Source organism: Bacillus sp. FSL H8-0545 (assembly GCF_038006105.1).
Lineage (GTDB): Bacteria > Bacillota > Bacilli > Bacillales > Bacillaceae_G > Bacillus_A > Bacillus_A cereus_U.
In genome coordinates, this window is the sequence record NZ_JBBOUO010000001.1 from 3,240,044 (window position 1) to 3,297,714 (window position 57,671).

Below are 57,671 nucleotides of genomic sequence, written 5' to 3' on the forward strand. Positions count from 1 at the left end.
ACAAGAATCCCACTGACATTAGTCAACTTGCCCCTTTAAGGGTGGGAGTGTCAAATAACCTATTGTTGTTTTTTATTTATGCAAATTACTTTGTCGTATTCACATCTAAAGTTTTAAGAGATTCTTTTCCATCTCTCAAATAACTATTTACGAGACTTAAAAGTAACTTCCCACCAACCAACATCGCACGTTCATCAAAATCAAATTGAGGATGATGATGTTGGTATGTTGCTCCTATTTCTTCATTACCCGCACCTGTAAAGAAAAATGCTCCTGGAACATGTTCTAAATAATATGCAAAATCTTCTCCACCCATAATCGGTGGTACTTCAATAACTCTGTCTCTTCCAAGATCACGTTTCGCAATCTCCATAAAATGACTCGTTTCATCTAAATGATTTATTAATATTGGATAACCGCGTTTATATTGAATATTAACTTCAGCATGAAGAGACTGACAAATCCCCTCAACAACTCGTTTAAATTCCTTCTCCATAAATTCTCTCACTTCAGGATTTAACGTCCGAATTGTCCCTGTAAATGTAGCAGTATCCGCAATAATATTATCTGCTTGACCAGCATGGAATGTACCAACTGTTAATACAGCAGATTGCAACGGATCTACTTTTCTACTAACTAAAAGTTGCAATTGATTAATAACTTGTGTTGCAACGATAATGGCATCTACAGTATGATGCGGCATACCGCCGTGACCGCCTCTCCCTTGAATCTTCACTTCAAAAGTATCAGCTGCGGCCATCATTGCTCCAGCTTTCGCCCCAACAATTCCTACAGGCATTTGAGAAGATAAATGTGTGCCAAAAACAACATCTACTCCTTCTAAACAACCATCCTCAATCATAGCAATTGCCCCACCAGGTTCTTTCTCTTCTGCATGTTGATGAATAAGGACTATTTTTCCTGAAAGTTGGTCTCTGTTTTCACTTAATATTTTTGCGACTCCTAAAAGTGTTGCTGTATGTCCATCATGGCCACAAGCGTGCATTACGCCAGGAATCTTTGATTTATATGAAACTTGCTTTTCATCTTGAATAGGTAGTCCATCAAAATCAGCACGCAACGCGATCGTCTTCCCAGGTATTCCACCTTCAATTACGCCGATTACCCCTCTTCCCCCGACATCTGTTTTCACATCAATATGAAAACTTTTTAAGATTTCAGCTATTTTTTTCGGTGTTTCTATTTCTTGAAACGATAGCTCTGGGTATTGATGAAAATCTCTTCGCCACGAAACCATTTGGTTATATAAACTTTCCAATTCTTTATGCCATGTTTCTATCATAAAAATTCCCCTTTCTTTTTAACACTTCAAACAAAAAAATACACAATATTCTGTATTTAATCAATAAAAAAAGAGAACTTTCTTTAAAAGTACTCTTAATTCTCCAAAATATAAAACGTTCTACTTTAGTTACTACTTTGCTTCAATACAAAAACTGAAAGTTCAGGTACACTCCAAAATCTAACAGGCATTCGCGTCGTCCCAATACCGCGATTTACATATAAATGTAATGGCTTACTCTTTCCTTCTAATTCATACATTCCTTCAACATACTTCTCTGCTAATTTTGTGGTAATTAAAGGACCTACAAAAGGAATCTGAACTTGTCCTCCGTGACTATGTCCTGAGATTTGAAAATCAACTGGATAACAAGCTACTTTGTCTACAACATCAGGCTCATGTACTAATAACATATTGAAATCTTGTTGTCTTAAGTTTTTTAAAGTCGAGTCTATTTGTGGTTTCCCTAATAAGAAATCATCCAAACCTGATATTGTAATATACTTGCCATTTTCCACCTTAATTTTCTGCACGTCATTTACTAAAACAGAAAAACCCGCTTCCTCCATGTGCCTTTTGTAGAATAAACTACCGCCCCCGCCTCTATCATGATTCCCAAACACAGCATACTTTCCGAGAGGAGCATGAATTTTCCTCAAAATTTCTTTCGCCTCTTCTCTTTCCTCATTATAAGATCCGAACTTATCTATTAAATCACCTGTAAAAACTACTATATCTGGACGTAACTCATTCATTTTCTCAACCAAATTATCTAGTTGCTTCAGTGTAAACTCTGGCCCTAAATGCACATCTGAGAATTGCAATATCTTTTTATTGTTAAACTCTTTAGGAATCGTAGGAGCTTCTATTTCATTCCACGTGACCGATACTAATCTTCGTTCTATTTCTGTTGCATAGAAATACAAGCTTATTGGAATCATTAATATACTTATGAAACTAATAATAAATTTCTTTACGATTGATTTTTTCCGCTCTTTTTTTACATGATGCGTATTCATATTTTCACCTCTAGATGTACTTTAAAACCTTTTTGTTACATTGATGTGACAACATGAAAAAGCATTGGCTATATTCGATTTTATTCCTATCTCGATTTGACAAATTTATACAGAATCCATAACATATTTTTATAATACATATATTTTTAAAATTGTTTCTTCTATTTGTCCATCACAATATTTATGGAGGGGTTATTCATGTCTGTATTTACACCAGAAGAAATTACGGAACTTGCTGCTAATTCCGGAAGAAAAAAAGCTCATTTATCATTACTCCCTATGCTAATTCTCGGTTTTTTTGGTGGTGCTTTCATAGCATTAGGGTATTTACTCGATATTCATGTTATTGGGACAATGCCAAAATCTTGGGGATCATTTACTAGTTTTCTAGGTGCTGCTGTCTTCCCTATCGGTCTTATACTCGTTATTCTTGCGGGCGGTGAATTAGTAACTGGCAACATGATGACCGTTTCAATGGCTTGGCTTCACAAAAAAATTGACTTATTTCACTTACTACGAAATTTAGTTATTGTTACATTTAGCAATTTCATAGGTGCTGTATTCATTGCTTATTTTTTCGGTCATATCGTCGGATTAACGGAGGGAGCTTTTTTAGCGAAAACAGTTTCTATTGCACAAGCTAAACTACAAGATACACCACTACAAGCCTTCATTTCTGCAATCGGATGCAATTGGCTCGTTTGTTTAGCTGTTTGGCTCAGTATGGGAAGTAAAGAATTTATCGGAAAGATTGTCGGTATTTGGTTCCCAGTTATGACTTTTGTTGCGATTGGATTTCAACACGTTGTAGCCAATATGTTTGTCATCCCAGCTGCAATTTTTTCTGGTCATTTAACTTGGGCTGAATATTTTCCGAACTTCATTTTTGTTTTCTTTGGAAATTTAGTAGGAGGTATGTTATTTGTAGCACTACCTTATTTCATATCTTATAATAAGAAACTACCTTCCCATAAAGAGAAGACCGCAATAGATAACAAATCTATATCCGCTTAAATTGAATGTCTATAAAATAGTCCTAAAAAATATTACAAATTTCATTTTTTTCGTGAATATATCTACGTACACTTGTTCTCGAATGTTTTATACGTTATAATAACAACTTAAATAGCATTATTTACATATGAGGTGAAAAACATGAATAAAACAGAATTAATTAAAAACGTAGCACAAAATGCTGAGATTTCTCAAAAAGAAGCTACTGTAGTTTTACAAACTGTAGTAGAATCAATCACTAACTCTTTAGCTGCTGGCGAAAAAGTACAACTTATCGGATTCGGTACATTTGAAGTTCGCGAAAGAGCTGCTCGTACAGGCCGTAACCCACAAACGGGTGAAGAAATGCAAATCGCAGCTTCTAAAGTACCTGCTTTTAAAGCTGGTAAAGAACTAAAAGAAGCTGTAAAATAATGAAAAATAGCCTTCTCATTTATGAGAAGGCTATTTTTTTCATTATATAATTAATAAAAATCTGACCATTATGCTGCTTATTTTGTTCCTTTATGCAAATATAACCTTTACTTTCAAAGAAAGGTTTTGCTGTAATACTTGCCTCTGTATATATATCCCTATGTTCTAGCTTCATTACTTCTTTTTCTAACTTTTGTAATATATAAGAAGCTATCCCTTTCCCTTGATAATCTTTATGTGTAAACAAACGATTTATGTAATGTTCATCATTATAATCTCCAAATCCAACTATCACACCGTTGTTATCCGCTACATAACTAATATTCTTTTCTAAAGACTTTAGCCAACTTTCTCTATTTAGTCGCTTTGGTGCCCATGCCTGTAGCTGTAACGTATTATAATCTTGTGCATTAACCGTATGAACCGTTTCATAGAACAATTGTAATACTTGCTCTAAATCCTCTTTCTGGAATGTTCTAATTTTAATATCTTTAAACATATGTAAAACTCCTTATCAAACTAACTCTTCTATTTCGGTTATCCGGATAATTATTTCGTGTTTATTTTTGAAACAGTTTCTTCCACTATATAAGATTCACTACTTTTGCTCTTTCTATATTATATCGATCTTTCCTTCTAAACGAACAATAAACAATACTTATACAAAGTATTGTTTATTGTAAAAAAGCATATTAAATTCGTTTTATAGCTGAAAGTGTTTAAGATTTCAATTTAACTCTTTGCAATCTTAATGCATTTAATACGACTGATACAGAACTAAACGCCATCGCTGCACCTGCAACCCAAGGAGCTAAGAAACCGAGCGCCGCAATTGGAATTCCTAGGCCGTTATAAGCTAATGCCCAGAATAAATTTTGCTTAATATTTCTAATCGTCATTTTACTCATGAAAATTGCATCAGCAATACTATTTAAATCGCCACGGATTAACGTAATATCCGCTGCTTCCATCGCTACATCTGTTCCTGTTCCAATTGCCATTCCAATGTCCGCTGTAGCAAGAGCAGGAGCATCATTAATTCCATCTCCAACCATAGCCACTTTCTTACCACTAGCTTGAAGTTTCTTCACTTCTTCTGCTTTTCCTTCTGGTAATACTTCTGCAATTACGTGATCAATACCAACTTGCTTTGCAATTGCCTGAGCAGTTTGTGTATTATCTCCTGTAATCATAACGACATCTAGACCCATTTTCTTAAGTCTTGCAATTGCTGCTTTTGAAGTATCCTTTACAGTATCTGCAACAGCAACAATTCCAGCATATTCCTTATCTATCGCTATAAGCATTGCCGTTTTTCCTTCTCGCTCTAGTTCTTCCATCGCTTTAGAAACTTCTTCAATATCAATATTAAACTTCTTCATTAATCGGCGTGTACCAATTAATAACTGTTTCCCTTCTACAACCGACTCAATACCAAAGCCAGGAATTGCTTCAAACGTTTCTGAACTTGGGATATCAATTCCCTTTTCTTTAATTCCTTCTACAATTGCTTCTGCAAGTGGATGTTCAGAATTTCTTTCTGCTGCACCAACTAATTTTAATATTTCCTTCTCATCAAATCCATCTGCCACAATTATATCAGTTAATACCGGTTTTCCATTTGTCACTGTACCCGTTTTATCTAAAATAATAGTATCTAATCTGTGCGTCGCTTCTAAATGCTCTCCACCTTTAAATAAAATACCGTATTCAGCTGATCTTCCTGATCCCGCCATAATAGATGTAGGTGTTGCAAGACCTAATGCACATGGACAAGCGATAACAAGCACTGCTATCATTTTCTCAAGTGCTCCTCCAAAATCACCAGGTGTAACAAATATCATCCATACCGCAAATGTGATTATAGCAATCACAACTACAACAGGTACGAAAATACCTGAAATTTGATCAGCTACCCTTTGAATAGGAGCTTTCGAACCTTGAGCCTCTTCCACTACTTTAATAATTTGAGCTAATGCAGTGTCTCTTCCTACCTTAGTTGCCTTAACTTTTAAAAATCCATTTTTATTCATTGTAGAACCGTTTACTACATCCCCAATTGTTTTATCAACTGGAATACTCTCGCCTGTTAACATCGATTCATCTATCGCTGATTTTCCTTCTACAATTTCTCCATCTACTGGGATTTTTTCACCAGGTTTAACATAGACAACATCACCAGCTACCACTTCTTCGATTAAAATTTTCATTTCTGTGCCATCTCGCACAACTGTGGCAGTTTTCGCTTGTAATCCCATCAACTTTTTAATAGCTTCTGATGAACGCCCTTTTGCTTTCGCCTCAAATAATTTACCTAAAATAATTAAAGTAATAAGTACCGCGCTCGTTTCAAAATATAAATCTGTCATATGTTCTGAAGAACCAATTGATTGAATACTTAAATAAACACTATAGAAATAAGCTGCGGACGTTCCAAGTGCCACAAGAACATCCATGTTTGCACTTTTATTGCGTAACGCTTTATAAGCACCAATATAAAACTGGCCTCCAATTATAAACTGTACTGGAGTTGCAAGGGCCAGCTGCACCCATGGGTTCATAAGCATATCAGGTAAATAAATAAAAGATGTAAATGAAAAATGACTCACCATTGCCCACAATAACGGAAATGATAAAATAAACGAAAAAATAAACTTCTTCTTTTGTCGCTCAATTTCTTTTAAGCGGTGATCTGTTGATGAATCTTGCTCATCCGATTTCACTTCTAATTTATATCCTAATTTTGTGATTGTACTCTTCATCTCATTTACACTGATTTCATTAGGGTTAAAGTCTACTGTAGCTGATTCTAAAGCGAAATTTACTGTCGCCTTGTTCACACCATCTAGTTTATTTAAACGCTTTTCCACTTTATTCGCACACGCTGCGCATGTCATTCCCGAAACGGTAAACTCCGCTTTATCACTTACAATGCCATATCCTAACGATTCAACTTTTTCTTTAAATTCTTTCGGATTTGTTTTAGTTGGATCGTACAAAATTTTCGTTTTTTCAAGTGCAAAATTCACATTTGCATCCTGCACACCTTCTACTTTTTTAAGACCTTTTTCAATTCTATTTGCACATGCTGCACATGTCATGCCTGATATTTGGAGATTGGCCTCTTTTTGTTCATTCATGTCTCTCACCTCTATATACCCTTATAAGGTATAATTTTTAGCAAAATAAATCGTACTCCATATAAAGTACGATTTATTTCCATATTAAAAATTATTATTGAACATCATAGCCTTGATCTTCAATTACAGCAACGATATCTTTTAATGTTACAACTGATGAGTCGATAGTAACTTCAACAGTTCCTTCTGCTAATTGAACTTTTACTTGTTCAACGCCGTTTAGTTCTTTCACATTACTTTCAATAGAATTTACACAATGCCCACAAGACATACCCTCAACTTTTAATGTTAACTGTTCCATTTAAAATCCTCCTCTTGTTTCTTCATTGTTTGTTAATCACAACTACATCTTACCATACCCCCCTAAGGTAATCAATGGTTTTATATAATGATTTAAAAATTTTTCTAAAACCTTTATTTTCTCTTTATTCCACGCATCAATTTTTATACCATCTGTCCATACCCCATATATGTATAAAGAAAAACCAAGCCAGTCAAATACTAGCTTGGTTTTTACGCTTTTGAAAAACGTTCAAAAACGGTCATTAATTCTTCAATTGCTTCGTCACCATTCCCGTTTTTAATAGCTCCTGAAACACAATGATTTGTATGATTCTTTAAGACGCCCATTCCTACTTTTTTCATCGCTGCATTGATCGCTGAAATTTGCACTAGAATATCAACACAATAACGATCATTTTCAATCATATTTTGAATTCCACGAACTTGTCCTTCAATTCTCTTCAATCTATTTATAATTTGCTCTTTTTCTTTTTCTGATCTATGCATAGCCGTTGTTTCCTGCTCTTTATGATCCATATTATCACCTTCTTAAAGTTTCTCTTCATCCAATAAAAACAAATACTTTTTACGAGTATACCAATTATAGCATTAAATATCTATGTAATGATACCCTATATGAGTATCTTATCTTTATATGATTATTCTTAACAAATACTTAGCTTCTCAATCCCAATTATCATTATACCCTTTCCCATTTTTCAAAAAAACAATGAAATCTCCCACTAAAACTCAATAAAAAAAGCCTCAATCATCACAAATTTGAATTGAGACTTTTTTTCTTTCTATTATATATACATCTATTGTTGATCACATAATTTTGTGTCATTAACTACAGAAGTTCCTTCAACGGTAACTGTATGAAAACAATCATTTACACGAACTGTAACAACATTATCTTGTCGATCAATAATATGATATTCATTAAATTCTTTATTTAGAGCACTACGAATTTGTTCTCCTTCATAAATTGGAATACCGTGTGATAAAACCCAAATAAGCCCAGCGATAGCAAGAATAGTTTTCATACGACCTACCTCCTTGAGAATAAAGTGAACTTTTAATCAGTGGTGTTTTCAGCCCTACTGATTATTAGTTGAATCAATTGGGCTATTATGCGGGATAAGTTCATTTCGTTTATAGTATGTTTATGCTAATTGTGACGGAATTGTGACAACTTTTTGTCTCTTTAGACGAAAAGTTGAAACAAAACTTTCAAAAAGGACAATTCTACTTACGTGAACAAAAAGGCTATGGAGAATTTCCTCCATAGCCTTTTTGTTCAATTTTATTAAACGACCATTTCACTATGCTTAATCTTAAGCGTTTCGATTTGAATTGTAGCATGTTCAATATGGAACTCCTGTTTTAACATAGTAATAATATTTTGAAGCACTTCTTGATCGTCCTGTTTTTTATCGATCATTACATGGACACTTAATGCATCTAATCCTGATGTAATTGTCCAAATGTGGAGATTGTGTATATCACGTACACCCTCTACTTCTTTAATAGCTTGCTTAACTTGTTCTATCTCAATTGAAACAGGTGTACCCTCCATAAGTATATGAATGGAATGTTTTGTTACTCCCCATGCACTCTTTAAAATTAATAGCGCTACAAACACTGAAATAATTGGATCTGCAATATACCATGAAAATAACGACATAAGTGCACCAGCTACTACCGCACCAACTGAACCTAAAGCATCTCCAAGAACATGTAAATATGCGCTACGTAAATTGACGTTATTTTTCACATCACCTTGTCTCATAAGAGCCCATGCACTAATTAAATTTGCTAGTAAACCAATTGATGCGATTAACATCATCGGACCACTTGCTACAGTTGGTGGTTCAAAAAACCTTCCAATCGCTTCCCACACGATAAGTCCAGCTACAACAAATAATGTAATACCATTAATTAATGCCGCCAATATTTCAAAACGATAATATCCATACGTTTTTGTAGAAGTAACAGTTCTAGCTGCTAATCCAATGGCAATTAAACTTAATAATAACGAACTCGTATCACTTAACATATGTCCTGAATCAGATAATAAGGCTAAACTATTTGTAACTAGTCCTCCAAAAAATTCAAGAAACATAATAATTGCCGTAATTACTAATGCCGTAATTAAACCTTTCTTATTCCCTTCTCTACTCTCTTCAAAATGATGATGTCCGTGGGAATGCCCGTGAGTATGCCCATGATGTTGGTGACCGTGATGATGTCCCATATAAATTCCTCCTTTTAATCTTGTTTTATCTTTAATAATTCTTCTATTGAATTTTCACTTTATTTATAAACGGCTCTTTTCTTACTTGAATTGAACTTGTTGGACAGCCGTCACTAGCTGCCAACATTGCTTTCAAGAAAATTTTTGGGATTCCCATTATTCCTTCATTGTTATCTAATACACCAAATGATTTTCCTTTTCCATCTAATTGATATATATCAGGAGCTACGGAAGCACATAATCCACATGACCCACAATTTTTTTTATTTACGACAGTATAATGTAACAATATAAATCACCTCCGATATCCACATACAATACATAGGTAGGGTATATTAAACCGTTTGTTTTATACCCATTTTCATTCTTAAATAATAATGACATATCGGTTTTAAATCGTTATCAAATTCATAAACTAATGGTGTTCCTGTTGGAATGTTTACATATTCTATATCTTCATCTGAAATTTGATCTAAATATTTTACTAAAGCTCTTATTGTATTTCCATGCGCTGCAATAATCACTTTTTTTCCATCTTTTAAATTAGGGACTATTTCTTCATCCCAATATGAAACAACTCGTTTTTCTGTATCTTCTAGATTTTCTGTAAGGGGAAACTTATTATCTTTTAAATCTCTATACTTCGGATGTGCCGCTTCATATCTCTCATCATCTTTTGTAAGAGCTGGTGGGCGTACATTTGTTGAACGTCTCCATAAAGTTACTCTCTCATCACCATATTTTCTCGCTGTTTCTTCTTTATTTAATCCTTGAAGTGCACCGTAATGTCTCTCATTTAATTTCCATGTTTTATGAATAGGTATCCACATCAAATCCATTTCCTCAAGAGTAATCCACAAAGTACGCATCGCCCTTTTTAAAACAGATGTATATGCTATATTGAATGAGAATCCATTGGCTTTCAAAACCTCTCCAGCTTCTCTTGCTTCTCGAAGACCAGCATTTGATAAGTCTATATCTGTCCAGCCTGTAAACCGATTTTCAACATTCCATTCACTTTGTCCGTGTCTTATTAAAACGAGCTTAATCATACTTATTATCTCCTCTCCTTTTAAAATTGCATTTTCATAAAGAAATTTCTTTATGAAAATGCCTTACTACATATCGAATTCTTTATTTTTCATTTCACTACTATGACTAAACGCTAATTCAATTAATCCATTTACATGAGAATCATCTAATGAATAAAAAACAAGTTTTCCTTCTTTACGCTTTTTTGCTAATCCTATTGTTTGTAACAGTCTTAAATGATGCGAAGCCGTTGCAATACTACTATGAATAATACTGGCGACATCACGTACACAAAGTTCCTTTTCCGTATACAGTGCATACGCAATTTTTAATCGTGTTTCATCCGCGAGTGCCTTGAACATTTTCGCTACACTACTTATATTTTCTTTCTCCAACATATCACTTGCATGTTTTACTTTTTTCTCATCATGATAACAAAGTTCACAATGTTCTTCTTTCATAAGTAACACCTCTTATTCAAATATATATTTGATTATGTATGTAGTATACCTTATTAATCAAAAACATTCAAACGTTTATTTGAATGTTTTTGATTAATACCTTAAATATGTTTATATAGCAAAGAGAATCCCACATAAAACATAGGATTCTTTTTATATTATTATTGATTTCTCCAAAATAAATTCCCTCTACAAATGACTAATATACCTTAATCCCTTACTTAAAGAAGTCGGCACAACAGATGCATGATTCTCTCCTTCAGCTTCATAAAACTTAAATCTTAACTTCTCATGTTTTAATTGGAGTAGACGCTCTGATAATTCATTTGCATCTACAACCATATGCTCTCGTTCTAAGGAACCAACTGTAAGGAATACTCCCGTTTCAACCTTAGCATTGTTTAATTGATTTATAAGGTTCTCTTCTTTTTCAAGTACAGATTGGTTATTCCACCAAATAGACGGACTACTAATAAAATAATTTTGAAAGGCATTTACATTTGTAAATAGTATATGTAATGCAAATAATCCGCCTAGAGAATGTCCAAATAACGTTTGCTTCTCTTTATCAATTTCAAAATTATTTTCAATTTGTGGTTTCAATTCTTCTTCAATAAACGTAAAGAAGTTATGTGCCCCTCCTGTTTTAGGCCACGGTTTACCATCCGGTTTTAAAGGAGCATCTTTTGAAATTACGGCAGGTGTAAAATCATAGCATCTTTCCTCTCCTGAAAATGCCCCTTCAATCGGATATCCAATACCAACTATAATAGCTGGTGAAACACCTGTTTTTTCTGCTCTAACTGATTGTATTTTAACCGCTTCATGGAATGTTTGAAAAAAGGCATTGCCATCTAATACGTATATGACAGGATATCCTGACTCTGGTGCTGGCTGCCTCGGCTTTGAAATATGAATTTGATATTCCTTATCTTCTAATTTTGAATATATTTTCCACTGTTCTGTATTAGATGTAATAATCTGCTGTTTTTCAATAGTAGTATTCATCTTATATCCCCCCTTTAACTCGTTACATATATTTCTACTTTTTCTTCTTGAGATACAACGCTATCGTATCCGAAACAAACAGGAGACCCATTATACGGATCAATCATGACACGCGCATCAATATGAAATACTTCTTTTAATACTCCATTTGTAATGATTTCTTCTGGGCTACCAGTTGTAACAATTTCCCCTTCCTTCATTGCAATAATCTCATCTGAAAATCTAGCTGCATGGTTAATATCATGTAATACCATTACGACCGTACAATTATGTTCTTTATTTAATTTCTCCACGATTTGCAGTACATCTAATTGATGAGACATATCAAGGTATGTAGTTGGTTCATCTAGTAATAAGACTTCTGTCTGTTGTGCTAACGCCATTGCTAGCCAAACCTTTTGTCTTTGTCCACCTGATAAATTTGCAATTTGTCTCGTACGAAATGCTGACGTTTTAGTTACGTCTAATGCCCAATCAATCATTTCTTTATCTTTTGCCGTTAACTTATTCACGTTATTGCGATGTGGATAACGCCCATAAGAAATTAATTCTTCAACTTTAAGCTCTCCTGGAGCGATTGGATTTTGCGGAAGTAACGCTAATTGCTTTGCAATTTCTTTCGTTGGAATTGTATTTAAATCCTGCCCTTGCAAATACACTTTACCGCTTTTTTGCTTTAAAATTCGTCCCATCGTTTTTAATAGTGTTGATTTCCCGCACCCGTTTGGCCCTATAATTGTCGTTACTTTTCCTTCTTGTATTTCCACATTTAAATCGCGAAACACTGTAAGCTTTTCATAGCTCGTTTCTAAATTCTTTGCACTTAAAATACTCACTTTTATTCCCCCTCTTACGCTTTCGCCTTATAAAGTAAATATAAGAAATACGGTACACCGACAATAGAAATAACGATTCCAACTGGTAACTCTACAGGTGTGAAAACTGTTTTTGCAATAAAGTCTGAAGCAATTACAAGAAACATTCCTATTACTCCGCACGTAGGAATTATATATTTATGCTGAATACCGACGAGCCTTTTCGCTATATGCGGTGCCATTAATCCAATGAAACCAATACTTCCTGAAACAGCAACACATGCACTCACAAGTCCTATACTACTTAATAGTAAAATTGATTTCTCTCGTTCTACTGCAACACCTAAACTCGTAATACTCGTTTCTTCCAATTGAAATAAATCTAATAAATAAGCTTTCTTTTGTATAAGCGGAATTAAAATGATAAGCCACGGTAACATAGCAACAATATACTTCCAGTTTGCACTATATATACTTCCAGATACCCAAACTGCAGCCATTTCAAAATCAGTTGACTTCATTTTGAGTGATAAATACATAGAGAATGCTCCAAATCCTGATCCAATTGCAATCCCTGTTAATAAAAGTCGCTGCGAGTCTAGCTTACCGTTTTTCCAAGAAAACAGATAAATTATTATCGCTGCACCTAATCCACCTATTAAGCCAAACATCGGCATCATCATTATAGAAACCCAGTCTGTGCTCTTTAATTGCCCTTGAAAGAAAAACATAAAAATTACGATTGCTGTACCTGCCCCGGCATTCACTCCTAAAATACCTGGGTCTGCCAATCCATTTCTCGTAATCCCTTGAATTACAGCACCCGCAACGCCGAGGCCTAATCCTACTAATCCAGCAATTATAATGCGCGGGAGACGAAAATCAAAAATAACTAAATCATGCTCTGGTACTGGGTCTATTCTAAAGAGTGTTTTAAATACATCTGTAATCGTAATATCAAATGTACCATTCGTTAAACTAATATAAATTGCACCAAAAATTAGAAATATAATAATCCCCATCGTCATTCCAAAACGTTGACTTGAACTTTTAGGCATGTCTCTCTCCTCCTCTTGTACGGATTAAATACAGGAAGAATGGAATTCCAATTAAAGATGTAACAACTCCAATTGGCGTTTCAAATGGATAATTTACAAACCTACTTAAAACATCACATAATGCTAAGAAAATTCCACCAATAACGCCTGCACATGGCAAAATCCACTTATAATCTACCCCAATTAAAAAGCGAGTAATGTGTGGAATAATTAATCCTACAAAACCAATTTTCCCAACTAAAGCAACTGCCGTTCCAGTTAAAAAAATTACTGATAAAATCGCCATTGCTTTAACTAGTTTTGTACGCTGTCCTAGATTAATAGAAACTTCTTCTCCTAAAGAAAGAATGGTAATAGATTTTGATATGAACAGTGCTAAAACTATCCCAATTATCCCAAAAGGTATCGTAATTTTAATTATATTAGGATCCACTTGATCTAACTTTGCATTAAACCAAAAACTAACATTTTGAGAAATTTGGAAATACGAAGCCATCGCGGCCGATACACTGCTTAAAAATGTTCCAATAACTGTTCCTATAATTGCTAATCTAACAGGGGATAATCCATTTTGAAGGAGTGAACCAAAACCGAACACGATACCGGCTCCTAGTGCAGATCCAATCATTGAACATAAAACCATACCGATCGATGACATTCCTGGAAGGAAAATCATACTAAGTGTAATAACAAAGGCTGCACCATCCGTCACACCCATAATAGAAGGGGATGCAAGATAGTTTCTTGTCATCCCCTGCATAAGTGCTCCTGATATGGCTAGAAATGCTCCGACTAAAAGAGCTGCAACTACCCTTGGTAAACGTGAAGTAATAATAATATTATGATTTACATCGCTTGAATCAAAATGAAATAATGCATTCCACACTGTTTCAGCATCAATACTTTTCGCCCCATACAAAATAGAAAGTATAACTGTAAATAGGATGAGTATGGGTGCTATACATAATATGGTTACTGGTACTGCATTTGTTTTCTGCATATCATTCAACGCACCTTACTTATTATATTATTTAGATAAGTTTTTCACTGCTTCTTTTAAGAATGCTGTTTTACTCCAAGCTGTACCACCTTGTGCCATTGGATCTACAACGTTTACAAATACTTTCTTTTCTTTCGCAGCATTCATACTTTGCCAAATTGGATTATTTTCAATGTCTTCTAGCACTTTCGGTTTATTATTTTCGCTTGCCTCGTATTGTAAGAAGATATAGTCAGGATTAACTTCAGCTAGTTTTTCTAAAGAAATCTTTTCTTGTGCTTTTACAGTTTTTAATTGTTCCGGCGCAGTTAGTCCAAGATCTTTATAAATTACAGGATTAAAGTATACTCCTTCTGGGTATAGGAATAAGTCATTTGCTCTTAATCTAATTACAAGTACTTTTTTATCTTTTAACTTATCTCCAAGTTTTGCTTTTGCTTTTTCAGCGTCTGTATTGTAATCTTTAATAATTTTTTCTGCTTTATCTTTTTTACCAGTTAGTTCTCCCATTAACTTTAAATTATCTTCCCAGTTTGTTGAAACATGTGATACTGGGAACGTCGGAGCTACTTTCGTAAACTTTTCAGCTGTTTCTGCTGGGAATTTCGTACTTGATGTAATAACATCTGGTTTTAATTGAAGTAATGTTTCAAAATTCGGCTCCATTTTCTCACCAACAGACTTCGCACCCTCTAAATCTTTTTCAAGATACTTTGGTAATTTCCCTCCTACAGTAATTGCCCCTACTGGTTTAATTCCAAGTACTGCTGCATCTTCCATTGACTCTAAACTAGCTGTCGCAATTTTATCTACTTTTGCTGGCACTGTATATTCTTTACCTAGGTATGTAATTTTTCGTTTTTCGTCTTTTTTCGTCTCACTAGCCTTTGTTTGTTGTTTTTGTTCTCCTGAAGTTTTATCTGCACTATTACATGCTGCTAAACCTACACTTAAAACTGTTACCATCCCTAATGTAAATAATTTCTTGTTCATCTTTATATATCTCCTCTCGAAATCTGTAAATAGATTATTTTTATATAAAAACTTAACTACATGAAACTTGTCCCACACATATATTTCATTAGATTAATGATTTTATCCGGAACTCATTCTCGTTCACTTCCCCTAAACTATAATTCTTTTTACACCTCATCCGTTGATAATCACTTTCAATGATAATGATTATCGTTACTAAGTATATATTTAATATTAAGTTATTTCAAGAATGATTTGAAAAATTTTAACAAATTGAATAAAAAAAGAAGTATCCCCGCTATCAGGAAGATACTTCTTTTTTAGAAATTTATATGTATTTCAACTGGACAATGGTCTGATCCCATCACTTCACTGTTAATTTTCGCACCTGTTATTTGATCTTTTATTCTTTCCGAGACAACAAAATAATCTAAACGCCATCCGATATTTTTCGCTCGTGCTCCCATACGATAAGACCACCACGAATATGCACCTTCCTGATCAGGATAAAGATGACGATACGTATCAACAAATCCTTCTTCTAAAACGCGTGTGAATTTCTCTCTTTCCTCGTCAGAGAATCCAGGGTTTTTGCGATTACTTTTTGGATTTTTTAAATCTATTTCTTTATGAGCAACATTTAAATCCCCACAAAAAATCACTGGTTTCTTTTTATCTAACCGCTTAATATAAGCCCTGAAATCATCTTCCCATTCCATTCTGTACTCTAAACGTTCTAATCCTCGTTTAGAATTTGGTGTATACAGCGTTATCATATAAAAATCATCAAATTCTAACGTAATAACTCGTCCTTCTTGATCGTGCTCTTCAATTCCTAAACCGTATGTAACAGAAAGCGGTTCTTTTTTCGTAAAAATTGCCGTTCCTGAATAGCCTTTTTTCACAGCATAATTCCAATATGTATAATACCCCTCTGGATTTAAATCAATTTGTCCACATTGTAATTTAATTTCTTGTAGACAAAATATATCTGCATTGGATTCCTCAAGATATTCTAAAAATCCACCTTTTGCGATAACTGCACGCAAACCATTTACATTCCATGAAATTAACTTCACTTATGGTCCTCCTCTTGATGTTCACTTTCAAAGTTCATGCTATCACAAAATAGAAAAACAATCATACTTTCACCTTTGTAATCTTGCTCTTACATCCGTAATTGCGTACATATGTGCTTTATTCAGGTTATACTAATTTCAGAGGTGATGTTCTTTGCAAAATGAAGGATTTACATTGACGAGTGAGTATTGGCAAGCAATTATTCATAATGATTCTTCATACGATAACAGATTCTTTTATGCTGTAAAATCAACCGGGATTTTTTGCCGACCATCGTGCAAATCGAGAATACCGAATAAAAACAACGTACGAATTTTTCTAAATGCAGAGCAAGCATTGCATGAACACTTTCGTCCGTGCAAACGCTGTAAACCAAACGGGATAACTTTACCTAATAAAGAGTGGGTAGAACAAATTAAAGACTGTATCGAAAAGCATTTTGATGAAGTATTAACTCTCGACATACTTGCAGAAATGTGCCACGGTAGCCCATTTCATTTACAACGCACGTTCAAAAGAATGACAGGTATAAGTCCAATAGAATATATACAGCAATTCAGAATTACAAAAGCGACAGAATACCTATCACATACAAATCAATCCATTATGGAAATTAGCACTGCTGTTGGGATAGAAAACCCGGAGTATTTCGCGACTTTATTTAAAAAGAAGACGGGATTTACCCCTACTGAATATCGAAAAAAGCACGGAACAAAAGAGGAATGAAATAATGAAACCATATGAAAATAAAACTATATATTGGACATTGCTTATTCATAAACATTGGCGTATGCATATTGCCGCCACTTCAAATGGATTATGCTTCATCGGATCACAAAATAAAACTATTGAGGAACTAAATACGTGGGCTAAAAAAAAACTTCCACAGCATACATTCATCCAAAATCCAGATTATTTGCAAACATATACAAAAGAACTTGTCGAGTATTTGGAAAACAAACTAGAAACCTTTACAATTCCTATCGATGTTTACGGAACTGCATTTCAATTATCTGTTTGGAGTACGGTACGTGAAATTCCTTATGGAAAGACATATTCTTATTCAGAGATTGCAGAAAGAATTCAAAATCCTAAAGCTGTACGTGCTGTTGGAGCTGCTATTGGAGCTAATCCTCTTCTAATTACAATTCCTTGTCACCGTGTTATAGGAAAAGATGGAAAGCTAACTGGTTTTAGAGGTGGGTTAGAAATGAAGAATGAATTGCTCAAATTAGAAGCGCTTCGGGAGGAATAAATATGACAGAAGGTTGTAATGAAATATTATCTTTAGTCGTTCCAAAAGAATTTAGTTTTCAAGAAAACTTACGCTATTTAACGCGTTCTAAAAATGAATGTATGTTTCATGTTGAAAACAATAAAATCTATAAAGTCATTCCTATTCAAGAAGTAAATCCTTTCGTTGAAATTTGTTTGAATGCCGATGATAATATTCAAATACGTTTTTTAGGAGAATCATATATCTCTGAAAAACGAGTCCGCGATGCTGTAGCTAACTATGTAAAAGAGTGGTTTGATTTAACTACTGATTTAGCTCCCTTTTATAAATTAGCAAAACGTGATCCGCTCCTTCAAAAACCCCTTGAAAAGTATTATGGGCTTCGCACTTTAGGTATTCCCGATCTATTTGAAGCACTGTGCTGGGGGATTCTCGGTCAACAAATCAACCTCACATATGCCTATACTCTAAAAAGAAGATTAGTCGAAAACTTTGGCAATTATGTAGAATGGAACGATAGAAAACATTGGATATTCCCCTCACCTGAAGTAATAGCAAATCTACGTGTAGAAGATCTCGCAATATTAAAAATGACTACGAGAAAATGTGAATACTTAATTGAAATCGCACAGCTCATTACAGAAGGTAAATTATCAAAGGAATCTCTATTACAAATACAAGATGTAAAGCAAGCTGAAAAACAATTAACTAGCATTCGCGGTATAGGGCCATGGACGGCTCACTATGTTTTAATGCGTTGCTTACGATTCCCTTCAGCCTTTCCAATTGATGATGTCGGTCTGCATAATGCTATCAAATTTATTACAGGTGCCGAAAAGAAACCGACCAAAAACGAAATAAAAGAATTTGCAGCAAATTGGATACATTGGGAGTCTTACGCGACTTTTTATTTGTGGCGGGTGCTATATTAAAATTTCCTAATAAAAAATAGATAGGCAAACCTATCTATTTTTTCACATGTAAAAACTTCACACATACTGGTTCTGGAACATTTACACCCGCCTGTACAAGCGTTAACTTACCTGTCAATTCATTCCTAGTAAATAAAGTCAATGTATTAGATTTTTCATTCGCAGCAATTAAAAATCTTTCGGTCGGATCTAAAGAAAAGTCCCGTGGCCAATCCCCTTCTGTCGATACTGTTTCAATAAGAGTTAGCTCTCCATTATGCCCATTTACTCGGAAAACTGCGATACTATTATGCCCTCTATTTGCTGCGTAAACGAATTTGCCATCAGAAGAAATATAAATTGCACTTCCATAACTCTCTTCACTATACTCTTCAGGTAATGCCGAGATGTATTGTTTTTCTTTAAAACTGCCACTCTGTGCATCATATTGCAGTACAATAATTTCTGAACTTAATTCTGTCATAACATATGCATACTGCACACTTGGATGAAATATAAGATGCCTTGGACCACTACCATGTTTTACAGATAAACGGGTAACTTCTATTAATTCTCCATCACTTTCTTTATATGTAATCAACTTATCTATTCCTAAATCAACTGCTACTACATATTTTTCATCAGGAGTAAAATCCATATAATGAGCATGTGCCTTTTCTTGTCTTTCTTTATTTAGTCCTGACCCTTTATGTTCTACAATTGCCTTAGCAACATTTAAACTTCCATTATCCTTTTTCACTAAATAGGACTCTACTGTTCCTTTATGATAATTCGCTGCTACTACTATACTATTCTCCCGATTCACACTTACATAGCAAGGCGATGCCCCTTCGAAAACTTGCATATTAATCGAATTTAGATTACCGGATTTATTATGAATGGAAAAACTAGCAATTCCACCTAATCCATTATCTTTCGCAACAGAATAAAGGTACTCGTTGTTATGACTAATCGTTACATATGTCGGACTTCCTATATGAGCTGCTAATTCAATCCCTTTAATTTCTCCAATGTTCGTATCAAGTATAAATTTATAAATCCCCTTACTATCCACCTTTGTATATGTCCCTATATAACCATGATACTGATTTTCACTCATAACATTTCCCCCTTTTACACATGTCTTGTAAACAAGTTTCACCTTGTATTTTTACTATAGAAAAGAACCAAGTAGTACTTCATGACTACTTGGTTCTCTTTTTAAGCTTGCTCTTCAAATCGTCTTGCGATTTCTACAATAACTTGAACAGCTTTTTCCATAGTATCTACCGAAACATATTCAAATTTACCATGGTAGTTTTCACCGCCAGTAAAAATGTTTGGTGTTGGTAATCCCATATATGATAATTGAGATCCATCTGTCCCGCCGCGAATTGGATGAATATTCGGTTCAATATTTAAACTTTTCATTGCCTCATAAGCAATATCAACAATTTCTCTCACCGGTTCAATTTTTTCAAGCATATTATAATATTGATCGTTCATCTCTAAAACAATTGCATCTTCGCCGTACTTTTCTTGCATGTTTTTCACAATATCTTGGATGTTATTTTTACGCGCTTCAAAATGATTACGATCAAAATCTCGAATAATATAATAAGCTTTACTTTGTTCAACATCACCATTTAAAGAAAGTAAATGATAAAACCCTTCATATCCCTCTGTATATTCTGGCGCTTCTTCTACTGGCAAGTATCTATCAAATTCCATAGCGAGTTTACTTGCATTACGCATTTTATTTTTCGCTGTTCCAGGATGTGTATTTGTCCCTTTAAAAGTTAACTTAGCGCTTGCAGCGTTAAAACTTTCATATTCTAAACCACCTAATGGACCTCCGTCCATCGTATAGGCAAAGGATGCACCAAACGCTTCTACATCAAAATGCGATGGTCCACGGCCAATTTCTTCATCAGGTGTGAACGCTACTCTTATTTTCCCGTGTTTAATTTGCGGATTATGTATTAAATAATTCATTGCCACCATAATTTCTGTAAGACCAGCTTTATCATCTGCCCCAAGAAGTGTTGTACCATCAGTTGTAATAATTGTATGTCCTTTATATGATGGTAGTTCCGGGAACTGTTCTGGCGTTAGTACAACGTTTAACTCTTCATTTAACGTAATTGCTTTCCCATCAAAATTTTCATGAATTTGTGGTTTTACGTTTTTCCCTGTAAAGTCTGTCGCTGTGTCTAAATGTGCTAAAAAGCCGATTACAGGAACATCTTTATCTGTATTTGCAGGAAGTGTTGCCATTACATAACCATTACCATCCATCGTCACTTCTGATAATCCAATCTCTTTTAACTCTTCTACTAATAACTTACCAAATTCAATCTGTCCTGGTGTTGTTGGCACTGTATGACTTTCTTCATTTGATTGTGTATCAATCTTCACATATCTCGTAAATCTTTCAATAAGTTCTTGTTTCAAATTCGTTCACTCCTTTTTATATTTCTTTCTCTATTATAATCCTTAAAACGAAATATTTTAACTTTTTTGACTGTGAAGATGTATATTTCATGTACATTGTTAACACTTTTAAAAGAACATAAAAAGACATAATATTTGTACATTAAAATTCTAACATGTAATATACATAATTATATAATGGGAGGTTTAAAAGATGAGACTAACTCTCTTTCGCTATTTTCTTTTTTTCTTAGGATTAATTTTCTTTGGGCTCGGAAACGCTCTTGCAGTCAAAGTTAAATTCCTCGGGTTACATCCTTGGGAAGTTTTAAATATGGCTCTCTATGAACGATTCGGATGGACACTTGGTACTTGGAGTGTTATATGCGGGTTATGCCTCGTACTTATTTCTTTACTAATAGATCCAAAATATATAAACGTAGGCACATTTTTAAATGCATTGCTTATCGGCCCTATTATGGACTTTTTCTTACAATCAAACATCCTTCCAAACGCTACTGATTATTTATGGATAAATTTATTCATTTTGTTTTCTGGTATTGTAATTACAGGTATTGGGGGCGGTATGTACGTTGCGGCTGGAATTGGTGCTGGACCTCGTGACGGATTCATGCTTACTATTTCTGACAAAACTGGACTGTCTATTAGCCGGGCTCGAATCATTGTAGAATGCGTTGTACTAGTTATTGGATATATGCTAGGAGGTCCTGTTTTCATCGTAACTTTTCTATACACTTTTATTCAAAGTCCAATCTTTCAGCAATCATTTAAGATATTTCAAACACTCTTACATACTTTACATAACAAAAACCAAGAGCAAATTAATGAAAATATATAAAACATAACTTAATACCAATTACTCTTTTCATTAACTTTCTTACAAATAATTCACCCTACTTACGATTCCCACCGCAAATAGGGTGTTTCTTTTTTCATCCGATAATATATATTTAATTAAACATCAAGAGCATATACTACTCATTCACAATAAAAGTATATACATCATTATAAATACAACCATTGACCCTAATAACATACTTCCCAGGCTCACTAAAACTAATTGTGTATTTGTTTAACTGAATTTCCTCCTTATTTCCAGAAAGAACGTCGATGCTTCTACCACTCAATAAATAAGATTCACTTTGATTCAGCGCTACATTAATAGCATTGAACTTCTCCTCTTTCACTTGCGTTGTTTCTGCAGCGCTTACACTTGGTTCTAAAAAAAGTAATCCACTTAATCCAATTGAACCCGCTAGAGCTACTCCTGCAAATTTTTTCATTTTTTTCATCACAATGGCCTCCTTATAATTTTAGTGTAAAGGCGATGTCCCCCCTACACCACAAAGCCTATATGTTAGGAAATGAAAAGTAAACGTGTACAGTAAGACAAAATTCTACATTTTTCTCTCCTATTGAATATAAATCCAGCGTTTGGAGTTTTGTCACATTTAAAATTGTTTTCCTAAACCAATTTTCCAATAAATTATTCAAAAGCTGAATAATTACTTATTTGATTTAACATTCTAAAAATAGTTGATAAAAACTATTTCTCTTCAAAAAAAGAGTGTGTTTTAAAAGTAGTTTTTAAAACACACTCCATATAATCCATTTCATTTCTCTCTCCATAATCTCTCTACATTTATTAATTGCTCGTCTTTAAATTCTAGCTTATATACGTCTGGCTTTGATGTATTCATTAAAAATTCAATCCCATACTGGTTATCAAAATAGTTCATCATCAATGTCATTACAAGCCCATGTGTACCAACTACAATTTTATGTCCTTGAAAATCTATTAATATTTCTTTTAATATTTTCACGACTCTTCTCTGACAATCCACATACGACTCTCCTCCAGTTAGTGTGAAATCTGGATTAGAGAACATCTTCTTTACGAGTGGATACACTTCCTTATCTGATATAATCTTATCCTCACTTAAAAACCTACACTCTTTGAGATTTTCATATACTACTATTTCTTTTTCATGGAAATTAGCTGCCTTTTCTATCGTTAACATAGCCCTCTTATACGGACTTGAAATGAAAGTATCAATCCCCTCTGTTTTTAATATCTCAGTTACTTTATGAGCATCTAAAGTTCCCCTCTCAGTTAATCCACGTGTTCTTTCATCTCCTTCTAATTTTGGTGATTCACCATGCCTAACCATATAGATATATGTATTCATAAGTCCTCCTTGAAAATATTTATAAGTTAATTACTTATTTTAATCTCTGCCGTCTCAAAACTTGAGTACAATCAAAATATTAATTAATTCTTCTTTTAAACTATTTTATGAACTTTGCTAAACTGTTCGTCTAATCCATTCCCAAACTAAACTCTCAAATAGATCAGGCTGTTCAATTTGCAAATTATGTCCCGCCATATCTAACACCGCTAATGTTGCTCTTGGGTAATCTTCAATAATTCGTACAATATCTTGATAACCTACTGATATATCTTGTCTCCCAGCTAACAATAGAACTGGTTTCTCATATTTCTTACGTTAGAAGGAAGCCAATATATTTTTACCTTATCGAAATTCGAAACCTTATTCTTATTTGTTTCATTACCCTTTATTCTTCTATTTTCATTAACACAATTCTCCAACCATCCGGATCCTCTATCGTTATCCCCTTATCTTTCCAATATGGATTTTCTGGTTCTACTTCATCGTATCCCATTGCATGCAGCCTTTTACTCACTTTTTTCATTTCACTATCTTCACGCATGTAAAATACAAGTAAATTGTCTTTTGTTGGAGCCGGACAAGGGCTTCCATCTATATGTCTTGTAAATTCTAAATGATACTCTTCATCTGGTAGACCGAACATGATCCCATCATAGCCATCATGATCGTAGAATTCACCTATACGTTTTAAACCTAATCCTTTTTCATAGAATGCTATAACCTCTTCAAATTTATCAGTTGGACGTGCTATTCTAAACTTCACCCATTTCATCATGATTTTCCCTCCATATTTAAAATTAATTACTGTATTACATATTACTGTATTACATATTATTGTATATAATCAACACGTTTCTTTAATCCCTCATTAGTATGAGAATAGCTACATACAAAGGTCTTACTTAATACTCTATAATAACGAAAAACTCACCTCATCTAGAGAGAAGTTCCCATCATTTTATCCCGCTATTTGCGGGCAGTAAGACTCCCACCTCAAAATTCGGCGAACACGAGGGAGTTATGTGGGAGTCAGGCTGCCCGTAAAAGCCCGATTGGTGAGGGCTAAAAATCAGTGGGGATGGACAAAACCCCAACTGATTAAAGTTTTACTTTATATGCAAATTTGCATCTCCACTTGCAAAGCACTAAAAAAACTTTAAAATATACAGGATGACTAAATATACAATTTTCATCTAAAATCTTGATACACTAAAAATCATTAAATGTAACATTTTTTCAATTTTAAGAAGTATTACACTCTTATTTTTTTCCTTATAAGCATGCTTTTTATAAGGAAATCTGATACAATCCTTAAGTAATATTATTATGTATAGATATTACGAATATAGTGCATACTTAAAGAAGGTGATTTTATTGAAATTAAATAAAAATTTACAACTATGTATATTAATTACAATATTAATATGCTATTCAATCTATTTTATGTTTTTCTTTCTGTTCCCTACTCATTTTTCAAATTTCAATGTACGCTTCACTCATCGTTGAAGCCATTACATTTATATCGCTAATTTACTCTATATATTCTAAAAAAGTTAGTTCAAATCCTTTTTGGATATGTATTACAATTGCAATTGGTAGTTTTTTATTAGGAAAAGTAGTATATACGTATCAAGATACCTTTTTTGAACTTCCAATACATCATTTTGCTGTTTCTGATGTATTTTACATGTTTTTTCTATTCTTCTGTCTTATCGCTTTCTGCTATAAGATCTTAAAAGAATGCAATAAATGGGAAAAGCTTTCTTTATTTGTGATATATGTATAGTACTTACTTCCATATTCACATTAGAATGGTATTTATTTAATCAGCCAAATTTAAATATATTCTCACTTTCACTCGGAGATATTTTCCTTTCATTTCTATATCCAATTGCAGATCTATTATTTCTTCTACTAGGTGTTAGTCTCTTTTTCCGCCCAACAATTTTTAAGTCCAAGCGGAAAATTTATATCTTTATTTTTGTATTAATTAGTTCTGCAACTTTTAACTATATTTATTTTTACTTAAATACCCATTTATCAACTGACACTATAACATTTTTACGTCTTTTATATAGAATACCTATATTGCTTATCGCAATAGCTGGGTCTATTTCAGAAGATGATAATAGCCATAAAAATTATTTCATTGTAAACCCTATACTAGGAAAGAAAGTTTTAGTCGTATTTCCCTATCTTGCTGTTGCAATACTAATCGGGTTTACGTTAAAAGAACAAACATCATCTTCCACTCTCATTACAGGAAATTGTATCGCTTTTGTTTTTGTACTTATTCGACATTCTATTGTAGGTATGCAAAACGCTACTCTAACAAAACGTCTACAAGCATTTAATGCTCAACTAGAAGAAAAAGTTACTTTAAGGACTTCTGATTTAGTCCATAAATCAGAGGCTCTATCTCAAAAACAACAAAAGTTTAAATCATTATATGAATATCATCCTGATCCTATTTTTACGATTGATTTAAATGGAATATTCTTAAATGTAAATAAAGCCGGGAGTATGCTACTTGGAGCGCCAACAAACGAGTTACTTGGTGAAACATGTTTTTCGATTATTTTAGAAGAAGATAAACATAAACTAGCATCTGCATTAGAAAAGGTTAAACAACAAGAATCCGCATCTTTACAACTTAGTTCTCAATATAAAGATGGCTTTACTTATTTTTTATACGTTACCATCGTTCCTATTATGATAGATGGACAAATTTCAGGAAGCTATATTATGGTAAAGGATATTACCGCACTAAAAAAACAACAAGAAGAAATAAAATATTTAGCATTCCACGATACTGTAACGAAAATTGGGAACCGATCCTTTTTCCATAGGAAGTTAAGAAAATTTATAAAAAATGCTCAAACAACACAAAGTGAGTTTGCATTATTATATTTAGATTTAGATCGCTTTAAAGTAATTAACGATACACTTGGACATTCGTCAGGTGATTACATATTAGAAGAAGTAGCAAAACGTTTCCAATCATGTCTTCCATCACATACTCATCTGTCAAGAATCGGTGGCGATGAATTTACAATTTTAATCGAAAACTATACGGACCATGATTCCTTATTCAAGTTATGTAACCAATTATTTGAAGGCATGAAAAAACCGTTTGTCCTACATGAGCATAAATTAACTTTATCACTTAGTATCGGCATCGCTATATATCCATCTGGTGGAATTGATACCGCTACACTCTTAAAAAACGCTAATGTTGCAATGTATGATGCTAAGGAAAAAGAGCTTAACTCTGTCTCTATTTATGACGATGTAATCGCTAAAAAAATCGAAAGACGATTACGATTAGAGAAAGATTTACCAAACGCAATTCAAAATGAAGAATTGTTCCTTTTATATCAACCTCAAGTTGATAGCAAATCAAATAAAATTATCGGTGCCGAAGCTTTAATCAGATGGAACCATCCCGAATTAGGTGTTATTTCTCCGTATGAATTTATCCCTATCGCCGAAGAAACACTACAAATTATTCCAATAGGAAAATGGACATTACAGCAAGCCTGTCAGGAAATGAAACGTTGGCACACACTCGGATATTCTCATTTGAAAATAGGAGTAAATTTATCTGCTAAAGAATTTGAACAAGAAGACTTTGTAAAATCTATTTCTTCTGCTTTAGCAACTACAGGCTTACCAGCAGGTTCCCTTGATCTAGAATTAACAGAACGAATTGCAATGATGGATGAGAGAGAAACATTGATAAAACTGCGTACACTAAAAAGTTTAGGGATTCACATTTCAATCGACGACTTTGGTACAGGCTATTCTTCCCTAGCCTACTTACCTTTATATCCAATCGATACGTTAAAAATCCCAAGAGAATTTATTACAATGTCTGAAACGTGTGAAGATGGAATGGAAATCATTAAAACGATCATCACATTAGCACATACATTAGGAATGTCTGTCATTGCTGAAGGTGTAGAAACGAAAGAACACGTAAATTTCCTTCAAAAAAATAAATGTCAGTTTATTCAAGGTTATTATTACAGTAAACCTATTTATACAAATGAATTTACTAAGCTGTTAGAAAACGGTATTCGTCCATAGTATATAGCTCTATACAGAATATAATCGGCATAAGTAACAATGAATTTGAACAACTATAGTAAAAAGGAAAGAAGATACCTTCTTTCCTTTTGTTTTTCTATTTAAATTTCTATTACTTCACCACTTCATTTATTATATCTATTAATTGATGAATTCCCTCATCATTTGTTTTCTTAAATCCATTCATGTTTTGAATATATCTCTCCTTATTGGCATACAACTTGTTTACCGCATCTGTAAATGTACTGGCGCTTATTCTATCTTGAAGTAATACTTCCGCATACCCTTGTCGTGCAAAATAGTCAGCATTTAAAACTTGATCCCCTCTACTGGAACCATTAGTTAACGGAATAAGCAACATCGGTTTCTTCAAAAATAACAATTCAGAAATAGCAGTAGAACCCGCTCTGGAAACTACAACACTTGCCATATTCAGTATATGCGGCAACTCTTCGCCTATATATTCAAATTGCATATAACCTTCCATTCCAATAGATGGATCCACCTTCCCTTTACCACACATATGAACAATATTAAAACTTAATAATAATGTATCTAAACTTTTCCTTACCATATCATTTATCCATTGTGCACCTTGACTCCCACCCATTATTAACAGTACCGGTTTATCTTGCCTAAATTTACAATAGCTTCTTCCTCGTAATACGTTACCGCTCTCAATTTCTTCCCTTACAATTGGTCCTACATAAACCTTTTTCTCATTACTTACATTCTCCCCTGTATGAGGGAATGTTGTGCATAGTTTTGTAGCAAAAGGTAATGCTATTTTATTTGCTAACCCTAACGTACTATCTGGCTCACGTATTACGATAGGTACATGATTTAACCATGCCCCTATAACTACAGGAACTGAAACAAATCCTCCTGCCGAAAAGATAACGCCAGGCTTCATTTTCTTAATTAATTTATAACTTTGTAAACAACCGTTTATAATTTTAAAAGGATCTTTAAAGTTCTCCCAATCCCAATATCTCCTAAGCTTCCCTGTTGAAATACTATTATACTTAACATTTTGAACTAATAATTTTTCAATTCCATTTTGAGATCCAATATACTCAACTCCCCATCCTTTTTCCATAAATTTAGGAATCAATACCATATTAATCATTACGTGTCCGGCTGTACCGCCCCCAGTAAAGAGAATCTTTTTATTCATAACTTATATCCACCTTTATCATTAAAAATCTAGCTTTATATTAATCTTTAACTCAAGTCCTATATCTTGTAAGAGATCTTTGATGAGTTCATAAAAATCATTTCCATACTCACTACACTCATACTGAGCAAAAACTTGAATCACATGCCTAGTTCTAGTCTCTAGTGCTGGCTTTATTCGATTAACCTTTTTTTCTTCCACATACGCTCGATATTGATTTATTGCCTCATAGAGGTGCAACACATGCGCTTCTTCATCTTTCCAATCCAGCGTATCAACAATCGAAAGAAATAGCGTACTTTGATTATCTATTGCTTCATAACTATTCATATACTTCTTACACCCTTTTTTATTTTTCATTGAATGCAGATGTCACTGTGCTTCGCATACTCAAGTACATCTTTCAATGATTGATGAAATTGGATTTTCGGGACCCAACCTAACTTTTTTATATCCTCTAACACTAAACTTTTATTTGAGTCACTCTCAAAATTATCTGTTTCTTTTATAGTAAAGTTCAGCTGTGTTAATCCTTTATATTGTTCTAGTACATCTAATAAAGATCGTTTTACTCCTGATCCAATATTATATTCTTTTCCATTTATACCATCACGTAATAACACATGATACGCTTTAACTACATCACGTACATCTAGAAAGTCCCTACTATCTTTCAAACTGTTTACTTCAATAATTGGTTCACTTTTACCCGACTCTATATCTATCATTTTTTTTGCCAGAATAGAACAAATACCATTCGATACTCCTGGACCAATTAAGTTCGAGGGCTTTGCAATGATAATATTTGAATCCATTAACCCACCCCAAGCCTCTGCGACGATTACTTGCATAGTTTTACTTAAACTATATGGATTTGAAAATTTTATGTTGTTCATACTATCTGCTTGCAATGCAGATCCTATAACTAATGTTCTACAATGGGGTGCTTCTTGCTTAATTGCTTCTAATAAATATAACGTCCCTATCACATTAATCTCCATGTATTCAAGAGCAGCTGTCCAAGACTCTATGACCGAATTTCTTCCTGCTAAATGCAATACATAGTCTGGCTTTATTTGTTTAATTACCTTCATTACTTCGCCCTTATTAGTTAAATTACAAGTAATTCCATTCCTGCATTTTTCTCTATGTGAACGATTTTGAAACATAGGAATTACATGAAAGCCCTTGTCTAAAAAATATTGGCAAGCATGGCGCCCTGTGAAGCCATTTGCACCAGTTATTAAAAGGCTCACATTTTTTTTCATAGTAAAAATCCTCCTTTTTCTAACATTTGTTTCACCTCATGTTTTGCAAGTAAGTCTTGTTGAGAACTAAAACTCTTCACATCCACAAGCGGATAACTAGCATAATATTCTTGAAGTCCTTCTATAGGAATAGTCGGTAGTACCACAAAATAATTTTGATCAAAACTAATACTTGTTTTACTCTCTACCTCAGATAAAAGCATTTCACTTAATTTTTCACCAGGTCTTATCCCTACCTCTTTTATCTTCACGTTTTCTTTTTTTGAATCTTCAATCAATACTTTTGCTAAATCCGTTATTTTACATGCTGGCATTTTCATAACAAAGATTTCCCCTCCTCTTCCTTCAGATGCTGCTTTAAATAACAATCCAACAGCATCTTCAATTGTTAAGAAAAATCTAGTCATATTTTCATCAGTAATCCCTACCTGTGAAGACTTTTTAATTTGCTTTTTAAAGAGCGGTACCACACTTCCACTCGTCCCTAAAACATTTCCACCACGAACACAAATGAATTTTGTTTTCTTCGTTTGCACATTCGCATGAACCATTAACTTTTCACCAATTGCTTTTGTCATCCCATACGTATTTGATGGGTCGGCCGCTTTATCAGTTGAAACATATATAACTTTCTCAACTTGCTTCTGGATTGATGCTTCAATTACATTTTGCGTACCATGTATATTTGTTTTTATAGCTTCATAAGGATAATACTCACATACTGGAACATGTTTTAAAGCTGCAAGATGGAATACATAATGTACACCTTGGCAAGCATATACGAGTTGGTCTTTATCACGAATATCTCCAATAATAAATTTCAATCTATCTTCATTTATAAACTGTTGCTGCATTTCAAACTGAACTGTTTCATTTCTTGAAAAAACTCTAATTTCTTTCGGTGATTTTTCTAATAGTTGTTTTATAAGTTCATGCCCCCACGAACCTGTACCACCAGTAATTAAAATTATTTTATTAAGCATTCCTTTTCCTCCTACCGGACATTTCATTAAAAATTGTATTTATTAACGCGATTGAATTATTTTCAATTGATTCAAATCATAATCGTCGTTTGTTACATTTAATTGACAAAATAAAAAAACAGAAACTATTAAACATAGTTTCTGTTTTTTATTTCACTTCTTAACAGTAAGATTTTTCCATACTGTTTGCATGATAACTATATTACTTGTAGAAAAACACCGTTCATTTATTTCTTATACTCGTAATAAAATAAATAGAATGGTGCATAGCCAATGCCATGTTTACATTCATGAAAAAAGGGAGGTAATGGAATGTACCGAAGCAATTCAAACAACTCAAATAATATATATAACAATCCTTCCAAAGCACTTCCTCTCTCCCTATTCGATGTAAAAAATGAGTTAAAACAAAAAAGCAAACTCATTCATTCTGGCACCATGTATACATTAACGAAAGAAGAGCAACTCATCATCGACAAAATAAAAGTACAGACAAAACAACTAAATAAAAATAACGTCACAAGAACACGTGCATACTATCAATTTTACATTCAATATCCCGAAATACATTGGGCACTACTTGGACATATGGTATCACGTAACGGTGGTTGGAATATGACTGATTTAAAGGGAGACTTATATACGAGGATTTTATCAGAGAAGGATCAAATTACATTTTTTTCTTTTTTAGAAAGAGGAAATTGGCTCATTTTTCAAGATGTATATCCTCAATTTTTGCTATATGAACAAAGTGTTAAAAAATCACAAAAACTATTTCATCTTCTTCCTCACCTAAATGTTTCTACATTTATGGAAACGATGTGGAACGATTTTTGGAAAACAGGTAACAAAAAAACATTGGCGATCGCAACTATTATTAATGAACAAAACTACTTAGAAAAAAGGGTTATTCAAAATGTACACTTTCAAAAGACTGTACTAAATAGTATTGGATTTAAACTCTTTGATTTCTTTCAGTTTAATCATATCCTTTTCCCATTCTACGAAAATGATAAGAAACAAAAAGTATTACTATTTGGTGATACAATGAAACATTTTACGTCCTTGCATGAACGAATCTTAATTGGAAAAAGGTTGTATTCACTATTATTTCGGGATACACATATTTTATCTCAAATAATAAGTTGGGCCCAACATCATCCACACACAGGCTCAAGGAAAGATTACTGGCCTCATTTATTTTCAAGTGTAAATGAATCTTTTTCCCGTGAGTTTTATAAACGCCGAATAAAGAAATGCCAGTTGCGTAGTGGTGCATATCGTATATACAGCCCTGCACTCATCTATGCATGGCGCGATATGAAACATGAAGAAGATAAAAGTAAAGATTGGTTTACTGATTGGCAAGTTGTAAATTACTTAGTTGATAAGGAGGAAAGTATAAGTGGACAAATTTCAGAAGACTACTGCAAAACACTCGAAAAAATTGAACTTGCAATTCTCGCAAAGAAAAATGTCCTCCTCCGAGAGGAAGAATGACTTTCTAGCTTTAATAATTACAGTTTTTCTCTCTGCTATTATTGGAACTTGTTTAGATGCTTTCTTTGTTAATAAACAAATATATTCTTTTCCAGTTAGACCCTTCTCATCCACATTTTCAGTTAACATAGCTTTCACATTACTCGTACTACCGATTTTAACAGCCTCTTTTATACAAATTTCAAAAACATTATCTACAGTTTCTAGAACTCTATTTATTATTTCAATAGGCGTTTGCGCTAGCATTTTTGAGCAAGTTGCTGAGAGGCTAGGTTTATTTGTACATAATGAGCATTGGCATCATACTTATTCTTTGTTTGGGTATATGATTTTTCTTGCTTTTATTTGGAAAGTATATCGTTGGCTACCAAAATAAAGAGACCGTTTGTATAACGGCCTCTCCTCTTAAGCATAATCTTCAATTCTTACTACTGAACGACTTTGAAGACTTTTTGATCGCAAACGATATGCAACTACTTTCTTCTTATATTGCTTTATTACATCAACGTGTTCCTCGTAGCTATATAAAGAAAACTTAATCGTTTTCTTTCCTATCTTCGTCTTAATAACTAATGGTGTTCCATTCCCTTGCGGCGGAAAATAATGCTTATCCAAAAATAAAGCCTCATTAAATTCATGAATAACTTGAAGTTTCATTTCTCCTTCTATACTTTCCCCATCTACTGTTACAGTAGTATTTTCCTCATCCAATTTTTGATGTAACTCAAATCTACTAATAATTGATTCTACGACAGAAGTTGGCATACTAGAAACTAGTACTTTAAGAGCACCAAAAATAAATAATGTAACTATAAACCATGTTGTCATTTTAATCATCTCCATTACACTCTAAAATGAGTAGTGTTATGCTCCTTATTACGATTCATTAATTTTCAAAATAAAAATTTCATTCCATAAGGTACTAATATACTAATAAGTATCCCTGTTACAATCATCGTTACCGAACCGATAGTTGCTTCTTTCTCTCCCTCTTTCACTAGACGACTCACACCAATGATATGTGATGCGCAGCCCATCCCAACTCCTTTTCCAATTGTACTTGTTATACGGAAAAGTTTAAGTACTGTCGGTCCTATGATAGCACCTGTTATTCCCGCAACAACTACAAAACTAGCAGTCATAGATGGAATACCCCCAATTTGTTCGGCTAATGAAATTGCAATAGGCATCGTCGCTAATTGCGGGATAGTTGTTAATATAAGTTCCTTATCTATATTCAACATTTCCCCAATCACTACATTCAAACTTATTAAAGCCACTATACCGATTACTACCCCAACAAGTATCGATAAGAAGTTTTTCATAAGTATTTTTCGTTCCTTAAATAGTGGTATTGCTAAAGCTACAATCGCAGGGCTCAAGAAACTGGAAAGAATATCTCCCCCATTTTCCTTATAATCTTGATGAGAGATCCCGAAAATAAGGAATATGCAAATCATAATTGCTGTAACTGTTAACACCGGTAAAGTAAATGGAAACGTAAATTTTTTATATAGCTTTGTCGCCAATAAATAAATCACTACAGTAATAAAAATTAAGACCATTTGAATAGCGCACCTTATCAATTTTATTTTTTGGATGTTATTAATAATTGACTTACATAACCTGAAATAATCAATGTTACTAAAGTACTTACAACAACTAGAAAGAACATAATACTACCCTTACTTAAAAGAAAAGAACCGTATTCCATTAACCCAGTCGTCGAAGGAATTAAAAATAAAGGTAAAAATACTATTAGCTTTTCTGCACCTATCTCAAACCATTTTAATGGCAAAATGCGAGTGGAAAGAAGCAGAAAAAGAATTAACATTCCTATTAAACTTCCTGGCATAGATAGATGAAATACTTCCTGAATCCATACACCAACCAAACTAAACATATATAGCACTCCTACTTGAAGTAAAAGCTTCAAAAACTTCAATTGCTACTCCCCATTTCAATACCAAATCCCCACAATTTATTATTGAATCTCGTTTAATGTCTCTGCAAATCTTGTAATTCCAAGCTGAATTTGTTCGACATTCGCTCTGCCAAAAGTAAATCGTATATATTCACTTTTCGAACCTAGGACGCTTCCTGGGACAAATGCTACACCATTGCGTATAGATTCACCTAGTAAATGGTATTCATCAAACGTTCCTTGCACTTTACACCATAAATGTATTCCGCCCTCTGGAACAAAAAATTCAACCTGGTCCCCTAATATTTCTTCAAGCTTTCTAATTAACTCATCTCTTCTTTGCTTCAGTTGTCCACGAAGCATCGTAATATGCGTATGAAAATCCTCAGATTCTAAAAATTGGTTCGCTACCCACTGTGTAAATACACTATGACCGAAATCAACTTGCTGCTTCGCATCTGCCAATCGCTCAATTACGCGCGTGGGGCCAATTACCCAACCAATACGTAATCCTGATGCAACAATTTTTGATAATGAGCTTACATAAAGAACATTCCCATTTTGATCCATCGATTTCAATGTTGGATTCACTTCTCCATTAAAAGAAGTCAAACTATACGGATCATCTTCTACAATCGGTATACCAAATTCAGAAGATAGTTCTAAAACCTTTTTACGTCTTGCCAACGAAAGTACCGTTCCAGTTGGATTTTGATAATCTGGATTTAAAAATACCATACGAATGCGATGCTTTTTGTGCAAATCGATTAAGTCATCGGGATTCATTCCATGCTCATCAACTGGTAAACGGAATATGTTTAAACTTGCTGATTTAAACATCGGAAGTGAATAACAATAGGAAGGATCCTCAATTGCAATCGCATCGCCAGGTTTTAACAAACATTGAACGATAAGATTAAGTGCCTGCTGAGCTCCAGATGTAATAAGAATAGAGCTTGAATCTGCTTCTATTTGTTTATATTGCTCGACATGTGCTGCAATTGTTTTTCGCAACATTTCATTTCCAAGTGGATGGTCATAACCGAGATTTCCCATAAATGTTTTCTCCGACAAAATTGTTCGAAATCTATCACTCGGAATTAATTCTGGTGACAATTCACCACTCGCTAAATTGATTAAATCATCTTTTTGTGTTTCCGTTCGAATTTGTTGAACAAGTGGTACATTAGGCAAGAACGATCCATCCTCAACGTACCTACCCCAGTTCGGTATTCGTTTATGTGACACACCCCATATGTCTGTATTCACCCGGGTGCCGCTTCCTTTTTGCCGTTCTACTACCCCAAGTGATTTTAATTCCTCATAAGCAGCTACTACCGTACTCCGGTTCACTTGTAACTCCTGTGCTAACATACGCTCAGAAGGTAATTTTCTATCAGAAGGGAATTCACCGGTAGAAATGCCTCTTTCAATGTAATCAGCAATTTGTTTATAAACTGGTATCTTATTTTCACGATTCGGTTGCCATTCCATTTAGTTCCCTCCTCTCCAAGCAGGTGTCCTGAATTCATTAATAATAGTATTCACTGTGAAAATGGTATTAATCAAGCGCATGATTTAAAAATGTCTCAACCGTCACATTAAAACTAGTAGGCTGTTCTACATAAGGCAAGTGCCCACTATCTTTCAACTCAACGAAAGTCACGTTTCTCAGGTGTTTTTCAAATTCTCTCACATACTTTTCCGGAACAAAATAATCATTCTCTCCTCGTATTATTAATGCAGGACATGCAATGTTAGAGAGGTATGGTCTTTGATCGTAATCAACTAATTCAGCGAATAGCCTTTGAATATGCATTGGATTAATAGTTTGTAGGGATTGATGAAATCCTCGGACAATTGCATCATTATCTTCTACTCCCATTGCGCTCAATAACGTATCCGCCCAAGCTTTCCCGTTATCATTTACGCTAAGTAAGTCATATATTTTAAGTCGTTCTTGACGATCTTCTGGTTCCAAATAGGGAAATGCATTTACAACAATTAAGCTAGTAACAAAGCTTGGATAGTGAATAGCAAAATCAATCCCTACTCTAGCCCCTTTTGAAAGACCACAAATGACTACTTTTTGTAGCTTTAAATAATTGCATAACTCATACAAAACATTTGAGTATTCTTTAAAACTAATTTCCAGTCCTTCAGATTTCCCATGTCCAGGTAAATCAAGTGAAATCACTGTCCAATTTCCCTTGAAATATTGTCTTTGATATAACCAATTGTTTGAGTTTCCTCCAAGACCGTGTAAAAACAATATGACAGGACCCGATCCTTCTATATTGTAATAAACCTTTTGATTTTTATATATAAAATACATATAAATCCCCTTCAGTTATAGCACTACATTTTCTTATTCTTTAATGGATATATCCAAAACGGCTCTCTTTCTAACCACTCAACTGTTTCTGGAACACCGTCTTCATACTCTCTTTCCAGCTCATCCACTTTAGTTGCAAATTGTGATGCATGTGCTCGTAATGCCTCTAATTTTTTCGGAACATATTCCGTCACTTCATTTTTAAAATCCGGAGGGCCTATTTCGTCTTCATGATTTTCCGAAAAAGCTACAGCATAAAAGACCGGTCGTTTACTTTCCGAAATATTAGCTAATGCCTCTACTACCGCTTCCCCTGTTGCATCGTGATCTGGATGAACTGCATACCCAGGATAGAAAGAAATAACTACAGAAGGATTCAATTCTTCAATACAGTTTTGAATCAGACTTCTTAATTTTTCAGGCTCTTCAAATTCAAGAGTTTTATCACGATATCCCATCATACGTAAATCTTCAATCCCTAAAATATTTGTAGCTCGCTTTAACTCTTTCTCTCTAATAGCATATAAAGACTCACGTGTTGCAAAAGGTGGATCCCCCATCGCTCTCCCCATTTCACCAAGTGTTAAGCAAACATAAGTAAGAGGGACTTTCTGCTCAGTATAAGCCAAAATTGTGCCAGCCACGCAATACGACTCATCATCTGGATGCGGGAAAACAACTAAAACGTGGCGCTCATTTTTCATCAATATATTAACTCCTTCATCATATATAAACTCTATAAAATAACGACCGCATACCAAGTAACTCCTACAAGAAGCACTAAAAGAAGAATGATATAGATAGCTGATAAGTTTTTCACATTCCTCTTTGTAGACTTACCGTAATTCTCCTCCACATTTCGTGCAACTAGTACGGTCCCAAACAGTGATACAACTACAATAATAACAACTAGTGAAATCGCAAAACTCATTGTCTTTTCACCTCTCTAAAACCAGTCTATTTAAACAAACAAGATACATATAAAATGTCCTTCTTAAGGTACAATAAAATACTACCTTTCTTCTCTTATCATAATGGAAGTTTGCGAAAAACGGACCAACCACTTTTAGGTTTTTTTGCTCATCCACTTCAAAATAAAAAGCAACTGATTTCCTAGAATCAGTTGCTTTTTTACAAGGCTAATTATATTCATTTTCACTTAAAATTAATCCGATTTAAAAGTTTGGTCTTTTCATAATGAAACATCGATTGAGATAACTCGAAAATCGTCCCGTTTACAAGACAAACTGTATTTTCAATAAGAAGCGCCGGATCACCTTCATTTAGTTCTAAAAGCTGTGCATTTTCTTTATTTACTTTTTCACAACTAATAACTTTATCGGCAAAACCAATATTTAATCGTAAATCTTCAATGAAATAACTGTATACAGAGCTTAATGCTATTTCTTCATTCAAATATGGAATGATATCCTTTTTGAAATAACTTACTTCAATAGAGAATGGTTTCCCGTCTACAATTCTTAAGCGCTTCAAAAAATACAATCTAGTTCCAGCTTCACATTGCATCCGCTTTGCTATCTCTTCATCCGCATCTATTACTTCAAGCTCTAACACCTTCGTTTCAATATTTTGTGAAACAAGGTTTTTCGTTAATCCACGTAAACTACCTAAATTAATGTAATCTGTTACAGAAGTTTCGCGTAAAAACATGCCACTACCTTGCACTTGAAAAATATAGCCTCTATTCACAAGCTGACTAATTACTTTACGTATCGTATTACGGCTTACTTCAAATCGATTCATCAACGCTTCTTCTGTAGGTAGTTTTTTCGTTTCATTAAAAAGTCCATCTCGAATGTTTTGCTCTAAAACATCAGCAATTTGTTTATACTTTGCACTCATACACTTTCTCCTAAAATACTCTTTTATCTGTTATAACTCTTCTCCTCTCGTTTCGATCACATGATTATACCAATGAAACGAAAGTTTCTTCTTACGTTTTAAGTTATCATTATGATCGACAAAAATAAAGCCATATTGCTTTTTATATCCATTTAGCCAACTTAATAAATCGATAACAGACCATGCATAATAACCTTTTAAATTAATTCCCTCTTGAATTGCACGCTTCATTACTTTTAAATGCTCTTCAATAAATTTAATTCTCGGAACATCTACAATTTCTCCGTCAATGATTGGATCTTCATCACCAAGTCCATTTTCCGTTACATACATCTTTATGTCACCGTAACGTGCTTTCAACATGTGCAATCCCTCTAAGAAACCTTCGGGAGATATTTCCCATCCCCATTTTGTATATGTTTTATCATCCATTTTAACTGTTCGATAAAAACCATCAAAAGAAGGACTACCTGGAGAAAGTGTTGAGTTTTCTCGAGAATGTTCCTCATTCTTTATATCCATATCGTATCTTTCCACTCGTATCGGTTGATAATAATTCAAGCCAATAAAATCATTTTTTTCGGCATTTTGTTTAATAATTTCTAATTCTTCAACCGTCCAATTAGGAGTCCATCCTTTTTCCTTTAATTGTTGTACAACATAAGATGGATACTCACCTTTTAAAACTGGATCATAGTACCAATACGTTTCATATTCATTCGCATGATTTGTTGCTAGTATATTTTCTTTTTGATCATCCACACTATAAGCAGGTAAGAAAACATGCGTGATACCAATCTCTCCATATTGTTTCAACTGCTTGTACACTGCAACTGTTTTTGCATGTGCATAAAATACATAATGAGTCGCTTGAAAATACTTTGGAACATCATTTTGTATTCCAGGTGGATGTGCACCTTTTAAGTACCCTAATCCACAAAACATCACTGTTTCATTAAAAGTAATCCAATGTTTAACTCTATCACCAAATGCCTTAAAGCAAATCTCTGCGTACTTTACAAAAGCTTCTGCTGTTCGTTTATTCGTCCATCCACCGCCTTTTTCTAAAGTTAATGGTAGATCCCAATGATATAAAGTTACAAACGGTACAATCCCGTATTTTAAACATTCATCAATTAAGTTGTTATAAAATGCTATTCCTTTTTCATTTACCTCTCCATCTCCAGTCCGCAAAATTCTCGCCCAAGAAATAGAAAAACGATACGATTCTAATCCCATCTCAGCCATTAAGCGAACATCTTCCTTATATCGATGATAATGATCAACAGCTACATCACCATTTGTCCCATTGTATGTTTTGCCAGGAATTTTTGAAAACTCATCCCAATTCGTAACACCTTTTCCATCTTCATTCCATGCACCTTCTACTTGATAAGAAGCTGAAGCAGCCCCGAATAAAAAATCATGTGGAAACTTCATAGTATATACCTCCGTTTCATTACAATAAATCAAATTTATTACTACATATAAAATTTATAGGTACAAATTTTATATGTGTAATTATATCGCAAGTTTCGATTTTTTTCTATCATGAAAGCACGATATGTAAAACTATACCTAATGTTAATTTTTAGAAAACCAAAAAGAAGCGATGTATTTTATCGCTTCTTACTATTACAATCTTCATTCTTTTATAAGTGACTTATTCGCTCTTATAACTTCTTGATAAAGTATTGGTGACCATTTTTCATTTATATAATCTTGAATTATCCAGCCTACTCTCGTAGGATTCTTTTGTTTCATATAGTTTGCAATTTCAGGATTTATATAAGAGGCATAATAATATGGACTATTCCACGCTGTACCGCCAGAAGACAAGCTTGTAAAATTAATATACAGATGATTGAAATCTTCACTATTGTTAATCGTTTCATTTATCGTATCTTTAATAGATTTTACTTTCTCATCATAACTCACTTTATATTTATCTTGTACCGTTACATTTACATTTTGATTTACATTTGTAGTAAACGTCTCATTGTCTGGCCAATAAAAATTATTATATCCTCCAGATTCATTACTACCACTATATCTTTTTAGTACTACAATTTTCCCTCGAGCATCTCCTAGTTTTATATTCCCTTCTGTTTTTAAAAAGACAGGATCAAGAAAATATTTTTTTTCAAACGTGCTACTAAATGAATTTTCTGCCCCTTTCATATCCTCATACTCTTTTTTTAAAGACATAATAATCGTTTCACTTGGGTTATCTTTTAAAAATTGTTTCGCTTCATTTATAAATTCGTGCAATGTTACATAAAGATATAGTGGCCCATGATGAAGAACTATCGTATTATCATCTGTTAAACGCCCTCTAATATCAAAAATTCTAGCTCCGTGATCCATTTGGTAACGAAAATCATATTCTTGCGTCATTCCCCATACTTGCTTTATCGGATTCTGCAACTTGAACGTTCCACTATCATGTGTTCCTGGAATTGAAATTCGTGCTAACGGTACGTTATCGGGTATAGGTTGCATCCATTTCGACCAGTTTTCAAGCCCATTACCAGAGCTAGCAGCAACTGCTTGCTTATCATTCAAAGCAAATACAAATGTGCTAAGTATAGTACTACATATGAATAATTTCAAAATAAACTTCTTATTACTCATTTTTATTCCTCTCTTTTTCTGTTTTCACATCAAACTTATTGAATATAATATAAGCTACTTAATAAAAAATAAATAACATTTCATAAATATGAAATATTACATAGAAGTAAAATTTAAAAATCATTCCCATATTCTCAATGCATTAGGAAAATTTAAAGTCCCTTTCTACTAGATAAATTATAGTAATCAACAACATGAACTTCAATGTGTTTTTATATGCAATATTTCATATTTGGGTCCTACATGATATAAATAAAAAACTTATGATGATTATTTATTTCATACGTGCTAATATAATTATATTAAAATATAAATACATACCTTTTATACTCTGAACTACATTATTCAACAGTTAAAACTTAATTTTTTATTGGGGGGATTTACAATGAAATTATTAAAAATAATACATATAATTCCTTTATCTGCAGCAGCAATTACATTCGTATGTAATCAAGGTGCAACTGAGGCTTCCACCATTCATACAGTAAAAAAGAATGATACACTTTGGGGTATCATTAAACAATATGGAGTTTCAATACAATCTATTAAACAAGCGAATAATAAAGGAAACGATCAAACTTTTATTGGTGAACAGTTAAATATTCCAGGATCCATGAAATCAAATGAGGTCACTGTTCATCAAAACGACAAACCTAAGAACATCTCTGGACAAATTATTTATCAAGTACAGCCGGGAGATTCATTAGAAACTATAGCAAAGCGTTACAATGTTACCGTTCAATCTATAAAACTAATTAACAATACAGTCGGAAACAAGCTTTATACAGGACAACATGTGAAAATTAATTCAAGTATTTCAGAAAAAGAAAAAGACTTAATGGCACGCTTAGTTACTGCTGAAGCGGGTGGCGAATCATATAAAGGAAAAGTGGCAGTGGCGAAAGTTATTTTAAATCGTGTAAATGCAAAAGGTTTTCCTAATACAATAACAGGCGTTATTTATGAACCTATTAAACACGGATATGCATTTACTCCGTTACAGATGGAAGAATTAATCAGCCTGCAAGTGCAGAAGCAAAAATAGCAGTAGAAGAGGCTATCTCCACAAATGGAATACATTCTGATTGGCTTTATTTCTATAATCCGAAAACATCAACAAACAAATGGATTACAACACGTCAAACAGTAGCAGTAATCGGTAACCACGTCTTCGCTAAATAAAACTGTAATTTTCTTCAGATTTATTCACTTAACAACTATTTCAAATGATTAACAGACCTCTTTACTTAAAAGGTCTGTTCTTTTTATATCTAAGCTTTTTATTAACCATATGATAAAATGATTGTTTAAAAGTATCTCTCTTTTCAAATAAAAAACTGTTGTATCTCATTCATCATTTAGAGTAATTGAGAAAGTATCAAATCCACAACTATGACTTTATTAATACAAGCTATTTCTTAACTTTGTAAAATTGTTATACACTAGGAAAATAGCAAACAAACTATTCGGTAGCAGGTGAAAAAAATGTATGATATTACAATTATCGGTGCTGGAGTGAGTAGCATTTTTATGGCTTATACATTAGCCAAAAGCAACAAAAAGGTTTTAATTCTTGATAAAGGTAAACCGTTAGAACATCGAAATTGCTCTTTAAAACAAGGGGAAATATGTAACTGTACTGCATGTGATAAATATTTCGGGTTTGGTGGTTTAGGAAAGTCTGAAGGGAAATTTAATTATACAAACGGATTTGGAGGCGAACTCGAGCAAAAAGTAGGTAAAGAAGGATTTATGCAACTCATGGCGGAAGTAGATGAAATTCTATGTCAGTTTGGTGGAAGTTCAGTTTCAAAATATTCTACAGAAAATCCAACTCTCACTAAGAGAGCTAAAGCGTGTGGTTTACAAATGCTAACAACCGAAGTAAGACATCTTGGTACTACACTTTCCAGTAACATTTTTCAGCAGCTCTATGAATTTTTACTTACCAAAATAGATATCCAATTTCATATAGATGTACAAAATATCGTTAAGCAGAAAGACCATTTTAAAATATATACAAATCAAGAAACTGTCCATTCTAAGAAATTAGTATTTGCAACCGGTCGTTCCGGGGCGGATTGGTTAAAAGAAATGTGCACTTCTCTTAATATTTCTCAGGAGCAAACTCGTGTAGATTTAGGTATTAGAGTAGAGATGAAAGAAAATCAATTACGTTCTATATTAAAAGATACATTTGAGACAAAACTTTCTTATCAGCATGAACATTTCACAGCAACTACTTACTGTATGAATCCAAAAGGGCGCATTATTCGAAAGTACGAAGAAGGTTTAGTTATGCCTGACGGTCAAAATTTTCGAGAGCAAGGAACTGGCACTCCTAACTTAAATTTCACTTTATTTATCCCACGCCATTTTTCAACTCTCAAAGAAGCAAATGTATACGCAAGTTCAATTATTAAAAGCATTAACCAAGGACGAGATCGGATTGTTATCCAGCGCTTAGAGGACTTAATAAAGAAACAACCTACTACGGAAAAAGATATGAAACATAATCGTATACAACCTACACTACACGGAGATTATGGAGATTTGCATAAAGAAATCCCTCCATTATATATTGAAGGGCTCAAAGAATTTTTATTACGTTTAGAACAATTTATCCACGAACCTATTGATGAAGATACTTTACTATATGGGGTTGATGGAAAATTCTATGCTCCTACAATAAAAATCAATAACCATTTTGAAACAAGTATGAATGGGCTATTTTTAATTGGAGATTGTTCAGGCGTCACTCATTCATTATCTCAAGCAGCTGCAAGTGGTCTGTATGTTGGAAAATATTTATCAGACATTTAATTACTCTAATCAAATGGAAAGGGAGCAACTAATTGCTATTGCTCCCTTTTCCCTATTACTTCTCTTATAACACATGATGCAATCTGCTATTAAAAAGAACGTACATATTATACAGATGTAAACAAAAAACAACTCCAAAATCAACTTTTATTGTATATTTTGGAGTTACTTTACGTTTATTCTACGATTGTTTCTAAAGGTAAACCTGTATAGGAATTATCCTCACCTATATTCAAGATTACTTCACATTGACGTAATCTCAATTCAAAGAGCTTTATAGGATCATGATAAACTTCAGGGTTTGATTTCATTTTATGCAGCTTATCTTGTTTTTCTTTTATTTCTAAATGAGTATTTTCTACAGCTTGTTCCAACGCGCCAAATGGATTTCTAAAGAACATATTAATATCCCGCTCTTGTGTGTTTTCAAACAGCTCAAATTGCAAGAAAAACTTCTTCATAATAGAAGCCGTTACATCGGTATAATCTTCATTTTCTAAATACTGTTTGTATTTGTTATATAGCATAGCTTTATTTTTAGGAAGAACTCCAAATAATTTACCGGCACTTTTCAGTAAAAATTGTGCTGGTGTAAATCGGCGTAAAATATTTACTTCTTCCATTTGTATTCTAGTTGTCATTCTATCAGTATCTCTGCTCCAGTCATCAATTACTTTAAAGTCACATTCTAACTGTATTCGATTTTCTCCAAATAAAGAATTAAGTCCTTCACTGGTTTCTTCTAAGAACAATTGACTTTGAAGGAGCTCGTTATTAGAAGTCGCAATCCAATTTTGCATAGAGCGAGCAAGATTAGGTAATACAGTTTGTTCTAGATATTGTTTCACTCTTTCATTCATCGCTGTGTTTAGTTCAATATCAATGTGACCAAAATCGCTTTCTTCACTAATTAAATCGGAACAACTCTGCAATAGTTTCGGAATATGTTCTGCAAGATCATTAGTAATTTCGTTTTTCATTGTACGATATGATTCTGTAATTAAATGAATTTTGTCCTTCTCAAAAGCAGTAAGGTTATTAATACAACCATTTAGTTTAACTAACATATCTTCATTCCAATTAATAGAATCCACTAGATTGTTTTCCCTCTCGACGCGTTTATCCAAAAGATATGTAATTGTTTTTCGAATGAAAAACAATAGCTTTTCATTCCGTTCTGCATCGATATTTTTATGGTTAAAGTTAAAATGAATAAACTCAGTTAAATCGTTTAGTTGTTTACTATTTGTATATAACGAAGAATAAGGGAAAATTCTTGCATTAGGGAAATATGTATTTATTCTCACTTGCGTATCTTGTATAACTCTTTTTGCTTCTGCTTCATTGTAAATGTTATCGATTTTATTTAATAAGAAATGAACTTGTAGATTTGGTGTATGTTCTTGAATACTTAATAGAATGTCACGTTCTTTGTCAGTAAAAGGTGAATCCGCATTCAATACGAATAATAACTCATCTGTAGAATTTAAATATTCAAATACTTCATCTTTCGCGTCATTGTTCCTATTAAAGCTAGGTGTAACAACGAATGTAAGTTTATTTTTACTTAAAAATCTGCATGGTAATTTAAATTCAACACATGCTCTATCTCTATATGTTTGACGGTGTAGAGACATCATGTTATGGAAATCAGAGAAATTCTCAGTTGTTGTAATTTCCGAATCTGTTATAGCGTTAATTTCTGTATAAGCGTCATTTTTAAAAACAACTACATTTGAGATTGAGTTTTCTAATATATTTTCTCCTAGAATAGAGTTAATAAATGAAGCTTTTCCGTTTCCTGAAGTTCCAGTTACTAATAAGCGATTTGTTCTTAAATCTGCAAGCTCGCCAACTAACCAGCTAAATCGGTGACCCATTTCTAAATCATGTTCTTGTGCCCACCCTGTAATAGATTCAAAAAGATGTAAACTATACTCTAAGCCATTCACATGATTAATAGAATATGACAGTAGATTTTCCGCATGTTTTATATCCGCTGAATCTATTTTGGAAGGAAAAATCTCATCCCATGCCAATACTGCTGCAGATGGAAATACAGCATGAGAGGGATTGACTACCTTTAACCAATTTGTTAACAGATTTGGAATAATACCGTGTAATTGTCTAAGCATATATTGACCTTGAATTAATTCAAAGTATGTTTCTTCGTAAAGAGAAGAAATTTCGTCCCATATATCGGACGAATGTATTTCGATATGTATGAAAAATTCATTTATTGTATTGAGCCATAATAAGTAATTTTGTTCATCTTTATAGCTGTGCCAAAGTGATGAAACAATTTGCGTAAATTGTACTTGATCTACATTATTTAATGTAACTAATACTTTATAAAAATAGTCTGGTGAAATATTTTTAGTAAATCCTTTATCGATATATTCTTTTAGAACCTCAAACCACGGATAAGATTCTGTTCGAATTAACTCGTTCACAGCAAGCTCTACTGCACTATCAAAATCTTGCTGTTCTTCATAAAAGGAACGTGCAATTGTTGTGACGCTTGGATAATCGGGATTTAAAGAAACCGCTTCTTTTATAACAGCGAAAGCTGAATCAAAATTATTTTGCTCGATGTAAAGAGACAGTAATTGCAGTACAATTTCGGTCATCAGTATTTTGTTATCAGTAGTAATGGAAGTATACACCTTTTCAGCAACTGATAATTGGTTAAGTTCGAAGTAAGCATCCGCAATATTTTTTTGTGCCCATGGCGCTAATTCATTACTAACTTTCTCCCATTTAAAAATAGCTGCTTCAAAATCTTGATGGTGATAATAAAATTCACCTTGTGCAAAACGAATATAAGATCCATCGGAAATCTCATTTTTTTCTTCGTTTACATAAGCTTCTCCAAGTACTTGAAGAGGTTGATGTGTTTCATTCTCCATTAAGAATGTTTCATAATACATTTTTTTTATTAATTGTTTTTCTAATCTCATCTTTTCCCCCACTATATCTTGAAAATACGTTTTTCTCCAAATGTCAATACTTTTTTGTATGTATGCTTTTTATCTTAACAAAGAATTTCTTTTGGAAAATTTCATTTTCCTTTCATTTTTCAAGTAAGATTGAATTTTTATGAGAAAAGTTTCAGTTCTTTTTCAATTCCCTTTCAATTGTGAAACAACATTAAATGTTCCTAATAACTTAATACGAGTATAATATCCCACATTAAATTATTAGGAACATTTAATGTAGAGCCCTTTATAAAAACAATATATATTGAATATATATGCTACGTGTTATAACATTCAATAAGAATCCCGCTTTTCCTATAGCAATTGAACAGTGAAAAAAAAGCATACCTAACGGTATGCAACTTAGACAACAAAAATACTTGAATAACATAGTAGAACAAGATCATCGCTTTATAAAGAAACGAACTGAAATCTGAACCCAGGTTTCGGTTTTTCAGGGTATGATGAATTACAAATTTTATTAATAATCGAATAAAATAAAGAACTTTTAGCTGGATTACTCTATTCTTGAATAAACTTTACAACAGAATCCTTTTTCCATTTGTATAAAACTATTTTATGATAAACAGGATCAAATAATGGATTTGAATAAAAGACGGCTTCCTTTTCAACTTGTCCTTCTATATTAATCCCTTGTTTTTGAAACCCTTCAATGAGATGATTCGTAACATATATATTATCATTTTTATGATATTTTTTATCTTGTGAAAAATATGAATATGTGTAAAACCGTTTATGTTCATACGGCACTTGTAAATATTCCATAACCCTCGTCTCTTCCCAAGTGTATACAATAAACGGCTCTTGTTTCCCCTCCAAATATGACGCGAGTTGATATGTTGCCGGTACCTCCACTTGTTGTTCTTTCATGAGCGGTATACTCATCATAAGTTGAGTAGTTGCAAACAACAGCAATATAATACCACGATTTCTTTTTAACCATAAAATAGCAAGTACGCAAAGTAACATCGCTACAACCGGATAAGAGTGACGAGGTTTATCAATATTTTGTCCAAGTAAATTCCAAAGAAAATAAAAAATCCCAAGAGCGATCAAAACCTTTGGATAGCAACGTATGTTTTTCCATTGTAAAACAAATAAAAACAAAAAGAACAAAAAGAAACCTACCAAATAATAAGAGTGGATACCTATTCCTGCAAAGATGATGTTTTCAAAAAGTAAACGATAGAGACGTGAAATAAGTGGTTCACTCGTATCTGTAACTGCTCCACCCCATTCGGTAAAATGGCCTTCTACAAATCCAAAAGAAATTTCCCACAATCCCGTGATTCCACCAATGTTCCAAATAAGAGCGCTGATCCAAACTAGCTGCGAAAGGACAGCTGTACAAAATAAGATTATAAACCGCCATTTTTCTTCATGCCATTGTTGCCATAATAACAAAATAAGTACTATTCCAAACGGTGCATAAGATAACCGTATACCCATTAATAGCGCAAAAAAGAGAATTGGCCAAAATTGAGTTTGAAAACGCTTTGTGCGAAAGGCACGTTCTATACTCCATATATACCACCATACGATTGCTAACGCTGCGCCCTCCGACATGGGCTGCGTTACTAAAATAGAGAAATACCCGCTCGTTTGTAAGACAGCTACAACAATAAGAGCACTCGTTTTACTTACATAATGGCGTGCAATCCAATACATCGGAAAAGCTGCACCAAGTGCCATAATGGCATTAAAAATCCCTAACGATTGCACAGGGTTTTCTATAAAAATATGCGTTATCATTCCCCCTAAAATAAAAAAAGGATATCCAGGGAAATGGGGCTGCATCGCTAATATGTCATATTGCTTTAATGCAAGTGTAAAATCAACTTCGTCCCACGTTGCCGCAAACGGACTCGCGTAAAAAAAACGAATACAAATCACACTAACAACCAGGATAACTGCCCATATACGTAATACTTGTTTCATCTCATTTCCTTTCTGCAAAAAAAGTACAAGGAAAACACCTTGTACTTTAACTTACTGACTTATTTTCTTCAATTATTGTTTGCTTTTTTTTAACAGGTTTTTTAAAGATGATTAACATGTACAATACAACAAAATATCCGATATACACAAGTACTTCTTCAAGAGATGGCATCGAGGAATACCCTAAAAATGCTTTTAAAAAAATACCGATATCACCAGAAAGAAGTGGTGCAGTCCCGTGATCACGAAGATAATGAGCATAATCAATTGGATGCTCTGGCAGTAGCCATGTAATATCATATACGTGCGGCATTACGCTGCCAAGTATCTTTAAATCTTGAAGCATAGAAACGCCTTGTACAAGAAGTCCAGCTGCAATTAAGACAATAAATGCACCTGTTACTTTAAAGAATACTTTGAGTGAAATACGCATCGTTCCTTTAAAGAATAAGAAGCTAACAACAGCTGCAACAAGCAGGCCTGAAATAGCTCCCCAGCCTTTCATCGCTTCTCCGATGTTCCCTCCTGTAATCGCTGCAAAGAAAAACACTGTTTCTACACCTTCTCGAAGTACAACAAGAAAAGAATGCACGACCATTCCAATTATATTTCCAGCCGTAATATATTGATTCATTTTATTTTCCATATTGGCTGTCATATTCTTACTATGTTCCGCCATCCAAAATACCATTTGTGTAAGCAAAATGGCTGAAACAAAAATAATGGATATTTTCAAATACATTTCACTACCCATAGCAGCAAAACCAGTAAATACAACTTGAAAGACTAGAGCAACAATATAACTTGCTACAACCGCAAGCCCTGCTCCTAACCAAACATATTTTACATACTGCTTACTATCTGTACGCTTTAAGTATGTTGTAATAATCCCAACAATAAGTAACGCTTCTAATACTTCACGGAATGTAATGAGAAATGCTTGAAGCTGCATTGCCCTTCCCCCCTCTCTCACTCTTACTTACGTTTTCTTACAGCATATACAATGACCCCAACAAGTATAAGTACGATAACTACAATCGGCGCCCAGTTTTTCAAGCTGCTTAAATCTGTCCACTCTGTTTTTTCAGAAGCTGCTTTATCTTCTTGACTATTCGCACTAAAGTGCCCTACTTTAAAATCTTTAATTTTAAATTCTTTTTGTAAACCTGTTAAAATAGCATCTTTACTTTTCTTGAAAGCATCTTGATTTGCTTCTTTTTGACCTACTCCAAATAACCCTGGGTTTCCTAATGATTCTAAAGCTTTATTAAATTCATCCTTTAGCTTTGTATCCAGCTCTTTATTACGCTCACCAATAACAGGAGATAACGCTTCATATGTAGCAAATGCTTTAGCTAATAGACGTTTGCTTGTATCATAGTCTTTAAATTTTTCATCAACATTTGTTAAACGACGGTTAATATTGAGCGCAAGAATTTTTTGCATATCAGCAATAATATCTTCTTTATTTTGTTTATCAAAGTCCTTCATCATTGCTTTAGAGGGTTCTTTTCCCATATGCTGATCAATTTCTTCTTGTACATTTTCATATGCTTTTTTAGCTTCTTTAAAGTTTGCCGGATTTTCATCTAACTTGGTAACCATCTGTTTATATGCTTCAGCTACTTTTTCTTCGTTCGGATTTCCATACGAATAAGCAAATGCACTTGTTTGCATAGATAATAGTAAGAAAATACCAACAAATAATGATGTAATGATTCTTTTCATGAACGTTCCTCCCGAGGTTAATGATTATTATTGTCAAGATAAGAACCGCTCGCTACGAGCACCTCTTATCTTCTGTTAATACATGGGCAGCATAGTCAATCGTAACTTTCTCTACTGGACGCTTCATTTCTTTCCAAATTGCCGGAAGCACACGCGTCATATACTTACGAAAAGATATGAAAGAATCGCCTGTTTCTCTTACTTTATACGTAATCGGTACTTCTTGTACTCGAAAGCCTTTTCGTACTAAATTCAAAGTAATAACTTGGGCATAGTTATAATCATGAATAATTTCCCCATGCTCCATCGCTTGTCTAGAAAAAGCACGCATACCTGATTGCCCATCGCGAATCCACTTTCGCAATAACAAACATTGCAGAGTCGTAAAACAATAATTTCCAAGACGTCGATGCAATCTCATTCCTTGAATGGTTCCACGAAAACGAGAACCCATCGTATAATCTGCTTCTCCAGTAAAAATAGGTTCGAGTACATTCGGAATTTCATCAGCTGGATACTCATCATCAGCATCAATCATTACACTAATATCAGCCCCAAGACGATAGCTCTCCTGCAAACCTGCTCGAACGGCTGCACCAAGTCCTCCGTTTTTTGCAAATGAAACGATGTGATCAGCCCCGGCCTTTTTTGCAACATCTACCGTTCTATCAGTTGATCCATCATCGATGACAAGTACTTCTACCGTTACATTTGGATGAAAATGACGCGGCACCTTTTGAATGACTTGTGCAATAGAATCCTCTTCATTTAAGGCCGGTATAAAAACAATTACTTTCATTCCTTTTCCTGCTCCTTTAACGCTTCTACTAATACAGGACCACGGCTATGAGATGGATACGGCACTCCTAATAAGTAAGCAATTGTAGGTGCCATAGAAACAAGACTCTTTTTCTCTTCTACTTTTATACCTTGGGCAATATGAGGACCGTACATAAAGAATGGTACAAACCGTTCACCCTCGTCTAAATGACCGTGACCACCTATTCCATCCGCTTGTCCATGATCTGCACAAATGATAAATGTCGTATTTTCTGCTTTTCCTGTTTTCTCTAAATGCTCAATAAACTGCTTCACATGCTGATCTGCTTCATGAATTTTTTGTAAATATTCATCATATAGTACGCCGCGGCTATGACCTGTTTGATCTGTAGAAATAAGCTGGACGATAAATAGATCTGGATCTTGTTCATCCATAATCTTTCTTGCTTTCTCCATAATTTTCGAGTCGACAACATCGTTTTTCATAACAGCCGTAAATGTTTCCACATCATCACCAAAAGCATCAACTAAATGCGCAACAGCTAGCATTTTCCCTGTTTTATCTACTTTTCGAAGAGAATCAAAAATACTTTCTACATTCACACCATGCTTCCAAACCATATTGGATTTAATCCCATGTTCAAACGAATATGTTCCTGTAAACATAGATGAAAAACATACGACCGTTCGAGCTGGATATACCGTTTCCATATTTAAAAACTCTGTCCCTTTTTTACGAAGAGAATCTAAATACGGTGTATGTGCTGCCTCAAAACGATCTTTTCGCATACCATCTATCACAATCACAACTACTTTTTCATTTAATGCCTTTTGATTTTCAGGCATGTTTTCTGTATAGCTAGAAATTGCCTTTGGCTGCCAATCAAATAAATTACGGTGTAAAATAAGCGTATATATAAGAAGAGCACCATAAAATATACACAGCACTTTCCAATCTACACCGTTAAATGTACCGCCTGCTTGAAAGAAATCGTAATAGTAATACCAAAGCGAAAGTAATAGTAAGAACTTTGGCATCTGTTCTTGTGCATTCCCACTTGTAGAATCACTATTTTTTAAAACCAGCTTCCAAAATCGTGTGAAGTTCAACCATGATGTACCAATTCGTAAATGATAATACAATGTTCCCCAAAATAGAATTGTAAAGAAGAAATATAATCCTAATGCAAAAAAGAATAATGGCAAATGGACCATCTTAAATACAATTAAATATGCAATAAACGGAAACCATAAATAATTTCTTAAAAATAATGGAAAATCAAACAAATAATATAAAACAAGTAAAGGTACAATGAGGACAAAACTACTAAAAAATGCTGAAATAAAACCATTTTGTCCAAACTGCGAGATAGAAAACAATAAAAATGTACCGAATACAAAAATAGGCGTAAACGGTTTTCCTTCATTCAGTAAGTTCCAGCAACGGGCTGCAACTTTTTCAAACTTTGATGCTTTTTTTACTTCTTCCACCGGATGTTTTCCCCCTTCTGACTGACTAGTGAACGCAACTCCATTGGGTATAAGACGAGCAGGATTGCACCCACACCGTAAGAAAATATAAATTTAAAACCGTGACTCATTAATGACCATTCATATGCTGCCACTTCCCCTACTCCAAGCGCCCTTAGCGCAAACGTCATTACCGTTTCATATGTTCCAAGACCGCCTGGTGTTAATTGAAATACTTGTCCTGCTATGGTCATACTATTTACCCAAACCGCCTGTATGAATGTAAGTGAACTCGCAATCTCATAAATTACAAAAGCCTCGCAAATCCAGCTCATTACAATTAGTAATATAATGATAACGCCTTGTATTGTAAACAAAACGGCCTTTAATTGCTCCCATTGTCCCTCTACAAATTGCGGTACTTTCTTATACAAAAGAAAAAACGCCCCACTTCCGATACATATACAAGCGAGGATAACGGGAACATTCAGTAAAACATTCCCCCACAGTATAAACATCCCTACTGTTCCAAATACACCAAGAATAAGTAAATCTAATATACGAAGAATAACAACTGATTGTGTCGCTTCTCCTAATGTCACTTTCTTTTCTTTTGTAATGATCGCAATGCGAACAGCATCCCCTACTTTCAATGGAGAAACATGATTAATAAACAAGCTATAAAACAATCCATATAAAGCCTCTTTCATTGTAATATGATGATGAAGATACAATTTCCAAGCGTATGCACGAAAGAAAAATGCAATGCCATACATCACAATAAGAAACATTAAGGTATAAGGATGTTTCCATAATTCATATAGTTTTCCCCACAAAGAAGACATTTCAAATGACTGCCACGATATAACAAAAAAAACACATAACAAGAAAATACCACAAAGATTAAACAGTATCCGGATATTCTTTCGCCCAAGCAATAGTCTGCTCCAACCCTTCTGCAAATGATACACGAGGTTCATATCCCAGCTGATTTTTCGCCTTCGAAATATCAGCCCACGTCGATGTTACATCTCCTTGACGATGCGCCTCTCTATTTACGCGCATAAGCGGGAAGTACTTCTCTAACTGTGCAAGCAATTCAGTCATTAAAATTGGTGCATTCGAACCTAGATTGTAGACATCGCTTCTATTCGACTCTAACGCAAGAGCAATCCCTTCTGTAATATCATCAATGTATGTGTAATCTCTTCCTGTTCCCTTTCCATATACAACAATTTCTTCACCACGTAATAATTTTCGAATAAAGCTCGCTATCGCCATATCAGGGCGCCCCCACGGACCATATACAGTAAAGAATCGTAAAATATTTATTTGAAATCCATACATATATTGATAAGCATGGCAAAGTGACTCTGCTCCGTATTTCGATGCTGCATAAGGAGATAAGACACGGCCATTTGCCATTTCTTCCTTCAACGGCATTCCTGTTTGCTCACCATACACAGAAGAAGAGGATGCCACAATGACTTTCTTTACATTTTCTTCTCCTGCACATGTTAATACGTTACTTGTCCCTTTTATATTAATATCAATATAAGCACCTGGCATTTCAAGTGACGGTCTCACACCTGGAAATCCAGCTAAATGAATAACTGCATCAACCTTCTCTTGCTGCATGACAGCTTTCACATCTTCTTTATGCAAAATATCGCACTCGTAAAACGGAACCTTTCCATATCGCTGAACTTGTTCAAGTTGAAACTGTTTTCTTGATTTTGCATAGTAAGAGTGGAAATTATCCAGTAGTACAACTTGCTTTCCTTGTGCTAACAATTTCAAAGCAAGATGACTTCCGATAAAACCTGATCCCCCAGTAATTAATACTTTCATTCATTTCACCACCTTTTATTACACTATGTAAAAGAAGAAACCTCATCAAGACAAGGTTTCTTCAAACAACATGTATGTCAACAGCCTCGCTTAGCTCCTCAGCTCATATTGCAAACCAAGTAACTTATTATTTCGCTGTTTCGATTGCTTTGTTTAATGCTGTCTCAAGTTGTGGTAACAATTTATCAGCATCTTCTTTCTTCTTCGCTTTTACTGCTTCTAAATAAGACTGTGCTGTTTTTGTTAACTCTACTGTTTGCTGTTCGCCAAGTACTGCTTTTAAATCACTTTCAATGATATTAATGAACAACGCGCCTTCTAATGCTGTAATAGGGCCTTTATCTTTTCCAAAGTTCTCTTGACTTTCTTTATACTCACCTAATGCAACTTTTGAGAATCCACGTACAAACGCTTGATTTACTGCTTTTGCATCAACTGTTTTTATATCAGTTTTTAAATCAAACTGCTTTAAGATAAAGTCCGCATCTTCAGGAGCTGCTTTTTTTATATACGGATAGATCGCTTGATAAAATGCCCATCCTTCTGCTTGTTCAATTTTCGCTGTCTTCTCATCAGTTTTTGCTGCTTCTACCATTTTTGTAGCATAGCCATGTGGAACTCCACCTGTCGCTAGGTAGAATGTTTTCATTATCGTTTTATCTACAACTTGCTTACCAAGTGCAAATGCAAGTTTGTCGTCTTTATCAATGGCTGCTTGCATTTCATCAAAGCCGCCTTTAATTTGAGAAGCCATTTGTGTACCATATGCTGTATCGCGTTTTCCAACTGTACCTTCTACGCCCTTATAAAACGCAAGTGCTTCATCCATTTCTTTTTTCACAACATCTTTTTTGCCCCAGTTTGTATCAATTTCTTTAAAATCATGGCGCATCGATTGGAAAAACTCTTTTTGCATTAATTTATCAAATAGTTGCTTTACAACCATTGGTTCCATTTCTTTCTTTTTTCCTGCTTCTAATGCAGCTGTAATTGTTTGGTCGATTTGTTCACTGAATTCACCGTCACGCTTTTGAACAAGTGATTGTAATTTTTCTTTATATAGCTTTGTTACTTTATCGAAGTCAACCTCTTTGCCATCTTTCGCTTTTTCAAGTTCAGCTATCCCATCTTTGTAAGCTTGTACAAAGTCAGCTTCTTGTTGTTTTGTTTCTTCTTTTTTCACAGTCTGTTCTGTCTTTTTATCTTGTGCTTCCGATGCTTTTGTTTCCTCTTTTGCACAACCTGTAAAAAGAAGAGATGTTACCGCAGCTGCAGATAATACTTTTAACTTGAATGTCATGAATTGTTTCCCCCTACTACCCCTAAATGATAGTGATTTTCATTATTGTTAAATTGATTATAAAAGCGCTTACCATATATGTCAACATAAACATTGCATAAGTTGTCACATTCACACATGGTAATTTCGACCAATTTAAGAAAGCTTAATAAAAAGGCATCTGATCCTTTTTATTAAACCACGAAAATATAGGTTTTTTGTTTGGATTTTGACTTAAAAACCCCTGCTATGCATGGGACATCGTACAAAATCTGGAACTACCATAACCGTTCAGGTTATGATAATTTTTAGTTATGGAACCAAATATACTGAAACGTATTTTCTTTAATAGACATAATCATTAGGAACAATTTATAATCAAATATGGTATAAAAATTCAGTAAATCTCTTTGGAATGAATTTTAAAATTCATACGATTTGGATACCTTAAAGATGAATTTAAATTGTTTGGATGTGAAGGTTGTCATCAAGTTCGAAAAAAATCTTATCGTTGTAAAGGGCGATTTTGTATAACCCCTTCTGTAGGAAAATGTGATGAAACAGAGAATATTCCGTATTCTGTTGTGAGAGGATTTGATGTGATTAATATAGGCGATTGGACTATTCCACCTATCTTTTCCTGTGAACAATATAGTGGAGATATGTATCCAGAAGATTACACAGGAGTATTGCTAGGACTACGTACAAACTATCAAATATTCGCTAAATCAAAAAGCTTTTACCTAATCATCTCTTCTCATTTCTGGTACGAGTAGATCTTTTCATATGTCACCAATTGAACTTATCCACCAATATTAAACTAAAAACTAGCACTAATTTCAGAAGGGTGATCATTTTATGGATATATGTATTATAGGCTCTGGCTATGTTGGACTAACATCAGCAGTAGTATTAGCCGATTTAGGACATCATGTTATCTGTGTTGATAAAGATAAAGATCAAAATAAAATTAACGCTCTCCAAAAAGGAGAGTATCCTATCTATGAACCAGGTTTAACAGAACTTATGCACAAACATCAAAAACGGTTACAATTCCGTAGTGATATTGATCAAGTTATTCAACAAACACCAGTTATTCTTATTGCTGTAGGAACTCCTTCCATGTCTAATGGAAAAACAGATTTAACATATATTTACTCTGTTATCGATATGTTAGCTCAAACTATAAAATCATATAAAACCATTATCACGAAAAGTACGGTTCCACCAGGTACCAATCAACTCATGCGGGAAATGCTTATAAAAAAAGGTGTAGAATCCTCACTTTTTAATATCGTTTCTAATCCAGAGTTTCTTCGTGAAGGCTCTGCTGTTCATGACATGCTCTTTCCAGATAGAACAGTCGTGGGCATACAAA

General features: G+C 33.8%; 56 protein-coding genes and 4 pseudogenes (1 of these 60 cut by a window edge). 14 read left to right on the forward strand and 46 right to left on the reverse strand.

Annotated features, from left to right (window positions below; genetic code table 11):
- Positions 1-85: 85 nt before the first annotated feature.
- Both MHI07_RS16910 and MHI07_RS16915 read right to left on the reverse strand, forming a co-directional pair.
- A complete protein-coding gene (locus MHI07_RS16910) occupies positions 86-1,303 on the reverse strand; it encodes a M20 metallopeptidase family protein (protein ID WP_215557355.1) in 1,218 nt (405 codons plus the stop codon).
- 125 nt (positions 1,304-1,428) lie between these two features.
- Positions 1,429-2,322 carry a metallophosphoesterase gene (locus MHI07_RS16915; protein WP_215579387.1) on the reverse strand — a complete coding sequence of 298 codons (894 nt, stop codon included), beginning with the start codon at positions 2,320-2,322 and terminating at the stop codon, positions 1,429-1,431.
- Between the two features lie 198 nt (positions 2,323-2,520).
- On the opposite strand from MHI07_RS16915, the gene MHI07_RS16920 reads away from it, so the two are divergent.
- Both MHI07_RS16920 and MHI07_RS16925 read left to right on the forward strand, forming a co-directional pair.
- Entirely contained in the window at positions 2,521-3,336 is an 816-nt protein-coding gene (locus MHI07_RS16920; protein ID WP_033707562.1) for a formate/nitrite transporter family protein, read from the forward strand.
- Between the two features lie 141 nt (positions 3,337-3,477).
- Positions 3,478-3,750, forward strand: a complete 273-nt coding sequence (locus tag MHI07_RS16925) for an HU family DNA-binding protein (RefSeq protein ID WP_002033657.1) — start codon at positions 3,478-3,480, stop codon at positions 3,748-3,750.
- A 19-nt stretch (positions 3,751-3,769) separates the two neighbouring features.
- Here MHI07_RS16925 and MHI07_RS16930 read toward each other — a convergent pair whose 3' ends face one another.
- The 15 genes from MHI07_RS16930 to MHI07_RS17000 all read right to left on the reverse strand — a co-directional run bounded on the left by MHI07_RS16930 (position 3,770) and on the right by MHI07_RS17000 (position 16,857).
- A complete protein-coding gene (locus MHI07_RS16930) occupies positions 3,770-4,249 on the reverse strand; it encodes a GNAT family N-acetyltransferase (protein ID WP_002160820.1) in 480 nt (159 codons plus the stop codon).
- A 220-nt stretch (positions 4,250-4,469) separates the two neighbouring features.
- Positions 4,470-6,890 (reverse strand): heavy metal translocating P-type ATPase, encoded by a 2,421-nt coding sequence (locus MHI07_RS16935; RefSeq protein WP_340825268.1) that lies wholly within the window; start codon positions 6,888-6,890, stop codon positions 4,470-4,472.
- A gap of 94 nt (positions 6,891-6,984) precedes the next feature.
- Positions 6,985-7,191 (reverse strand): copper chaperone CopZ, encoded by a 207-nt coding sequence (gene copZ, locus MHI07_RS16940; RefSeq protein ID WP_002160818.1) that lies wholly within the window; start codon positions 7,189-7,191, stop codon positions 6,985-6,987.
- Positions 7,192-7,403: 212 nt separating this feature from the next.
- Positions 7,404-7,709 (reverse strand): metal-sensing transcriptional repressor, encoded by a 306-nt coding sequence (locus MHI07_RS16945; protein WP_002160817.1) that lies wholly within the window; start codon positions 7,707-7,709, stop codon positions 7,404-7,406.
- 281 nt (positions 7,710-7,990) lie between these two features.
- Positions 7,991-8,218: a hypothetical protein gene (locus MHI07_RS16950; protein ID WP_002160816.1), complete on the reverse strand. Its 228-nt coding sequence runs from the start codon at positions 8,216-8,218 to the stop codon at positions 7,991-7,993.
- Positions 8,219-8,481: 263 nt separating this feature from the next.
- The gene (locus MHI07_RS16955; protein ID WP_340825272.1) at positions 8,482-9,429 is read right to left on the reverse strand and encodes a cation diffusion facilitator family transporter; all 948 of its coding nucleotides are present in this window, start codon (positions 9,427-9,429) and stop codon (positions 8,482-8,484) included.
- Positions 9,430-9,472: 43 nt separating this feature from the next.
- On the reverse strand, positions 9,473-9,718 hold the full coding sequence (locus tag MHI07_RS16960; RefSeq protein WP_002160814.1) for a ferredoxin: 246 nt from the start codon (positions 9,716-9,718) through the stop codon (positions 9,473-9,475).
- Positions 9,719-9,764: 46 nt separating this feature from the next.
- Positions 9,765-10,481 carry a 2,3-diphosphoglycerate-dependent phosphoglycerate mutase gene (gene gpmA, locus MHI07_RS16965; RefSeq protein ID WP_340825275.1) on the reverse strand — a complete coding sequence of 239 codons (717 nt, stop codon included), beginning with the start codon at positions 10,479-10,481 and terminating at the stop codon, positions 9,765-9,767.
- Between the two features lie 66 nt (positions 10,482-10,547).
- Positions 10,548-10,922: an ArsR/SmtB family transcription factor gene (locus MHI07_RS16970; RefSeq protein WP_002160812.1), complete on the reverse strand. Its 375-nt coding sequence runs from the start codon at positions 10,920-10,922 to the stop codon at positions 10,548-10,550.
- A 189-nt stretch (positions 10,923-11,111) separates the two neighbouring features.
- Positions 11,112-11,930: an alpha/beta hydrolase gene (locus MHI07_RS16975; RefSeq protein WP_340825278.1), complete on the reverse strand. Its 819-nt coding sequence runs from the start codon at positions 11,928-11,930 to the stop codon at positions 11,112-11,114.
- A gap of 14 nt (positions 11,931-11,944) precedes the next feature.
- Entirely contained in the window at positions 11,945-12,766 is an 822-nt protein-coding gene (locus MHI07_RS16980) for an ABC transporter ATP-binding protein (protein ID WP_340825280.1), read from the reverse strand.
- 14 nt (positions 12,767-12,780) lie between these two features.
- Positions 12,781-13,803, reverse strand: coding sequence for a FecCD family ABC transporter permease (locus tag MHI07_RS16985; protein ID WP_340825282.1), 1,023 nt, complete (start codon positions 13,801-13,803; stop codon positions 12,781-12,783).
- A complete protein-coding gene (locus MHI07_RS16990; protein WP_340825284.1) occupies positions 13,796-14,803 on the reverse strand; it encodes a FecCD family ABC transporter permease in 1,008 nt (335 codons plus the stop codon). The genes MHI07_RS16985 and MHI07_RS16990 overlap by 8 nt, the downstream gene beginning before the upstream one ends.
- A 27-nt stretch (positions 14,804-14,830) precedes the next feature.
- Complete coding sequence (locus tag MHI07_RS16995) at positions 14,831-15,796, reverse strand: iron-hydroxamate ABC transporter substrate-binding protein (RefSeq protein ID WP_078180963.1); 966 nt, start codon at positions 15,794-15,796, stop codon at positions 14,831-14,833.
- 302 nt (positions 15,797-16,098) lie between these two features.
- Positions 16,099-16,857 carry an exodeoxyribonuclease III gene (locus MHI07_RS17000; RefSeq protein ID WP_340825289.1) on the reverse strand — a complete coding sequence of 253 codons (759 nt, stop codon included), beginning with the start codon at positions 16,855-16,857 and terminating at the stop codon, positions 16,099-16,101.
- A 154-nt stretch (positions 16,858-17,011) separates the two neighbouring features.
- Here MHI07_RS17000 and MHI07_RS17005 point away from each other — a divergent pair, with 154 nt between their 5' ends.
- Genes MHI07_RS17005 through MHI07_RS17015 form a run of 3 tightly spaced genes read left to right on the forward strand, consistent with a single transcriptional unit; the run spans position 17,012 to position 19,027 of the window.
- Positions 17,012-17,584 carry an Ada metal-binding domain-containing protein gene (locus tag MHI07_RS17005; protein ID WP_199659970.1) on the forward strand — a complete coding sequence of 191 codons (573 nt, stop codon included), beginning with the start codon at positions 17,012-17,014 and terminating at the stop codon, positions 17,582-17,584.
- 4 nt (positions 17,585-17,588) lie between these two features.
- Entirely contained in the window at positions 17,589-18,113 is a 525-nt protein-coding gene (locus MHI07_RS17010; RefSeq protein ID WP_002160804.1) for a methylated-DNA--[protein]-cysteine S-methyltransferase, read from the forward strand.
- 2 nt (positions 18,114-18,115) lie between these two features.
- On the forward strand, positions 18,116-19,027 hold the full coding sequence (locus MHI07_RS17015) for a DNA-3-methyladenine glycosylase family protein (RefSeq protein WP_340825294.1): 912 nt from the start codon (positions 18,116-18,118) through the stop codon (positions 19,025-19,027).
- A gap of 34 nt (positions 19,028-19,061) precedes the next feature.
- Here MHI07_RS17015 and MHI07_RS17020 read toward each other — a convergent pair whose 3' ends face one another.
- Together MHI07_RS17020 and pepT are read right to left on the reverse strand one after the other, a co-directional pair.
- Positions 19,062-20,126: a lactonase family protein gene (locus tag MHI07_RS17020; protein ID WP_340825297.1), complete on the reverse strand. Its 1,065-nt coding sequence runs from the start codon at positions 20,124-20,126 to the stop codon at positions 19,062-19,064.
- A gap of 101 nt (positions 20,127-20,227) precedes the next feature.
- On the reverse strand, positions 20,228-21,460 hold the full coding sequence (gene pepT, locus MHI07_RS17025; RefSeq protein WP_078172968.1) for a peptidase T: 1,233 nt from the start codon (positions 21,458-21,460) through the stop codon (positions 20,228-20,230).
- A gap of 193 nt (positions 21,461-21,653) precedes the next feature.
- Here pepT and MHI07_RS17030 point away from each other — a divergent pair, with 193 nt between their 5' ends.
- Positions 21,654-22,298, forward strand: coding sequence for a YczE/YyaS/YitT family protein (locus tag MHI07_RS17030; protein WP_340825301.1), 645 nt, complete (start codon positions 21,654-21,656; stop codon positions 22,296-22,298).
- Positions 22,299-22,434: 136 nt separating this feature from the next.
- Here the strand turns inward: MHI07_RS17030 and MHI07_RS17035 are convergent, their stop codons facing one another.
- The 4 genes and pseudogenes from MHI07_RS17035 to MHI07_RS17050 all read right to left on the reverse strand — a co-directional run bounded on the left by MHI07_RS17035 (position 22,435) and on the right by MHI07_RS17050 (position 24,427).
- On the reverse strand, positions 22,435-22,752 hold the full coding sequence (locus tag MHI07_RS17035; protein ID WP_340825303.1) for a hypothetical protein: 318 nt from the start codon (positions 22,750-22,752) through the stop codon (positions 22,435-22,437).
- 321 nt (positions 22,753-23,073) lie between these two features.
- A complete protein-coding gene (locus MHI07_RS17040; RefSeq protein ID WP_340825305.1) occupies positions 23,074-23,649 on the reverse strand; it encodes a histidine phosphatase family protein in 576 nt (191 codons plus the stop codon).
- A gap of 117 nt (positions 23,650-23,766) precedes the next feature.
- Positions 23,767-23,967 (reverse strand): annotated as a pseudogene (locus MHI07_RS17045) (alpha/beta fold hydrolase); the annotation flags it as partial.
- 70 nt (positions 23,968-24,037) lie between these two features.
- A complete protein-coding gene (locus tag MHI07_RS17050) occupies positions 24,038-24,427 on the reverse strand; it encodes a VOC family protein (RefSeq protein ID WP_002111302.1) in 390 nt (129 codons plus the stop codon).
- Positions 24,428-25,026: 599 nt separating this feature from the next.
- Here MHI07_RS17050 and MHI07_RS17055 point away from each other — a divergent pair.
- Positions 25,027-27,741: pseudogene (locus tag MHI07_RS17055) on the forward strand (EAL domain-containing protein).
- Positions 27,742-27,853: 112 nt separating this feature from the next.
- Here the strand turns inward: MHI07_RS17055 and MHI07_RS17060 are convergent.
- From MHI07_RS17060 to MHI07_RS17075, 4 genes are read right to left on the reverse strand one after another with little or no spacing between them, the layout of a single operon-like run.
- Positions 27,854-28,918, reverse strand: a complete 1,065-nt coding sequence (locus MHI07_RS17060; RefSeq protein WP_340825309.1) for an undecaprenyldiphospho-muramoylpentapeptide beta-N-acetylglucosaminyltransferase — start codon at positions 28,916-28,918, stop codon at positions 27,854-27,856.
- Between the two features lie 21 nt (positions 28,919-28,939).
- A complete protein-coding gene (locus MHI07_RS17065; protein WP_078181504.1) occupies positions 28,940-29,278 on the reverse strand; it encodes a DUF6572 domain-containing protein in 339 nt (112 codons plus the stop codon).
- Complete coding sequence (locus tag MHI07_RS17070) at positions 29,275-30,186, reverse strand: NAD-dependent epimerase/dehydratase family protein (protein ID WP_002160792.1); 912 nt, start codon at positions 30,184-30,186, stop codon at positions 29,275-29,277. The genes MHI07_RS17065 and MHI07_RS17070 overlap by 4 nt, the downstream gene beginning before the upstream one ends.
- Complete coding sequence (locus MHI07_RS17075; RefSeq protein WP_002111308.1) at positions 30,183-31,169, reverse strand: UDP-N-acetylglucosamine 4,6-dehydratase family protein; 987 nt, start codon at positions 31,167-31,169, stop codon at positions 30,183-30,185. The genes MHI07_RS17070 and MHI07_RS17075 overlap by 4 nt, the downstream gene beginning before the upstream one ends.
- A 312-nt stretch (positions 31,170-31,481) precedes the next feature.
- Between MHI07_RS17075 and MHI07_RS17080 the strand changes: the two genes are divergently transcribed.
- A complete protein-coding gene (locus MHI07_RS17080; RefSeq protein WP_340825314.1) occupies positions 31,482-32,669 on the forward strand; it encodes a DUF2515 domain-containing protein in 1,188 nt (395 codons plus the stop codon).
- Positions 32,644-33,045 carry a CBO0543 family protein gene (locus tag MHI07_RS17085; RefSeq protein WP_088079179.1) on the forward strand — a complete coding sequence of 134 codons (402 nt, stop codon included), beginning with the start codon at positions 32,644-32,646 and terminating at the stop codon, positions 33,043-33,045. Before MHI07_RS17080 ends, MHI07_RS17085 begins: the two co-directional genes overlap by 26 nt.
- A gap of 29 nt (positions 33,046-33,074) precedes the next feature.
- On the opposite strand, the gene MHI07_RS17090 is transcribed toward MHI07_RS17085, so the two are convergent.
- From MHI07_RS17090 to MHI07_RS17135, 10 genes are all read right to left on the reverse strand, one after another.
- Positions 33,075-33,497 (reverse strand): YfmQ family protein, encoded by a 423-nt coding sequence (locus MHI07_RS17090; protein WP_340825318.1) that lies wholly within the window; start codon positions 33,495-33,497, stop codon positions 33,075-33,077.
- 65 nt (positions 33,498-33,562) lie between these two features.
- A complete protein-coding gene (locus tag MHI07_RS17095; RefSeq protein WP_098988356.1) occupies positions 33,563-34,234 on the reverse strand; it encodes an LrgB family protein in 672 nt (223 codons plus the stop codon).
- Positions 34,235-34,257: 23 nt separating this feature from the next.
- Positions 34,258-34,614 (reverse strand): CidA/LrgA family holin-like protein, encoded by a 357-nt coding sequence (locus MHI07_RS17100; RefSeq protein WP_033710841.1) that lies wholly within the window; start codon positions 34,612-34,614, stop codon positions 34,258-34,260.
- Positions 34,615-34,653: 39 nt separating this feature from the next.
- Positions 34,654-36,087: a MocR-like pyridoxine biosynthesis transcription factor PdxR gene (gene pdxR, locus MHI07_RS17105; RefSeq protein WP_078172958.1), complete on the reverse strand. Its 1,434-nt coding sequence runs from the start codon at positions 36,085-36,087 to the stop codon at positions 34,654-34,656.
- Positions 36,088-36,154: 67 nt separating this feature from the next.
- Entirely contained in the window at positions 36,155-36,928 is a 774-nt protein-coding gene (locus MHI07_RS17110) for an alpha/beta fold hydrolase (protein WP_340825325.1), read from the reverse strand.
- A gap of 23 nt (positions 36,929-36,951) precedes the next feature.
- Positions 36,952-37,632 carry a bacillithiol biosynthesis deacetylase BshB2 gene (gene bshB2, locus MHI07_RS17115; protein WP_340826912.1) on the reverse strand — a complete coding sequence of 227 codons (681 nt, stop codon included), beginning with the start codon at positions 37,630-37,632 and terminating at the stop codon, positions 36,952-36,954.
- Between the two features lie 32 nt (positions 37,633-37,664).
- Positions 37,665-37,859: a hypothetical protein gene (locus tag MHI07_RS17120; RefSeq protein WP_002066705.1), complete on the reverse strand. Its 195-nt coding sequence runs from the start codon at positions 37,857-37,859 to the stop codon at positions 37,665-37,667.
- Between the two features lie 224 nt (positions 37,860-38,083).
- Positions 38,084-38,791, reverse strand: coding sequence for a GntR family transcriptional regulator (locus MHI07_RS17125; RefSeq protein WP_340825328.1), 708 nt, complete (start codon positions 38,789-38,791; stop codon positions 38,084-38,086).
- Positions 38,792-38,821: 30 nt separating this feature from the next.
- Positions 38,822-40,231 carry a glycoside hydrolase family 1 protein gene (locus MHI07_RS17130; protein WP_340825330.1) on the reverse strand — a complete coding sequence of 470 codons (1,410 nt, stop codon included), beginning with the start codon at positions 40,229-40,231 and terminating at the stop codon, positions 38,822-38,824.
- A gap of 204 nt (positions 40,232-40,435) precedes the next feature.
- Entirely contained in the window at positions 40,436-41,425 is a 990-nt protein-coding gene (locus MHI07_RS17135; protein ID WP_340825333.1) for a phosphatidylinositol-specific phospholipase C, read from the reverse strand.
- A 385-nt stretch (positions 41,426-41,810) separates the two neighbouring features.
- Between MHI07_RS17135 and MHI07_RS17140 the strand changes: the two are divergent.
- Positions 41,811-42,607, forward strand: a pseudogene (locus tag MHI07_RS17140) (cell wall hydrolase).
- Between the two features lie 303 nt (positions 42,608-42,910).
- Positions 42,911-44,248 carry an NAD(P)-binding protein gene (locus MHI07_RS17145; RefSeq protein WP_340826913.1) on the forward strand — a complete coding sequence of 446 codons (1,338 nt, stop codon included), beginning with the start codon at positions 42,911-42,913 and terminating at the stop codon, positions 44,246-44,248.
- Between the two features lie 176 nt (positions 44,249-44,424).
- Here MHI07_RS17145 and MHI07_RS17150 read toward each other — a convergent pair whose 3' ends face one another.
- On the reverse strand, positions 44,425-47,208 hold the full coding sequence (locus MHI07_RS17150) for a dynamin family protein (RefSeq protein WP_340825335.1): 2,784 nt from the start codon (positions 47,206-47,208) through the stop codon (positions 44,425-44,427).
- 299 nt (positions 47,209-47,507) lie between these two features.
- Here MHI07_RS17150 and MHI07_RS17155 point away from each other — a divergent pair.
- A pseudogene (locus MHI07_RS17155) lies at positions 47,508-47,651 on the forward strand (IS6 family transposase); the annotation flags it as partial.
- Positions 47,652-47,748: 97 nt separating this feature from the next.
- On the opposite strand, the gene MHI07_RS17160 reads toward MHI07_RS17155, so the two are convergent.
- The 8 genes from MHI07_RS17160 to MHI07_RS17195 form a co-directional block, all read right to left on the reverse strand.
- Positions 47,749-49,185 (reverse strand): hypothetical protein, encoded by a 1,437-nt coding sequence (locus tag MHI07_RS17160; protein ID WP_340825337.1) that lies wholly within the window; start codon positions 49,183-49,185, stop codon positions 47,749-47,751.
- Between the two features lie 46 nt (positions 49,186-49,231).
- Entirely contained in the window at positions 49,232-50,137 is a 906-nt protein-coding gene (locus MHI07_RS17165; RefSeq protein WP_340825339.1) for an FTR1 family iron permease, read from the reverse strand.
- 23 nt (positions 50,138-50,160) lie between these two features.
- Positions 50,161-50,913, reverse strand: a complete 753-nt coding sequence (locus MHI07_RS17170; RefSeq protein WP_340825341.1) for a hypothetical protein — start codon at positions 50,911-50,913, stop codon at positions 50,161-50,163.
- 52 nt (positions 50,914-50,965) lie between these two features.
- Positions 50,966-51,712, reverse strand: a complete 747-nt coding sequence (locus tag MHI07_RS17175; protein WP_340825342.1) for a glycosyltransferase family 2 protein — start codon at positions 51,710-51,712, stop codon at positions 50,966-50,968.
- A complete protein-coding gene (locus tag MHI07_RS17180) occupies positions 51,709-53,184 on the reverse strand; it encodes an alkaline phosphatase family protein (RefSeq protein WP_340825344.1) in 1,476 nt (491 codons plus the stop codon). The genes MHI07_RS17175 and MHI07_RS17180 overlap by 4 nt, the downstream gene beginning before the upstream one ends.
- A complete protein-coding gene (locus MHI07_RS17185) occupies positions 53,172-54,101 on the reverse strand; it encodes a lysylphosphatidylglycerol synthase transmembrane domain-containing protein (protein WP_340825346.1) in 930 nt (309 codons plus the stop codon). The genes MHI07_RS17180 and MHI07_RS17185 overlap by 13 nt, the downstream gene beginning before the upstream one ends.
- A complete protein-coding gene (locus tag MHI07_RS17190; protein ID WP_340825347.1) occupies positions 54,067-55,014 on the reverse strand; it encodes an SDR family NAD(P)-dependent oxidoreductase in 948 nt (315 codons plus the stop codon). Before MHI07_RS17190 ends, MHI07_RS17185 begins: the two co-directional genes overlap by 35 nt.
- Positions 55,015-55,141: 127 nt before the next feature.
- On the reverse strand, positions 55,142-56,314 hold the full coding sequence (locus MHI07_RS17195) for a hypothetical protein (protein ID WP_340825350.1): 1,173 nt from the start codon (positions 56,312-56,314) through the stop codon (positions 55,142-55,144).
- A gap of 443 nt (positions 56,315-56,757) precedes the next feature.
- On the opposite strand from MHI07_RS17195, the gene MHI07_RS17200 reads away from it, so the two are divergent.
- Positions 56,758-57,069 carry a hypothetical protein gene (locus MHI07_RS17200; RefSeq protein ID WP_340825352.1) on the forward strand — a complete coding sequence of 104 codons (312 nt, stop codon included), beginning with the start codon at positions 56,758-56,760 and terminating at the stop codon, positions 57,067-57,069.
- Positions 57,070-57,151: 82 nt separating this feature from the next.
- Positions 57,152-57,671, forward strand: partial view of a UDP-glucose dehydrogenase family protein gene (locus tag MHI07_RS17205; RefSeq protein WP_340825354.1) — the beginning only. Its footprint extends 776 nt past the window's final position; only the first 520 of its 1,296 coding nucleotides appear in the window; it begins with the start codon at positions 57,152-57,154; the stop codon falls past the right edge of the window.

What these genes read in the sequence shown, in the direction of transcription:
- MHI07_RS17075 (WP_002111308.1), bottom strand. Translation starts at nt 31,169, where the DNA reads ATGCTTAATAAAATAATTTTAATTACTGGTGGTACAGGTTCGTGGGGG.
- MHI07_RS16995 (WP_078180963.1), bottom strand. Translation starts at nt 15,796, where the DNA reads ATGAACAAGAAATTATTTACATTAGGGATGGTAACAGTTTTAAGTGTA.
- MHI07_RS17030 (WP_340825301.1), top strand. Translation starts at nt 21,654, where the DNA reads ATGAGACTAACTCTCTTTCGCTATTTTCTTTTTTTCTTAGGATTAATT.
- MHI07_RS16920 (WP_033707562.1), top strand. Translation starts at nt 2,521, where the DNA reads ATGTCTGTATTTACACCAGAAGAAATTACGGAACTTGCTGCTAATTCC.
- MHI07_RS16925 (WP_002033657.1), top strand. Translation starts at nt 3,478, where the DNA reads ATGAATAAAACAGAATTAATTAAAAACGTAGCACAAAATGCTGAGATT.
- MHI07_RS16915 (WP_215579387.1), bottom strand. Translation starts at nt 2,322, where the DNA reads ATGAATACGCATCATGTAAAAAAAGAGCGGAAAAAATCAATCGTAAAG.
- MHI07_RS16970 (WP_002160812.1), bottom strand. Translation starts at nt 10,922, where the DNA reads ATGAAAGAAGAACATTGTGAACTTTGTTATCATGATGAGAAAAAAGTA.
- MHI07_RS16935 (WP_340825268.1), bottom strand. Translation starts at nt 6,890, where the DNA reads ATGAATGAACAAAAAGAGGCCAATCTCCAAATATCAGGCATGACATGT.
- MHI07_RS17040 (WP_340825305.1), bottom strand. Translation starts at nt 23,649, where the DNA reads ATGAATACATATATCTATATGGTTAGGCATGGTGAATCACCAAAATTA.
- MHI07_RS17015 (WP_340825294.1), top strand. Translation starts at nt 18,116, where the DNA reads ATGACAGAAGGTTGTAATGAAATATTATCTTTAGTCGTTCCAAAAGAA.
- MHI07_RS16910 (WP_215557355.1), bottom strand. Translation starts at nt 1,303, where the DNA reads ATGATAGAAACATGGCATAAAGAATTGGAAAGTTTATATAACCAAATG.
- MHI07_RS17150 (WP_340825335.1), bottom strand. Translation starts at nt 47,208, where the DNA reads ATGAGATTAGAAAAACAATTAATAAAAAAAATGTATTATGAAACATTC.
- MHI07_RS17010 (WP_002160804.1), top strand. Translation starts at nt 17,589, where the DNA reads ATGAAACCATATGAAAATAAAACTATATATTGGACATTGCTTATTCAT.
- MHI07_RS17120 (WP_002066705.1), bottom strand. Translation starts at nt 37,859, where the DNA reads ATGAGTTTTGCGATTTCACTAGTTGTTATTATTGTAGTTGTATCACTG.
- MHI07_RS17190 (WP_340825347.1), bottom strand. Translation starts at nt 55,014, where the DNA reads ATGAAAGTATTAATTACTGGGGGATCAGGTTTTATCGGAAGTCATCTT.
- MHI07_RS17195 (WP_340825350.1), bottom strand. Translation starts at nt 56,314, where the DNA reads ATGACATTCAAGTTAAAAGTATTATCTGCAGCTGCGGTAACATCTCTT.
- gpmA (WP_340825275.1), bottom strand. Translation starts at nt 10,481, where the DNA reads ATGATTAAGCTCGTTTTAATAAGACACGGACAAAGTGAATGGAATGTT.
- MHI07_RS16985 (WP_340825282.1), bottom strand. Translation starts at nt 13,803, where the DNA reads ATGCCTAAAAGTTCAAGTCAACGTTTTGGAATGACGATGGGGATTATT.
- MHI07_RS17065 (WP_078181504.1), bottom strand. Translation starts at nt 29,278, where the DNA reads ATGAAAAATAAAAAAGGGTGTAAGAAGTATATGAATAGTTATGAAGCA.
- bshB2 (WP_340826912.1), bottom strand. Translation starts at nt 37,632, where the DNA reads ATGAAAAATGAGCGCCACGTTTTAGTTGTTTTCCCGCATCCAGATGAT.
- MHI07_RS17145 (WP_340826913.1), top strand. Translation starts at nt 42,911, where the DNA reads ATGTATGATATTACAATTATCGGTGCTGGAGTGAGTAGCATTTTTATG.
- MHI07_RS17050 (WP_002111302.1), bottom strand. Translation starts at nt 24,427, where the DNA reads ATGATGAAATGGGTGAAGTTTAGAATAGCACGTCCAACTGATAAATTT.
- MHI07_RS17130 (WP_340825330.1), bottom strand. Translation starts at nt 40,231, where the DNA reads ATGAAGTTTCCACATGATTTTTTATTCGGGGCTGCTTCAGCTTCTTAT.
- MHI07_RS17165 (WP_340825339.1), bottom strand. Translation starts at nt 50,137, where the DNA reads ATGCAGCTTCAAGCATTTCTCATTACATTCCGTGAAGTATTAGAAGCG.
- MHI07_RS17160 (WP_340825337.1), bottom strand. Translation starts at nt 49,185, where the DNA reads ATGAAACAAGTATTACGTATATGGGCAGTTATCCTGGTTGTTAGTGTG.
- MHI07_RS17060 (WP_340825309.1), bottom strand. Translation starts at nt 28,918, where the DNA reads ATGAATAAAAAGATTCTCTTTACTGGGGGCGGTACAGCCGGACACGTA.
- MHI07_RS17125 (WP_340825328.1), bottom strand. Translation starts at nt 38,791, where the DNA reads ATGAGTGCAAAGTATAAACAAATTGCTGATGTTTTAGAGCAAAACATT.
- MHI07_RS16930 (WP_002160820.1), bottom strand. Translation starts at nt 4,249, where the DNA reads ATGTTTAAAGATATTAAAATTAGAACATTCCAGAAAGAGGATTTAGAG.
- MHI07_RS17095 (WP_098988356.1), bottom strand. Translation starts at nt 34,234, where the DNA reads ATGGTCTTAATTTTTATTACTGTAGTGATTTATTTATTGGCGACAAAG.
- MHI07_RS17170 (WP_340825341.1), bottom strand. Translation starts at nt 50,913, where the DNA reads ATGAAAAGAATCATTACATCATTATTTGTTGGTATTTTCTTACTATTA.
- MHI07_RS17085 (WP_088079179.1), top strand. Translation starts at nt 32,644, where the DNA reads ATGTCCTCCTCCGAGAGGAAGAATGACTTTCTAGCTTTAATAATTACA.
- MHI07_RS16955 (WP_340825272.1), bottom strand. Translation starts at nt 9,429, where the DNA reads ATGGGACATCATCACGGTCACCAACATCATGGGCATACTCACGGGCAT.
- MHI07_RS17090 (WP_340825318.1), bottom strand. Translation starts at nt 33,497, where the DNA reads ATGACAACATGGTTTATAGTTACATTATTTATTTTTGGTGCTCTTAAA.
- MHI07_RS17175 (WP_340825342.1), bottom strand. Translation starts at nt 51,712, where the DNA reads ATGAAAGTAATTGTTTTTATACCGGCCTTAAATGAAGAGGATTCTATT.
- MHI07_RS17110 (WP_340825325.1), bottom strand. Translation starts at nt 36,928, where the DNA reads ATGTATTTTATATATAAAAATCAAAAGGTTTATTACAATATAGAAGGA.
- MHI07_RS16945 (WP_002160817.1), bottom strand. Translation starts at nt 7,709, where the DNA reads ATGGATCATAAAGAGCAGGAAACAACGGCTATGCATAGATCAGAAAAA.
- copZ (WP_002160818.1), bottom strand. Translation starts at nt 7,191, where the DNA reads ATGGAACAGTTAACATTAAAAGTTGAGGGTATGTCTTGTGGGCATTGT.
- MHI07_RS16990 (WP_340825284.1), bottom strand. Translation starts at nt 14,803, where the DNA reads ATGCAGAAAACAAATGCAGTACCAGTAACCATATTATGTATAGCACCC.
- MHI07_RS17070 (WP_002160792.1), bottom strand. Translation starts at nt 30,186, where the DNA reads ATGAAAAAAAATGTGAGCCTTTTAATAACTGGTGCAAATGGCTTCACA.
- pdxR (WP_078172958.1), bottom strand. Translation starts at nt 36,087, where the DNA reads ATGGAATGGCAACCGAATCGTGAAAATAAGATACCAGTTTATAAACAA.
- MHI07_RS17135 (WP_340825333.1), bottom strand. Translation starts at nt 41,425, where the DNA reads ATGAGTAATAAGAAGTTTATTTTGAAATTATTCATATGTAGTACTATA.
- MHI07_RS17020 (WP_340825297.1), bottom strand. Translation starts at nt 20,126, where the DNA reads ATGAGTGAAAATCAGTATCATGGTTATATAGGGACATATACAAAGGTG.
- MHI07_RS16975 (WP_340825278.1), bottom strand. Translation starts at nt 11,930, where the DNA reads ATGAATACTACTATTGAAAAACAGCAGATTATTACATCTAATACAGAA.
- MHI07_RS16950 (WP_002160816.1), bottom strand. Translation starts at nt 8,218, where the DNA reads ATGAAAACTATTCTTGCTATCGCTGGGCTTATTTGGGTTTTATCACAC.
- MHI07_RS17080 (WP_340825314.1), top strand. Translation starts at nt 31,482, where the DNA reads ATGTACCGAAGCAATTCAAACAACTCAAATAATATATATAACAATCCT.
- MHI07_RS17035 (WP_340825303.1), bottom strand. Translation starts at nt 22,752, where the DNA reads ATGAAAAAAATGAAAAAATTTGCAGGAGTAGCTCTAGCGGGTTCAATT.